General features: G+C 68.3%; 50 protein-coding genes, 2 tRNA genes and 13 pseudogenes (2 of these 65 only partly in view). 34 read left to right on the forward strand and 31 right to left on the reverse strand.

Going from position 1 to position 54,938, the window contains the following annotated elements:
• Together KAE78_RS02215 and KAE78_RS02220 are read left to right on the forward strand one after the other, a co-directional pair.
• Positions 1–648 carry the 3' portion of an IclR family transcriptional regulator gene (locus KAE78_RS02215; RefSeq protein WP_223171577.1) on the forward strand. 228 nt of this gene lie to the left of the window's left edge, so 648 of the gene's 876 nt are visible here — the last part of the coding sequence; its start codon lies beyond the left edge, outside the window; its stop codon occupies positions 646–648.
• A 58-nt stretch (positions 649–706) separates the two neighbouring features.
• Positions 707–1,630 carry an AEC family transporter gene (locus KAE78_RS02220; RefSeq protein ID WP_223171578.1) on the forward strand — a complete coding sequence of 308 codons (924 nt, stop codon included), beginning with the start codon at positions 707–709 and terminating at the stop codon, positions 1,628–1,630.
• A gap of 1 nt (position 1,631) precedes the next feature.
• Here the strand turns inward: KAE78_RS02220 and KAE78_RS02225 are convergent, their stop codons facing one another.
• Positions 1,632–2,108, reverse strand: a complete 477-nt coding sequence (locus KAE78_RS02225) for a YbaK/EbsC family protein (RefSeq protein ID WP_223171579.1) — start codon at positions 2,106–2,108, stop codon at positions 1,632–1,634.
• A 104-nt stretch (positions 2,109–2,212) separates the two neighbouring features.
• Between KAE78_RS02225 and KAE78_RS02230 the strand changes: the two genes are divergently transcribed.
• Together KAE78_RS02230 and KAE78_RS02235 are read left to right on the forward strand one after the other, a co-directional pair.
• Positions 2,213–3,331 carry a hypothetical protein gene (locus tag KAE78_RS02230; RefSeq protein ID WP_223171580.1) on the forward strand — a complete coding sequence of 373 codons (1,119 nt, stop codon included), beginning with the start codon at positions 2,213–2,215 and terminating at the stop codon, positions 3,329–3,331.
• Positions 3,332–3,434: 103 nt separating this feature from the next.
• Positions 3,435–4,490, forward strand: a complete 1,056-nt coding sequence (locus KAE78_RS02235; protein WP_223171581.1) for a Glu/Leu/Phe/Val dehydrogenase family protein — start codon at positions 3,435–3,437, stop codon at positions 4,488–4,490.
• Positions 4,491–4,521: 31 nt separating this feature from the next.
• Here the strand turns inward: KAE78_RS02235 and sigJ are convergent, their stop codons facing one another.
• Positions 4,522–5,424: an RNA polymerase sigma factor SigJ gene (sigJ, locus tag KAE78_RS02240; RefSeq protein WP_223171582.1), complete on the reverse strand. Its 903-nt coding sequence runs from the start codon at positions 5,422–5,424 to the stop codon at positions 4,522–4,524.
• Between the two features lie 88 nt (positions 5,425–5,512).
• Between sigJ and KAE78_RS02245 the strand changes: the two genes are divergently transcribed.
• Together KAE78_RS02245 and KAE78_RS02250 are read left to right on the forward strand one after the other, a co-directional pair.
• Positions 5,513–5,938 (forward strand): hypothetical protein, encoded by a 426-nt coding sequence (locus KAE78_RS02245; RefSeq protein WP_223171583.1) that lies wholly within the window; start codon positions 5,513–5,515, stop codon positions 5,936–5,938.
• Complete coding sequence (locus KAE78_RS02250) at positions 5,935–6,687, forward strand: NAD(P)H-binding protein (protein ID WP_317451832.1); 753 nt, start codon at positions 5,935–5,937, stop codon at positions 6,685–6,687. Before KAE78_RS02245 ends, KAE78_RS02250 begins: the two co-directional genes overlap by 4 nt.
• A 25-nt stretch (positions 6,688–6,712) precedes the next feature.
• Here KAE78_RS02250 and KAE78_RS02255 read toward each other — a convergent pair.
• From KAE78_RS02255 to KAE78_RS02265, 3 genes and pseudogenes are all read right to left on the reverse strand, one after another.
• Positions 6,713–7,584 (reverse strand): annotated as a pseudogene (locus KAE78_RS02255) (aldo/keto reductase family oxidoreductase).
• Positions 7,585–7,712: 128 nt separating this feature from the next.
• Positions 7,713–8,030 (reverse strand): hypothetical protein, encoded by a 318-nt coding sequence (locus KAE78_RS02260; protein ID WP_223171584.1) that lies wholly within the window; start codon positions 8,028–8,030, stop codon positions 7,713–7,715.
• Positions 8,027–8,374: a TetR/AcrR family transcriptional regulator gene (locus KAE78_RS02265; protein ID WP_223171585.1), complete on the reverse strand. Its 348-nt coding sequence runs from the start codon at positions 8,372–8,374 to the stop codon at positions 8,027–8,029. The genes KAE78_RS02260 and KAE78_RS02265 overlap by 4 nt, the downstream gene beginning before the upstream one ends.
• 99 nt (positions 8,375–8,473) lie before the next feature.
• Between KAE78_RS02265 and KAE78_RS02270 the strand changes: the two genes are divergently transcribed.
• Genes KAE78_RS02270 through KAE78_RS02280 form a run of 3 tightly spaced genes read left to right on the forward strand, consistent with a single transcriptional unit; the run spans position 8,474 to position 10,198 of the window.
• Positions 8,474–9,202 (forward strand): LLM class flavin-dependent oxidoreductase, encoded by a 729-nt coding sequence (locus KAE78_RS02270; RefSeq protein WP_223171586.1) that lies wholly within the window; start codon positions 8,474–8,476, stop codon positions 9,200–9,202.
• 7 nt (positions 9,203–9,209) lie between these two features.
• On the forward strand, positions 9,210–9,548 hold the full coding sequence (locus tag KAE78_RS02275; protein ID WP_223171587.1) for a hypothetical protein: 339 nt from the start codon (positions 9,210–9,212) through the stop codon (positions 9,546–9,548).
• Positions 9,548–10,198, forward strand: coding sequence for an NADPH-dependent F420 reductase (locus KAE78_RS02280; RefSeq protein WP_223171588.1), 651 nt, complete (start codon positions 9,548–9,550; stop codon positions 10,196–10,198). Before KAE78_RS02275 ends, KAE78_RS02280 begins: the two co-directional genes overlap by 1 nt.
• A 64-nt stretch (positions 10,199–10,262) precedes the next feature.
• Here KAE78_RS02280 and KAE78_RS17160 read toward each other — a convergent pair whose 3' ends face one another.
• The 3 genes and pseudogenes from KAE78_RS17160 to KAE78_RS17170 all read right to left on the reverse strand — a co-directional run bounded on the left by KAE78_RS17160 (position 10,263) and on the right by KAE78_RS17170 (position 11,226).
• Positions 10,263–10,595 (reverse strand): aldo/keto reductase, encoded by a 333-nt coding sequence (locus KAE78_RS17160; protein ID WP_262927718.1) that lies wholly within the window; start codon positions 10,593–10,595, stop codon positions 10,263–10,265.
• A 98-nt stretch (positions 10,596–10,693) separates the two neighbouring features.
• A pseudogene (locus tag KAE78_RS17165) lies at positions 10,694–10,864 on the reverse strand (aldo/keto reductase); the annotation flags it as partial.
• A gap of 44 nt (positions 10,865–10,908) precedes the next feature.
• Positions 10,909–11,226, reverse strand: coding sequence for an aldo/keto reductase (locus KAE78_RS17170; RefSeq protein WP_262927719.1), 318 nt, complete (start codon positions 11,224–11,226; stop codon positions 10,909–10,911).
• Between the two features lie 109 nt (positions 11,227–11,335).
• Between KAE78_RS17170 and KAE78_RS17175 the strand changes: the two are divergent.
• Both KAE78_RS17175 and KAE78_RS17180 read left to right on the forward strand, forming a co-directional pair.
• A pseudogene (locus KAE78_RS17175) lies at positions 11,336–11,425 on the forward strand (MerR family DNA-binding transcriptional regulator); the annotation flags it as partial.
• A 33-nt stretch (positions 11,426–11,458) separates the two neighbouring features.
• Positions 11,459–11,662 (forward strand): hypothetical protein, encoded by a 204-nt coding sequence (locus KAE78_RS17180; protein ID WP_262927720.1) that lies wholly within the window; start codon positions 11,459–11,461, stop codon positions 11,660–11,662.
• Between the two features lie 17 nt (positions 11,663–11,679).
• On the opposite strand, the gene KAE78_RS02295 is transcribed toward KAE78_RS17180, so the two are convergent.
• From KAE78_RS02295 to galU, 4 genes are all read right to left on the reverse strand, one after another.
• Positions 11,680–11,751: transfer RNA gene (locus tag KAE78_RS02295), tRNA-Ala, on the reverse strand.
• Positions 11,752–11,769: 18 nt separating this feature from the next.
• On the reverse strand, positions 11,770–12,612 hold the full coding sequence (locus tag KAE78_RS02300; protein ID WP_223171589.1) for a large exoprotein: 843 nt from the start codon (positions 12,610–12,612) through the stop codon (positions 11,770–11,772).
• Between the two features lie 117 nt (positions 12,613–12,729).
• Positions 12,730–13,359, reverse strand: coding sequence for a GNAT family N-acetyltransferase (locus KAE78_RS02305; RefSeq protein WP_223171590.1), 630 nt, complete (start codon positions 13,357–13,359; stop codon positions 12,730–12,732).
• 23 nt (positions 13,360–13,382) lie between these two features.
• On the reverse strand, positions 13,383–14,270 hold the full coding sequence (galU, locus tag KAE78_RS02310) for a UTP--glucose-1-phosphate uridylyltransferase GalU (protein WP_223171591.1): 888 nt from the start codon (positions 14,268–14,270) through the stop codon (positions 13,383–13,385).
• Positions 14,271–14,314: 44 nt separating this feature from the next.
• On the opposite strand from galU, the gene KAE78_RS02315 reads away from it, so the two are divergent.
• Genes KAE78_RS02315 through mscL form a run of 3 tightly spaced genes read left to right on the forward strand, consistent with a single transcriptional unit; the run spans position 14,315 to position 15,627 of the window.
• Positions 14,315–14,899 carry a 5-formyltetrahydrofolate cyclo-ligase gene (locus tag KAE78_RS02315; RefSeq protein ID WP_223171592.1) on the forward strand — a complete coding sequence of 195 codons (585 nt, stop codon included), beginning with the start codon at positions 14,315–14,317 and terminating at the stop codon, positions 14,897–14,899.
• Positions 14,900–14,924: 25 nt separating this feature from the next.
• Complete coding sequence (locus KAE78_RS02320; protein WP_223171593.1) at positions 14,925–15,197, forward strand: FmdB family zinc ribbon protein; 273 nt, start codon at positions 14,925–14,927, stop codon at positions 15,195–15,197.
• Positions 15,198–15,222: 25 nt separating this feature from the next.
• A complete protein-coding gene (gene mscL, locus KAE78_RS02325) occupies positions 15,223–15,627 on the forward strand; it encodes a large conductance mechanosensitive channel protein MscL (protein ID WP_223171594.1) in 405 nt (134 codons plus the stop codon).
• 370 nt (positions 15,628–15,997) lie between these two features.
• Here the strand turns inward: mscL and KAE78_RS19205 are convergent.
• A pseudogene (locus KAE78_RS19205) lies at positions 15,998–19,630 on the reverse strand (DEAD/DEAH box helicase).
• 245 nt (positions 19,631–19,875) lie between these two features.
• Here KAE78_RS19205 and KAE78_RS02345 point away from each other — a divergent pair.
• The 5 genes and pseudogenes from KAE78_RS02345 (at position 19,876) to KAE78_RS02365 (ending at position 24,348) form a co-directional block, all read left to right on the forward strand.
• Positions 19,876–20,409 carry a methylated-DNA--[protein]-cysteine S-methyltransferase gene (locus KAE78_RS02345; protein WP_223171598.1) on the forward strand — a complete coding sequence of 178 codons (534 nt, stop codon included), beginning with the start codon at positions 19,876–19,878 and terminating at the stop codon, positions 20,407–20,409.
• Positions 20,410–20,460: 51 nt separating this feature from the next.
• Positions 20,461–21,258 (forward strand): annotated as a pseudogene (locus KAE78_RS02350) (LuxR C-terminal-related transcriptional regulator); the annotation flags it as partial.
• Positions 21,259–21,406: 148 nt separating this feature from the next.
• Positions 21,407–21,733, forward strand: coding sequence for a DMT family transporter (locus KAE78_RS02355; protein ID WP_223171599.1), 327 nt, complete (start codon positions 21,407–21,409; stop codon positions 21,731–21,733).
• Positions 21,734–21,781: 48 nt separating this feature from the next.
• A pseudogene (locus KAE78_RS02360) lies at positions 21,782–22,125 on the forward strand (histone-like nucleoid-structuring protein Lsr2).
• A 103-nt stretch (positions 22,126–22,228) separates the two neighbouring features.
• Positions 22,229–24,348: pseudogene (locus tag KAE78_RS02365) on the forward strand (MMPL family transporter).
• Positions 24,349–24,355: 7 nt separating this feature from the next.
• Here KAE78_RS02365 and KAE78_RS02370 read toward each other — a convergent pair.
• Together KAE78_RS02370 and KAE78_RS02375 are read right to left on the reverse strand one after the other, a co-directional pair.
• Positions 24,356–24,856 (reverse strand): bifunctional nuclease family protein, encoded by a 501-nt coding sequence (locus KAE78_RS02370; protein WP_223171600.1) that lies wholly within the window; start codon positions 24,854–24,856, stop codon positions 24,356–24,358.
• A 644-nt stretch (positions 24,857–25,500) separates the two neighbouring features.
• Positions 25,501–27,750, reverse strand: a complete 2,250-nt coding sequence (locus KAE78_RS02375) for a helix-turn-helix domain-containing protein (RefSeq protein ID WP_223171601.1) — start codon at positions 27,748–27,750, stop codon at positions 25,501–25,503.
• Positions 27,751–28,338: 588 nt separating this feature from the next.
• On the opposite strand from KAE78_RS02375, the gene KAE78_RS02380 reads away from it, so the two are divergent.
• The 3 genes from KAE78_RS02380 to KAE78_RS02390 are packed head-to-tail and all read left to right on the forward strand — an operon-like array spanning position 28,339 to position 30,864.
• On the forward strand, positions 28,339–29,748 hold the full coding sequence (locus tag KAE78_RS02380) for a leucine-rich repeat domain-containing protein (RefSeq protein WP_223171602.1): 1,410 nt from the start codon (positions 28,339–28,341) through the stop codon (positions 29,746–29,748).
• 20 nt (positions 29,749–29,768) lie between these two features.
• Positions 29,769–30,386 carry a hypothetical protein gene (locus KAE78_RS02385; RefSeq protein WP_223171603.1) on the forward strand — a complete coding sequence of 206 codons (618 nt, stop codon included), beginning with the start codon at positions 29,769–29,771 and terminating at the stop codon, positions 30,384–30,386.
• A 34-nt stretch (positions 30,387–30,420) separates the two neighbouring features.
• Positions 30,421–30,864 (forward strand): hypothetical protein, encoded by a 444-nt coding sequence (locus tag KAE78_RS02390; protein WP_223171604.1) that lies wholly within the window; start codon positions 30,421–30,423, stop codon positions 30,862–30,864.
• A gap of 160 nt (positions 30,865–31,024) precedes the next feature.
• Here KAE78_RS02390 and KAE78_RS02395 read toward each other — a convergent pair whose 3' ends face one another.
• Both KAE78_RS02395 and KAE78_RS02400 read right to left on the reverse strand, forming a co-directional pair.
• Positions 31,025–31,294: a hypothetical protein gene (locus KAE78_RS02395; protein ID WP_223171605.1), complete on the reverse strand. Its 270-nt coding sequence runs from the start codon at positions 31,292–31,294 to the stop codon at positions 31,025–31,027.
• 4 nt (positions 31,295–31,298) lie between these two features.
• A pseudogene (locus KAE78_RS02400) lies at positions 31,299–31,853 on the reverse strand (IS3 family transposase); the annotation flags it as partial.
• 109 nt (positions 31,854–31,962) lie between these two features.
• Between KAE78_RS02400 and KAE78_RS02405 the strand changes: the two are divergent.
• Positions 31,963–32,928, forward strand: a complete 966-nt coding sequence (locus tag KAE78_RS02405; protein ID WP_223171606.1) for an IS30 family transposase — start codon at positions 31,963–31,965, stop codon at positions 32,926–32,928.
• Here KAE78_RS02405 and KAE78_RS02410 read toward each other — a convergent pair.
• Complete coding sequence (locus tag KAE78_RS02410; RefSeq protein WP_223171607.1) at positions 32,921–33,871, reverse strand: integrase core domain-containing protein; 951 nt, start codon at positions 33,869–33,871, stop codon at positions 32,921–32,923. The two genes, KAE78_RS02405 and KAE78_RS02410, sit on opposite strands and share 8 nt — an antisense overlap.
• Positions 33,868–34,185, reverse strand: a complete 318-nt coding sequence (locus KAE78_RS02415; RefSeq protein WP_223171608.1) for a helix-turn-helix domain-containing protein — start codon at positions 34,183–34,185, stop codon at positions 33,868–33,870. Before KAE78_RS02415 ends, KAE78_RS02410 begins: the two co-directional genes overlap by 4 nt.
• A 72-nt stretch (positions 34,186–34,257) precedes the next feature.
• Here KAE78_RS02415 and KAE78_RS02420 point away from each other — a divergent pair.
• A pseudogene (locus KAE78_RS02420) lies at positions 34,258–34,416 on the forward strand (IS30 family transposase); the annotation flags it as partial.
• 14 nt (positions 34,417–34,430) lie between these two features.
• Here KAE78_RS02420 and KAE78_RS02425 read toward each other — a convergent pair.
• The 7 genes and pseudogenes from KAE78_RS02425 to KAE78_RS02455 form a co-directional block, all read right to left on the reverse strand.
• Positions 34,431–34,703 (reverse strand): annotated as a pseudogene (locus KAE78_RS02425) (transposase); the annotation flags it as partial.
• On the reverse strand, positions 34,676–35,014 hold the full coding sequence (locus KAE78_RS02430; protein ID WP_223171609.1) for a hypothetical protein: 339 nt from the start codon (positions 35,012–35,014) through the stop codon (positions 34,676–34,678). The gene KAE78_RS02430 and the pseudogene KAE78_RS02425, both read right to left, overlap by 28 nt.
• Positions 35,015–35,144: 130 nt before the next feature.
• A protein-coding gene (locus tag KAE78_RS02435; protein ID WP_223171424.1) for an IS5 family transposase occupies positions 35,145–36,039 on the reverse strand; the annotation gives its coding sequence in 2 pieces (ribosomal slippage) (positions 35,145–35,693 and positions 35,695–36,039; 894 coding nt in all).
• Between the two features lie 66 nt (positions 36,040–36,105).
• Positions 36,106–36,177, reverse strand: a tRNA-Arg gene (locus KAE78_RS02440).
• Positions 36,178–36,202: 25 nt separating this feature from the next.
• Positions 36,203–36,699, reverse strand: a pseudogene (locus tag KAE78_RS02445) (HNH endonuclease).
• Between the two features lie 301 nt (positions 36,700–37,000).
• On the reverse strand, positions 37,001–37,744 hold the full coding sequence (locus KAE78_RS02450) for a M23 family metallopeptidase (RefSeq protein WP_223171610.1): 744 nt from the start codon (positions 37,742–37,744) through the stop codon (positions 37,001–37,003).
• Between the two features lie 328 nt (positions 37,745–38,072).
• Positions 38,073–38,773: pseudogene (locus KAE78_RS02455) on the reverse strand (metal-dependent transcriptional regulator).
• Positions 38,774–38,875: 102 nt separating this feature from the next.
• Here KAE78_RS02455 and serC point away from each other — a divergent pair.
• Positions 38,876–39,981: pseudogene (gene serC, locus KAE78_RS02460) on the forward strand (phosphoserine transaminase).
• 103 nt (positions 39,982–40,084) lie between these two features.
• On the opposite strand, the gene KAE78_RS02465 reads toward serC, so the two are convergent.
• Entirely contained in the window at positions 40,085–40,582 is a 498-nt protein-coding gene (locus KAE78_RS02465) for a DUF3027 domain-containing protein (protein WP_223171611.1), read from the reverse strand.
• Positions 40,566–40,949: a cold-shock protein gene (locus tag KAE78_RS02470; RefSeq protein WP_223171612.1), complete on the reverse strand. Its 384-nt coding sequence runs from the start codon at positions 40,947–40,949 to the stop codon at positions 40,566–40,568. Before KAE78_RS02470 ends, KAE78_RS02465 begins: the two co-directional genes overlap by 17 nt.
• 93 nt (positions 40,950–41,042) lie before the next feature.
• On the opposite strand from KAE78_RS02470, the gene KAE78_RS02475 reads away from it, so the two are divergent.
• The 3 genes from KAE78_RS02475 to KAE78_RS02485 all read left to right on the forward strand — a co-directional run bounded on the left by KAE78_RS02475 (position 41,043) and on the right by KAE78_RS02485 (position 44,731).
• Positions 41,043–41,318: a multidrug ABC transporter ATPase gene (locus tag KAE78_RS02475; protein WP_223171613.1), complete on the forward strand. Its 276-nt coding sequence runs from the start codon at positions 41,043–41,045 to the stop codon at positions 41,316–41,318.
• Position 41,319: 1 nt separating this feature from the next.
• Entirely contained in the window at positions 41,320–43,026 is a 1,707-nt protein-coding gene (locus tag KAE78_RS02480; protein WP_223171614.1) for a helicase-associated domain-containing protein, read from the forward strand.
• 64 nt (positions 43,027–43,090) lie between these two features.
• Positions 43,091–44,731, forward strand: coding sequence for a DNA repair helicase XPB (locus KAE78_RS02485; protein ID WP_223171615.1), 1,641 nt, complete (start codon positions 43,091–43,093; stop codon positions 44,729–44,731).
• Here KAE78_RS02485 and KAE78_RS02490 read toward each other — a convergent pair whose 3' ends face one another.
• Entirely contained in the window at positions 44,732–45,094 is a 363-nt protein-coding gene (locus KAE78_RS02490) for a hypothetical protein (protein ID WP_223171616.1), read from the reverse strand.
• A 125-nt stretch (positions 45,095–45,219) separates the two neighbouring features.
• Here KAE78_RS02490 and KAE78_RS02495 point away from each other — a divergent pair, with 125 nt between their 5' ends.
• The gene (locus KAE78_RS02495) at positions 45,220–45,771 is read left to right on the forward strand and encodes a TetR/AcrR family transcriptional regulator (RefSeq protein ID WP_223171617.1); all 552 of its coding nucleotides are present in this window, start codon (positions 45,220–45,222) and stop codon (positions 45,769–45,771) included.
• Between the two features lie 147 nt (positions 45,772–45,918).
• On the opposite strand, the gene pbp4b is transcribed toward KAE78_RS02495, so the two are convergent.
• Both pbp4b and KAE78_RS02505 read right to left on the reverse strand, forming a co-directional pair.
• Entirely contained in the window at positions 45,919–48,717 is a 2,799-nt protein-coding gene (gene pbp4b / locus KAE78_RS02500; protein ID WP_223171618.1) for a penicillin binding protein PBP4B, read from the reverse strand.
• A 295-nt stretch (positions 48,718–49,012) separates the two neighbouring features.
• Entirely contained in the window at positions 49,013–49,882 is an 870-nt protein-coding gene (locus KAE78_RS02505) for a MurR/RpiR family transcriptional regulator (RefSeq protein WP_223171619.1), read from the reverse strand.
• A gap of 227 nt (positions 49,883–50,109) precedes the next feature.
• On the opposite strand from KAE78_RS02505, the gene KAE78_RS02510 reads away from it, so the two are divergent.
• From KAE78_RS02510 to KAE78_RS02530, 5 genes are all read left to right on the forward strand, one after another.
• Positions 50,110–51,048: an N-acetylmuramic acid 6-phosphate etherase gene (locus KAE78_RS02510; RefSeq protein WP_223171620.1), complete on the forward strand. Its 939-nt coding sequence runs from the start codon at positions 50,110–50,112 to the stop codon at positions 51,046–51,048.
• 48 nt (positions 51,049–51,096) lie between these two features.
• Complete coding sequence (locus KAE78_RS02515; protein ID WP_223171621.1) at positions 51,097–52,389, forward strand: ABC transporter substrate-binding protein; 1,293 nt, start codon at positions 51,097–51,099, stop codon at positions 52,387–52,389.
• Positions 52,390–52,427: 38 nt separating this feature from the next.
• Positions 52,428–53,384: a carbohydrate ABC transporter permease gene (locus KAE78_RS02520; protein ID WP_223171622.1), complete on the forward strand. Its 957-nt coding sequence runs from the start codon at positions 52,428–52,430 to the stop codon at positions 53,382–53,384.
• Positions 53,384–54,274, forward strand: coding sequence for a carbohydrate ABC transporter permease (locus tag KAE78_RS02525; protein ID WP_223171626.1), 891 nt, complete (start codon positions 53,384–53,386; stop codon positions 54,272–54,274). The genes KAE78_RS02520 and KAE78_RS02525 overlap by 1 nt, the downstream gene beginning before the upstream one ends.
• Positions 54,275–54,584: 310 nt before the next feature.
• Positions 54,585–54,938 carry the 5' portion of an N-acetylglucosamine kinase gene (locus KAE78_RS02530; RefSeq protein WP_223171627.1) on the forward strand. 297 nt of this gene lie beyond the right edge of the window, so only the first 354 of its 651 coding nucleotides appear in the window; the start codon lies at positions 54,585–54,587; its stop codon lies off the right edge, out of view.

Consider the following 54,938-nt stretch of genomic DNA (forward strand, 5'->3'; position numbering starts at 1 on the left):
GTCGTGCACCTGGCGTCCGAGCGCCGCTGGGGACTGGGCACATCCGCCTTCGAGCTCGCGAGCGGGTACAGTCGCCAACAGCCCCTCGCCCGGCTCGGACGACCACTCGTCGCGGCCCTCTCCGACCGCCTCGGCGAGAGCGCGCATCTGGCGGTCATGAGCGGCAGCGACGTCGTCTACATCGTCGAGGAGCGCGCGGCCCGCCGCCCGGCGCTCGTGACGGATGTCGGGGTGCGTCTACCCGCCCACCTGACCGCCACCGGGCGGGCCATGCTCGCCGCGCTCCCCCGCGAGCAGGTGCGCGCGCTGTATCCGGATGCCACGGCCTTCACCGCCCGCACCGGACGCGGCCCCGCCCGCCCCGCCGAACTGCGCGAGCTGCTCCGCGAGGTGCGCGCCCGCGGCTTCGCCACCGAGGACGGCGAGGTCACGCTCGGACTCCGCTCGGTCGGCGTCGCGGTCACCGACCACACCGGGTGGCCCGCGGCATCCGTCGCCGTGACCTGGCCCGAGGACTCCGAGCGCGACCCGCACGAGCTCGCCGCGGAGGTGTCGGATGCCGCATCCGCCCTCTCCCGGCGCCTCTATGGCATCCTCCCCGCCCCGTCCGGTCCCTCAAACGCAAGTTTCACGACCTCGAAGACCTGAATCTGAGGGACCGGACGAGCGCGACCGAGGCGAGTGACCGGGGCGATACAGTCGAGACGTGCTCGATACTCTCACCGGATTCGCCGTCGTGGGACTCGCCATCGTCGTCGGGTACGTCCTCGGCCGCATCGACCTGCTGGGCCCTCACGGCCGCTACGTGCTCGCGCGACTGACGTTCTTCGTGCTGAGCCCATTCCTGCTGTTCGTCGTGCTCGCCGAGGCGGATGCCGCGATGCTGTTCTCGGCGCTGCTGCCGGCATCCGCCCTCTCGGCCATCGCCGTGATGACGCTCTACGTGCTCATCGCCCGTCTCACGTGGCGGCGCGGAATCGGCGAGACCGTGATCGGCGCCCTCTCGGCGGGCCAGGTCAACTCGAACAACATCGGCATCCCGATCTCGCTCTATCTCCTGGGCAGCGCGGCGTTCCCGGCACCCGTGATCCTGCTGCAGCTCATCGTCTTCACGCCGATCACGCTGACGCTGCTCGACCTCGCCACGAGCGAGAAGGGCTCCTCGATCTGGCGGATCCTCGGCCGCACCGCGAGCAACCCGATCGTGATCGGCTCCGTCGCCGGCACCCTCGTGTCGGTATCGGGCGTCGCCCTGCCGCCGATCGTGATGGAGCCGGCCTCCCTCCTCGCGAACGCCTGCGTGCCCGTGCTGCTCATCAGCTACGGCCTCTCGCTGCACGGCACCAGGGTGCTCGGGCCGCACGGTCGCCGTCGCGACGTGCTGCTGGCGAGCGCCCTGAAGCTGCTGATCATGCCGCTCGTCGGCTGGGTCGTCGCGCAGTTCCTCTTCCAGCTGCCGCCGGCCGAGGTGCTCATCGTCGTCGTGCTGGCGGCGCTGCCCACCGCGCAGAACGTCTTCAACTACGCGCAGCGCTACAACGTCGGCGAGGCGATCTCCCGCGACACGATCTTCCTCACCACGATCGGATGCGTGCCGGTCCTCCTGCTGGCGACGCTCCTGCTCGGGTGAGTCAGTCGACCTTGGCCACGGTGCCGCTAGTAAGGGTGATCAGCTGCTCATAGGTGAGCGGGAAGACCGTGTGGGGCGTACCGCCGGCGGCCCAGATCTCCGGGTACTGCGCGAGATCCTCGTCGACGATGGTCGTCAGCGGCGCGGGGTGCCCGGTGGGAGCCACCCCGCCGATGGCCTGCCCGGTCGCCTCGCGCACCTGCTCGGGCGTGGCCCTCGTGATGTAGCCACGGCCGAGCCGCTCGGCGAGCGCCGCCGTGTCGACGCGATGGGCGCCGCTGGTCATCACGAGCAGCGGCTCCTCATCCGACCAGAAGACGAGGCTGTTCGCGATCGCTCCCACCTCGACGCCGAGCGCCTGGGCGGCGAGCACCGCGGTCGCCGCGGCATCCGGGAGCACGACGATGTCGCCGGCGATGCCGGCCTCGCGGAGAGCATCGTGGACGAGCCTGCTGCGGGTGGGGAGATGTGCGGTCACCCCACCAGCTTAGAGATCGGATGCCGCGGACCTGACCTCTAGTAGAACGGCACCGTCCACGCAACCCCTGGCGGCGCGGCGGCGGGCATGCCTACCGTGGAACCATGTTGCCCGCAGACATCCCAGACACGGACCATCTGATCGAGCTCCTCGATCTGCGCGACGAGGCGAGCACGACGATCACCATCGCGTCCTCGTCCTTCCGTCCCGACCACGAACGCGTGAAGATCGCGCTGCGCAATGCGATCGACGAGGCGGAGCGGCAGCTCAGGCGGAAGAGCCTGCCCCGCGGCGCCCAGGCCGCGGTCGTCGACCCGCTCCGCGCGCTTCTCCGCGACGACGAGTTCTGGCTCGCGCAGTCCCGCTCGCTCGTCATCTTCGCCTCGCCCGAGGTGTTCGAGACCTTCCGGCTGGCGAAGTCCGTCGAGGAGCATGTCGCCGTGGGCGATCGTTTCGACACGGGTACGCTGCTGCGCGCCCTCGCCTTCCCGCATCGCGCCTTCGTCGTGGCGCTCACGCAGGGCGGCGCGACGCTGTGGGAGTTCGGGCCGGATCACCGGCCCGTCGAGCACGAGCTGGACCTTCCCGACGACCATGCGCTCATGCTCGAGCGCACGACGACGGGAGGCCGTTTCGACCGTCAGCGCGCAGACGGCACCACCGGCGACCGCATCGAACGAGAGCGCTACGCCCGCGCGGCGCAGGACGCCGTGGTCGCGATCGTCCCCGAGGACGTGCCGCTGATCCTCGCCGCCGCGACCGATCTGGAGCCGGCCTATCGAGCGGTGAACACGCATCCGCTGCTGCTGGCGGACGGGATCGACGGGCACCCTGACGCGTTCGAGGAGAAGGCCCTGTCCGATCGTGTGCGCGAGATCCTCGACGCGCACTACGCCGCGGATCTGGACTCCTGGCGCGAGCGCTTCGGCTCGCTGCGCAGCGAGGGTCTGGCGACCAGCCGCTTCGACGAGGTCGCCCTCGCGGCGACGACCGCCTCGGTGGAGAGCCTGCACTTCGACATGGACTGGACCGAGGAGGGATCGATCGACGAGTTCGGGCACGTCCGTCACGCCGACGAGCCCGGGCCCGACACCTACGCGCTCGTCGACGAGGTCGCCGCGCGCGTGCTGCGCAGCGGCGGCACGGTGCGCGCGGTGCGCAACGCCGATCTTCTGGATGGATCGCCTCTCGCGGCGGTGCTCCGCTTCCCTTTGCCGGAGTGATTCCCCGCCACGGCGGGAACCGGCACAATAGGAGCAACGGGTGTCGCAAAGCCGCGGCATCCGGTACCGAGTGCCCAAAAGGCCCGCCGAAAGAGGATCCGCGATGAGTTCCACCCTGCCCCTGCCCGATTTCACCCACGAGCGCGTGGAGGTGGTCACGGGTTCACGAAGCGGCCTGGTGATCACGGTCGCGCTGCACTCCTCGGTGCTCGGCTCCGCCCTCGGCGGCGCACGGCTGTGGACCTATCCGCACTGGAGCGACGCGGTCGGCGACGCCCTGCGGCTCTCCGCGGCGATGACGCTGAAGAACGCCGCGGCGGGCCTGGACGCGGGCGGCGGCAAGTCGGTGCTGTGCCTCCCCGAGGGGACCGTGCTCGACGCCGACCGGCGCCGCGCCGCCTATCTCGACCTCGGCGATGCGGTCGAGCAGCTCGGCGGTCTCTACCGCACCGCGGAGGACGTCGGCTCCACCGCCGAGGACATGCTCGTCGTCAGCGAGCGCACCGCCCACGTCGTCGGTCTTCCCTCGACGGCCGGCGGCTCGGGCGAGCCCGCCGTCCCCACGAGCATCGGGGTCTACGAGTCGATCCGGGCGACCCTGGAGCGCGTGACGGGAACATCGGATGCCGCGGGCCGACGCCTCACGATCTCCGGCCTCGGCCAGGTCGGCAGCAGGCTCGCCGAGAAGCTCGCCGCCGACGGCGCGGTGCTGACGGTGACCGATGTGAACCCCGCCAAGCGGGAGCTCGCTTCCACTCTCGGCGCGACCTGGGTCGAGCCCGGCGGCGAACACCTGGTCGACGCCGACGTCTTCGTCCCCGCCGGCATCGGCGGTGTGCTCACCGACGAGATCATCGACGCCCTGCATGCGAAGGCCGTATGCGGTCCGGCGAACAACCCCCTCGCCGATCACAGCGGCGCCGAGCGCCTCGCCGGCCGCGGCATCCTGTACGCCCCCGACTTCGTCGTCAACGGCGGCGGCGTGATCTACCTCGACCTGGTCGCGAAGAACCTGGGCACGATGGACGAGATCATGCAGCGCGTCGCCGGTATCGGCGACACCGTCCGCCGCATCTTCGACGAGGCGCAGAGCCGAGGACTCACCCCACTCGCCGCCGCCGAGGAGCTCGCGGCGGAGCGCCTCGCCGCAGGGCGCTGACACCGGCCGCCATCCGCCGCGCAGCCCCGGGTCAGCGCCAGAGGGTGAGCTTCTCGGGGTTCATCATCATCCGGACGTCCGTCACGAGGCCACCGCCGACCTCGAAGGTGACGACGCCGAAGATCCGCCCCTCCTCCCACAGCGCGAACCCGAGGCCGTCGGGGGTCTCCTGCTCCAAGGCCGTCGCCGCCGGGTTCTTGCTCAGTGCGCCGAGGAGGAAGCGTGCGACCCGATCCGCTCCCACCACGGGCTTCCGTGCGGCGCTCACCACGCCGCCGCCATCGGAGTGCAGCACCACATCGGGGTCGAGCACGGCGATGAGGCCGGCGAGGTCGCCCGAGCGCGCCGCCGCAGCGAACGCCGTGACGACCTCGTCGTGCTCGGCGCGGGACACCCGGCGTTCGCGGCTCTGCCGCACATGGCGGCGGGCAGAAGCGGCCAGCTGCCGGCAGGCCGCCGGGGAGCGTCCGACGATCTCGGCGATCTCCGCGAACGGCATCGCGAACACGTCGTGCAGGACGAAGGCGACGCGTTCGGCGGGTGTCATCGATTCCAGGACGAGGAGCAGGGCCGAGCTGATCGAGTCGTCGAGCGTGACGCGTTCCAGCGGATCCTCGGGCGTGACGGCCGACGCGGGGAACGCGTGCGCGGGGACCGGCTCGGGAAGCCACGGGCCGACATAGCGTTCTCGGCGCCGCCGGGCGGAGTCCAGGACGTTGAGGCAGACGCGGCCGGCCGCACGGGTCAACCACGCCGCGGGCACCTCGATCGCGTCGCGCTCAGCCTGACTGAGCCGGTACCAGCGCAGATAGGTCTCCTGCACGGCGTCCTCGGCCTCCGCCACTGTGCCGAGCATCCGGAATGCCAGCGAGACGAGGTGCCTCCGCTCGCCCAGCACCGCGGCATCCGGGGTGGTCTGTTCCTCAGGTGTCATCGCGCCCTCCTCCTCTCTTCGACCGCGCGGCGCCTCGATCTGTGAGCCCAGATCTCACATTCGCACCTCCTGCCCGGTCATGAAAGGTATGAACACGACATTCCGACGTACCCTCCTGGGCATCACCGTGGCCATCTCCCTCTATACAGGGTTCTGGGCCGCCTTCCTTCCCGAAGCGTTCTATCGCTCGTTCCCCGGTTTCGGGCTCCACTGGATCGATGTCGACGGACCCTACAACGAGCATCTCCTCCGAGACGTCGGCGGGCTCTATCTGGCCCTCGGTGCGGTCAGCCTCGCGGCGATCTTCTGTCGCAGCGCGACCCCGGGGCGGATAGCCGGCCTGGCCTGGGCGGTGTTCGGCGTGCTGCATCTCGGCTACCACGTGCAGCACCTGCACGGATCGGTCGTCGACATCGCCGGCAACATCGTCACTCTGGGGTTGAGCGCCGCGCTCGGCGTCGCCCTTCTCCTGCCCGCCAGGGCGAAGGCCGAGACCGAGGAGGCAGCGCGATGAGGATCGCCGTCGCCGGCGCGACCGGCACACTCGGGCGCCTCGTCGTGGAGGCGGTCCGCACCGCAGGGCACGACGCGGTGCCGCTCAGCCGAGGCTCCGGCATCGACCTGATGACCGGGTCGGGACTCGCGGATGCTCTGAGCGGGGCCTCGGCGGTCATCGACGCCTCCTCGACGAACAGCACGTCGGCGAAGGAGTCGATCTCCTTCTTCGGAACAGTCACGCGCCACCTGCTCGCCGCGGAGCGCGCGGCCGCGGTGCCCCATCACGTGGCGATCTCCATCATCGGTGCGGCGGAGGCCGATACTGGTTACTACGCGGGCAAGGCCGTCCAGGAGGAGATCCTGAGGGCACAGGGCAGCGGCTGGTCGGTGCTGCGGGCGGCGCAGTTCCATGAGTTCGCCGCACAGCTCCTCTGCCACGGCAGGATCGGACCGCTCCAGGTGGCACCCGCGATGCGCTCGCAACCCATCGCTGCGGCCGAGGTCGCCGGCGAGCTCGTCGAGATCGCCGGCGGCGAGCCTCGCGGATTCGCCCCGACCTCGCGGGTCCGCGCGAGGAGCGCATGGTCGACCTGGTCAGGCGCTATCTCGCGGCGACCGGACAGCGCAGACCGGTCGTCGAGGTGCCGTTCCCGGGCGCCTGGGACGGAGCATGCGGGACGGCACGCTGCTTCCCGGGCCCGACGCACGCCTCGGCCGGCAGGATTTCACCGACTGGCTCGCCACGCGGACCGGATGAGCCGGTGACCGCGGCGGCGATCTGTCGCAGCGGTCAGGGCACGCGATAGCCGGCGGCGCGGAAGAGCTCGTACCACTCCGGCCGTGTCAGCGGGAGATCCGAACCGCGAGCCGCGTCCGACACCCTCGCGGGGGTTGTCGTGCCCAGTACGACCTGCATGTGCGCGGGATGCCGGGTGATCCATGCCGTCGCGATCGCGATCGGCGGCACGTCGTACTTTCCGGCGAGACGGTCGATCACGGCGTTCAGCTCCGGATACGCGGGCGACCCCAGGAACACGCCATCCGATCCCTGGAACGGGGACCAGGTCTGGATCGTGATGTCGTTCAGCCGGCAGTAGTCCAGAAGGCCGCCGCCGTCGAGGGTGACCGACTGCTCCTCGCCCTGCACGTTCGCCGAGACCCCTGCGCGATGATCGGGGCATGCGCGAGCGACAGCTGCACCTGGTTCACGACGATCGGCTGGGTCACCGACTTCTTCAGAAGCTCGATCTGACCCGGCGTGTGGTTGGAGACCCCGAAGCGGCGCACCTTCCCCGACTGGGCGAGCTCGTCGAAGGCGCGCGCCACCTCGTCGGGCTCGACCAGGGCGTCCGGGCGATGCAGCAGGAAGACGTCCAGATAGTCCGTCCCCAGCGCCTGCAACGAGCCGTTCGCGGAGGCGACGAGATGCTCGAAGGAGAAGTCGAAGTACGGACCGGCCTTCACGATGCCCGCCTTCGTCTGGATCGTGATCTGCTCGCGCTCCGACGATGACAGCCGCATCGCCTCCGCGAACCGCCGCTCGCAGCCGTGCTGGGGCGCGTCGCCGTAGATGTCGGCGTGATCGAAGTAGTCGATTCCGGCATCGCGCGCCGCGCCGATCAGCTCGCGGACCTCGTCGTCGGACTTGTCCTGGATGCGCATCAGCCCCAGGACGACATTCGGCGCCGTCGTCCCGGTGGCCCCAGCGGTACTCTCTTCATCGTTCCAGCGTATGGCCGTTCTCCGGGTACGGCACGGTCTTGCCCTTCTCGACCCTCGGCCCGGGTCTGTCATCCGGCGTCGCGAGGTCGCACGACGTCGGCGAGCTGGCGCACGGTCAAGGGCGGTGCGGGCAGTTCGGTCGTGTGCACCGGGCGGAAGGCGTCCAGATACAACCCCACGTTTCTTCGCCACGCGTCGGGTGCGACGTCGCGCGTGGCCGCGACGACACCGGCGTTGGCGAGCGTGATGAAGAGCAGGTCCTCGGCGGTGACATCGGCACGGATGGCACCGGCGGAGCGGGCGCGCGCGAAGAGCCGGGTGATCCCACGCTGGATGCGAGCGCGCAGGTCCCAGAGTTCGGGGGCGTCGTCGAAGCGCACGTTCATGAGCTCTGCATAGCCCCGCGCTGCGCATCGATCTCGCAGGTTCCATAGATGAATGCCGCGAACCCCTCCCAGGGGTCGGGGTCGGCGAGGGACTTCTCGACCAGGGCGAGATGCCGCTGGAGCGGCTCCCGGAGAACGGCCGTCCACAGCATCGCGCGGGTCGGGAAGTGCCGGTAGAGAGTGCCGGATCCGACGCCGGCGGCGGTCGCGATGTGGTCGAGCGGGGCATGGATCCCGGATGCCGCGAAGACGGTTCGCGCCGCCTCGATGAGCCGCTCCCGGTTGCGCGCGCGGTCCTTGCGCTCTGCACGGCGGGGCGCTTCCTCGACGGTCTCCTCAGGCATTCTCGAATTCTATCCGGCGATCGGGAATAACGGGGAGATCTCCCCGTTTCATTGAAGCGGGGAATACTCTCCATTTCAAACTCTCAGAAGGAACATCGCATGGAACTCGGCATCTACTCTTTCGCGGAGCGCCTCTCCGACCCGCACACCGGCGCGACGCTCAGCCCTCAGCAGCGCATCACAGAAGTGCTCGAGGAGATCGAACTGGCCGATCAGGTCGGACTCGACGTCTACGGCCTGGGCGAGCACCATCGCAAGGACTTCGTCGCATCGAGCCCGGCCCTCGTCCTCTCCGCGGCTGCTGCCCGCACGAAGAACATCCGGCTCTCCAGCGCCGTCACGGTGATCAGCTCCTCCGATCCCGTGCGCGTCTTCGAAGACTTCGCGACGCTCGACCTCGTCTCCGGCGGACGGGCGGAGATCATGGTCGGGCGCGGCTCCTTCGTGGAGTCCTTCCCTCTCTACGGCTTCGACCTGTCGGACTACGATGAGCTCTTCGACGAGAAGCTCGAGCTCCTCCAGCTGCTCAACGCCAACGAGCACGTCACCTGGAGCGGCGCCCATCGTCCGGCGCTGCGCGATCAGCCCGTGCACCCGCGTCCGCTCCAGCCGGAGCTGCCGATCTGGGTGGGTGTCGGCGGCACGCCGGCATCCGCTCTGCGCGCCGGCAGGCTCGGACTCCCCTCGCTCTCGGCATCATCGGCGGGGACGTCCGTCGCTTCGCGCCGCTCCTGGAGCTGTACCGCGACGAGTACGAGCGGGCAGGACACGACCGGGCAGCGATGCGCGTCAGCGTCAACGCGCACGGGTTCGTCGCCCCACGTCTGAGCGCGCCATGGACCTGGTCGCACCCTACACGATCCACGCGATGCAGCAGTTCCTGAATCTGCCGACATCCTCGTTGCCGTCCGAGGCGCACTATCGTGCCGAGCAGGAGCAGCTCGCCGGCGCGCTCGTGGCGGGCACCCCCGAGGAGGTCGCCGAGAAGATCATCTTCCAGCGCGACCTGTTCGGATTGGACCGCTTCCTCCTCCAGTTCAGCGTGGGCACGGTTCCGCACAAGGACGTCATGCGCTCGATCGAGCTTCTGGGCACCGAGGTCGCCCCGCTCGTGCGTGCCGAAACCGCCCCGGGCTCGTCGTTCGGCGTCGCCGCGACGCGGACGGTCGCCTGATGGCCGTCTCAGCAGGCCGCGAGACGGTCGCCGTGCTCGGCGTCGGGCGCGTCGGCACGGCGATCGCCCGCGCGCTCGTCGACGCCGGATACCGCGTGCTGATCGCGGCATCCGGAGACCCGGAGAAGCTCGCGGCGATCACCCGCATCGTCGTGCCGGGTGCCGAACCCCGCTGGGCGAGGGAGGCGATCGCCGAGGCGGAGATCGTCGTGCTCTCCCTCCCGCTGCATCGCGTCGTCGGGCTCGACCCCGCGCCCCTCGCCGGCAAGGTGGTCATCGACGGAATGAACTACTGGCCGCCCGTCGACGGCGTCATCCCGATGTTCGAAGACGCCCCCGACGGAACGAGCGCGATCGTCCAGTCTCTGCTCACCGGGGCGAAGGTCGTGAAGACGTTCAATCACACCGGCTACCACGATCTGGAGCCCGATCGGCGCCCCGCAGGTCATCCCGACCGGCGCGCGCTCGCTGTCGCCGGAGACGATCCCGCCGCGGTGAAGGTCGCCTCAGGGCTCGTAGACAGAGTCGGCTACGACGCCGTCCCCTCGATCGTCTCCGCGACGGCGTCGCCCTCCAGCCGGGCGGCGGCGTGTTCGGTGCCCGGCTGCCGGCATCCGAACTCCGCACGCACGTCACGCCGCCGGCGATGAGTCCCGCCGAGTCGACCGCCGCGTAGAGTCCGGCCTGCTTCTCCGACGACGAGGAGCAGGCCGCTCAGCGCGCCGCATCGAGCCGTTCGCGGTGCTCCTGGCCCAGGTCCAGGGTCACCGCGTCGAGCGCGGCATCCAGCTGGTGCAGCTTGCTCCCGCCGAGGATGGGTCGGATGCCGTGGCCGACCAGCCAGGCGAGGACCGCCTGTCCGCGACTCACTTCGAGTTCTGCGGCGACCTCATCGAGAACCTCCAGTCGCCGGGTGCTGCCGGGATGGTCGTAGACCTCGGAGATCGGCTTGGCGGGATCGTCGTAGGCGCCCGACATGAGCGGTGAGTAGGCCCACAGCTCCAGACGGTGCTCGCGGGCGAAGTCGTGCTGCTCGTCACTGAGCACCCCGAAGGGATGGGTGACCCCTCCGGGCGCGTGCCAGGACGCGGGCGCAGACAGGTCGCGCTGAGCTGGAGGGCATCGATCGGCACGGCTCCCCGGGCGCTCGCGTGTGCGCGGGCACGCTCGACCCGCCACGCGGGATGGTTCGAGGCGCCCACGCGTCGCACGGTTCCCGCATCCGTCAGCTCGGCGATCGCCTCGACGCTCTCCTCGATCGGCACGGCGCGATCCTCCTGATGCAGCCACAGCAGGTCGATGCGGTCGATGCCCATGCGCTCGAGGCTCCCGGCGACGGCGTCGTGGATCGCCCGCCTGCTCAGCCCGCGCGGTGCTCGGGCCAGGAGCCCGCCCACAGCGGCTCGGCGCCCGCCTTGGTCGAGATGAGGACACGTTCGCGCACGCCGGGACGCGCCTCGAGCCAGCGGCCGATGACGCTCTCGCTCGCGCCGCCGTGCCCGTCGGGACTGTCCCAGAAGGCGTAGCAGTCGGCCGTGTCGATCCAGCGTCCACCGCGTTCGACGAATCTGTCGAGGAGCGCGAAGGAGGCGTCGTCGTCGATGCGCGTGCCGAAGGCCATGGCGCCGAGCACGAGCGGGGTGGCCGGCGCGACGCGAGGTGTGCTGTTCGTCATCATGCACCCAGCCTGCAATCTGGAGCGCGCTCCAGGTCAAGGGCTATCGTGAAACGATGACGACCTACTCCCCGCCGAGGCCGCCGAGCGCAGCGGCTTCTCGGTCGACACCCTGCGCTACTACGAGCGCGAGGGCATCCTCCCGCCGGTCGCCCGCACCCCGGGCGGCCGGCGCGCCTACAGCGACGGCGACCTGTCGACCCTGGACTTCCTCCGCTGCCTGCGCGACACCGGCATGCCGATCGAGCGGCTCCGGCGCTATGGCGAGCTCTGTCGCGACCCGGACACGATCCCCGAGCGCATCGCCCTGCTCCGCGAGCACGCGGATGCCGTGGACCGACAGATCGAGCAGCTGCACCGCCGGCGCGCCCGCCTCGACGAGAAGCTGGACTGGTACGACGGAGAGCTCGAGAGGTTGAGTGAAGCCCAAAAGCTCTGATCAGCGCATAAATTCGGTGGACCTAGGGGGATTCGAACCCCGACCTTCTCATTGCGAACGAGACGCGCTACCAACTGCGCCATAGGCCCGTGAACCTGACTAGATTATCACGCGCCGTCAGCCCGCTGCGCGCCGGGCCAGCAGCTGCCGCACGTGCGCCTCGATCTCGGCGTCGTCGACGTAACCCATTCTCGAGAACTCGGATGCCGCGGCAGCCGCCGCCGGTCGCTCGGCCGGTTTCGGAAGCTCGACAGGCGCCGGAGGCGCCAGCTTCTCGGCACGCCGACGCAGCTCCTCCGCCTGAGCGGCCTCGCGACGCAGACGCTGCGCATCGGCACTCGCCTGGGCGGCGTGGGCGCGCGAGCCCTCGACCGAGGTGAGCGGCTCGGGGAGCCGCCGGGGCGTCCATTTCGCCGGCCCTGGTCGTGCAGCGGCGGGGCGACGCGGGGCGTCGCCGCGACGGAGCCTGCCGCCTCACGGCGTGCCGCGCGCGCGGCGACGCTCGACATCCGCTGCAGTACGAGAGCCGCCGCGACCACCAGCGCGGCACCCGTCCACGCGAACAGGGTCGCCCCGGTCGAGAGGATCTGCCACACTCCGAGAGCCGTGAGCGCCAACCCGGCCAGCAGCACGACCGTCGCCGCCATCCGCACCCGGCGGCGCGCCCGTGCCTGGCGGACGGCCGGGTCGGCGCGGGTCGCAGCGAGCTCGGCGCGCAGCAGCTCGAGCTCGGCCGCCTCACGCTCGGCCTGCACACGCTTGGCGAGCTTCTGCTGCGCGTGCGCCGAGCGGGCGTTGAGCTCGAGGTGCACCTCGCCGGGCGTCTCGCTCGTCTCGGCGAGGACGCGCAGCGCCTGGTTGAGCCGCACGGCGTTGCGCTCGGAGGCGTAGAACTGGTTCCTGCCGCGCCAGGACGGCAGAAGATACAGGAGCCAGAGCAGCGCAGACACCAAGACGATAACGCCTCCGCTGAGAACCGGCCCCTCCATACCGTCAACGGTAGGCGACGGCCCGCCCCGCGCCCCCGCACGGATCACGCGTGTCGCTCAGCGTTGTCGATCGGGAACTCAGCGGCGCTGATCGGGAAGATGCTCGGGAGGGACCTCACCGGCATCCGCCGGCACCTGCCCGTGCAGCCACCGGGAGAGCACGCCCTGCGGGACGTCCTCGGTCGTCAGCGCGAAGCAGAGGTGGTCGCGCCACTCGCCGTCGATGTGGATGTACCGACGGCGCAGCCCTTCGTAGCGGAAGCCGAGCTTCTGCACGACACGCAGACTCGCGGTGTTCTCCGGACGCAGACACACCTCCATGCGATGCAGTCCCATCTGCGTGAAGCACAGGTCGGTCGCCAGCGCAACGGAGGTCGGTGTGATGCCCAGGCCGGCGAAGCGCTCGCTGACCCAGTACCCGATCGTCGCCGAGCCCAGAGAGCCGCGCGCGATGCCCCAGACGTTGAGCTGACCGGCGACCTCGCCCTCGTACTCCATGACGAAGGGGTAGCCGTTGCCGTCACGGTACTGTTGCAGGAGCCGCCGGATGTTCACCCGCATGTCGAACGAGGTCGATCCACCCGGGATCGTCGCCTCCCAGCGACGCAGCCAGGCGCGGTTGCTCATCAGCTCGTGCTGGAGGACCTTCGCATCGCGCGTCCGTACGAGTCGGATGCCGACCGGACCGTGACTGTGCCCGAGCTCCATCGTCGCTCCCGCCCAGGCCGCGGCTACAGGCCCGCGGCGAACTCCTTGAGCCACGGCCGAAGCTCGGAGCCCAGGTCGTCCCGGTCGGTGGCGAGCTGCACGATCGCCTTGATGTAGTCGACCCGGTCGCCCGTGTCGTAGCGACGCCCGCCGAAGACGACCCCGAGGACGCCGGGTCCGGCGGCATCGGCGGCGAGCTCCTGCAATGCGTCGGTGAGCTGGATCTCGCCGCCCTTGCCGGGCTCGGTGCGCTCGAGGATGTCGAAGACGGATGCCGGCAGCACATACCGGCCGATGACGGCCAGGTTCGACGGGGCCTCCTCGCGGGCGGGCTTCTCGACGAGACCGGTCACCCGCACGATCTGGTCTTCGTCGGTCGGCTCCGCCACCGCGGCGCCGTACAGATGGATGCTGTCGGGGTCGACCTCCATGAGCGCGATGACCGCGGCTCCGGTGCGCTCGTGAGCCTCGATCATCGTCGTGAGGAGGACGTCGCGCTCATCGATGAGGTCATCACCGAGGAGCACGGCGAAGGAGCTGTCTCCGACATGTGCGCGGGCACGCAGGACGGCGTGTCCGAGTCCCTTCGGCTCGCCCTGACGCACGAAGTGGATGTCGGCCAGATCGCTGGAGGCCATCACCCGCTCGAGGCGTCGCTCGTCGCCCTTCTCCATGAGCTTGACCTCGAGCTCGGGCACCGAGTCGAAGTGGTTGGAGATGGCGTTCTTGTTGCGTCCGATGATCACGAGGATGTCGTCGATCCCGGCGTCGACGGCCTCTTCGACCACGTACTGGATCGCCGGCTTGTCGACGACCGGCATCATCTCCTTCGGCAGCGCCTTGGTGGCCGGGAGGAATCGAGTCCCGAGACCCGCGGCGGGGATGACTGCTTTGACGGGAGAGCGCGACATTCTCTCAGCATAGTGCGGCGGTCGTCCCGGATAGACTGGGGCGCATGTCCAACCAGGTGGATCACGCCAAGCGCGCGCTCCGCGCCGAACTCCGCGAGCGACGCCAGCTGCTGTCGGACGCGCAGCGGGAGGCTGCGGCATCCAGCCTCGCACGGCAGCTCGACGCGCTCGTCGACGACCACCGGGCCTCGTCGATCTCCTGCTACCTCTCGACGACGACCGAGCCGGGAACGCGGGAGTTCGTCACCGCGGCCGTGCGGCGCGGCATCCGCGTCCTCCTCCCCATCACCCGAGAAGACGGGCTGCTGGACTGGGCCGTCGCCGACGACAGCGACGACGTCGCCGAAGGACTGCTGGGGCTCCCGGAGCCGACCGGGGAGGTGCTCGGGCCGATCGCCGTGAACGACGTCGACCTCATGATCATCCCGGCCGCCGCCGTGGACCGCGCAGGCACGCGCCTGGGCTGGGGCCGCGGCTTCTTCGACAAGACGCTCGGCTCCATGGAGCAGCGACCCCCCGTCTACGCGGTGGTCTACGACTCCGAGATCCTCGACGACCTGCCCCTGGACCTGCACGATCAGCCGGTCAACGGCATCGTCACCCCCACACAGACCATCCCCCTCGCCTGACGGCCCGTCCCACCACGGAAGCACCATGCCCACCTACGCCTACGCCTGCACCGCCTGCGGTCACCGCTTCGACGCCGTCCAGAGCTTCGCCGAAGCCGCCCTCACCGACTGCCCCGAATGCCAGGGACGCCTGCGCAAGGAGTACGGATCGATCGGCGTGACCTTCAACGGCTCCGGCTTCTACCGCACCGACTCGCGCGCCGGTTCCGAGCAGAAGAAGGATGCTCCGTCATCATCGAAGGCAGACAAGCCCGCGAGCGCCGCCCCGGCGTCCGCAGCTGCGTCGGCCTCGTCCTGAGGTCGCGATCCGACCGGGAGGTTCCATGTTCAAGGGGTTCAAAGAGTTCATCGCCCAGGGCAACGTCATCGACCTTGCCGTCGCCGTCGTCATCGGCGGCGCCTTCACCGCGATCGTCAATGCCGTCGTCTCCAGCGTGATCGAGCCGCTGGTCGCCCTGTTCTTCGAGGCGGATGCCGCGGGCAACTTCGGCCCGAGCGTGACCAACATCTACGGCGACACCGTGACGTTCCCGCTGGGTGAGCTGATCTCGGCGGTCATCAGCTTCCTCGCCGTCGCGTTCGTGGTCTACTTCGTGTTCGTCGCGCCGATGAACAAGTACAAGGCGCACCAGGCGGCGAAGAACCCCGCCGTCGAGGAGGAGACGCTGCCCAGCGAGCAGGAGCTGCTCATCGAGATCCGCGACCTGCTGCGCAAGGCGAACGCGTAGAACCGATTCGCGCACGGCGGGCATGAAGCCGTGAGGTTTCGACGCGCACGGCCTGCGGCCGTGCTGGCTCACCCTTGACACGCAGTGGGCCCGTGAGGTTTCGACGCGCACGGCCTGCGGCCGTGCTTGCTCAACCTTGACACGCAGTGGGCTCAAGGCCGCTGCGCGGCATTGAGCCCACTCGTGTCAATAATGCGGGGGCACGTCTCGCCGCATCCGCTCGTCGTTGGGGCCCGCGGCTCCCGGGGCGGGTGAGGAGAGCTCGTCGTCCGCCCCTTCGTCCGCGGGCACGGGCTCGGGAGTCGTCCCGGGCGCCGGCGTCAGCTGTGCGCGACGGCGCCCAGGAACACGGACGATACGCTGCTGCCGATCACTGCTGGTCACGAGGATCGATGATATCGAGCGGCTCCGTGTCCGTGTCGGCGCGCGGCGTCTCCTCGGCGATGCCGAGGACCACCGCGATGCGCGAGGCGACCGTCGCGGGGTCGCTGTACAGATCGAAGGCGTGCACGCGCACGTAGTGCCAGCCGAGGCGCCGCAGCACGAGCGGACGCAGCCGCAACGACTCGCGCAGCGACTCGCCATGCGCCTCCGGAACCGACTCGATCACGACCGCCTTGCCCTGATACTGAGCCACCAGCGGCAGAAGACCCCGGTAGTCGACGTCGACCGAGGCGCCGAGGCGTCGCAGTTCGCGGGCGAGGACGAGCGTCAGGGGGTCGGCGAGATCCTCGAGGCGCGGCTCGCGACCCCGGGCGGCCAGGTTCCCCAGGATCGACATGAGCGTCGCCGCGCCGTGCTCCAGACGACCGTCGTCGAAGGAGGTCGGGCGGATCGAGGAGACGAGCACCATCGAGCGACGGGCGCGCGTCATCGCGACGGTGAGCAGCCGCTCGCCGTCGGGCAGGGACAGGTCGCCGAAGTCGCTGAGCACGCGGCCGTGCTTGGTGAGGCCGTAGCCCAGGGAGAAGATCACGCGGTCCCGGCTCTCGGCGACCGACTCCTCCAGTGTGAGCACCGCGAAGGGCTCGGCGGTGTCGCGGTTCACGAACGCCGCGACATCCGATCGTCCGGCGAAGGCGGAGGTGACCGCGGCGAGCACGCGCTTGGCATGACGCTCGCTGGCCGTGACGACCATGAGCGACTCGGCAGGACGGTTCACCGCGTGCTCCACGACGAGCGTCACGACGCGGGCGACCTCGGCATCCGGGCTCTCCACCGCGCCGGTCACCGGGTCGGGCGTGCCGACGCCGCCCTCGACGTAGTCGACCGTGAGGCTGCCGCGGCCGAGGTAGGAGCCCGCCCAGGGCAGCGAGACGATCTCGCCGTCGTAGAAGGCGTCGTTGATGAGCTCGGCGAGATCCTCGCCGCCGGCCCGGTAACTGCGTGTGAGCGTCATGACCGGCAGGAGCTCGGCGAGACGCTCGAACACCGGCATCTCGTCGAACTCGACCTCCGGCTCCCACTCCTCGCCCGGATCGATCGACAGGTCGAAGGGAGACGGGCGCTGCGTCACGGGGTCGCCGAAGGCGACGACCTGGTGGGCGCGGCGGATCGCCGGAGCCGCCTCGGCGAGGTTGATGGCGGCGGCGTCCGCGAGCAGCACGGTGTCGAAATGCACGGAGTCGGGGATCTCCGGCACCTGGTACGGGGAGGCGATCCAGACGGGCGCGAGGGCCGCCACGAGGGTGGGGGCCGCGGAGACGATCTCTGCGGTCGTCGGATGCCCCTGGGTGAGCGCCCCCGCAGGTTCTGGGTCTCCTCCGGCGCATCGACGATCGCGATGCGCCACTGCCCGGCCAGCTGCCAGGCCAGGAGCTTGCCGGCCGCGGCGGCGTGCGCCTCGTCAACGAGGCGGAAGTCGCGCTCGAGCCGGTCGACGATGGCCGTGTTCGCGCCCAGGAGCGCACGATCCTCCTGCAGGACGTGCTCCAGGAGCGACTGCCACCAGGCGAACTCCAGCTCGTCGGCGACGCGCTCCTCGGCGACATGCCGCGTGGACAGCTCGGTCAGCAGCGGCTCCAGGCCCCACTCCGCGAGGCGTCCGCGCAGCGTCGCGCGCTCGACGAGATTGTCGAAGACCGCCGACTTGGCGGCGAGGCCGGCGAGCGTGCGCACGAGCCTCTCGACGGGAAGGTTCGACAGCTTCTCCTTGCGCCCCAGCGCCGTGTCGAGATCGGCCAGCTCCGCGTCCACGCGCTGCCAAGCGACCTGGAGGTCGCCCAGCCCCAGCGGCACCTCGGGCACGACGCCCTCGGCGACGTAGCGTCGCCATTCGTCACGCTGACGCTGGATCCGCGTGAGCGCGTCGTACATGTCGGCGATGTGCACGCCGGGACGCACGTACTCCTTGGACAGGCGGCGCAGCCGCCGGCGGTTCGCCGCCGACATCGCGGGAACATCGCGACGGGGGCCGTGCGCGGCGATCAGCTCGCCGAGCGGCCGCTCGTACACCGTGGGGCTGAAGCGATCCAGCGAATCGCGGATCCCCTGCAGTAGACGGAGGTAGTCGCCGAGCTCGCCGATCGTGGCGAAGGGCCGCATGTGGGTCTGGGCGACGAGCGCATAGCCCCGCTCCAGAAGAGCGGGCACGCTGGTCCTGTGCAGGCGCGCGGCCAGCGCGTGGGCGGAGCGGGCGTCCTCCGTCGTGGCGAACGTCACGCCGTACCAGGGGAATCGTCCGGCCCGAAGCGGAACTCCCCCAGGCGCGCGGCCTGCGTGAGCACCTCGGCGGCCTCGCCGCGTGCGCCGGCCAGCCGTTCCAGCGAGCGGAGGCTGAGCCGGGCGGTCGTCGACGGCGGGGACGGCAGCGCCGCCAGTCGGGTCAGTTCGCGGACGGCGTCCAGCACCGAGGCGCCGAGGCCCGGCCTCGTGAGCGTCACGGCCGAGCGATAGTCGCGGAGCACCGTGCGCAGCCGCACGAGGGCATCGTCGACCTCGGCGAGCGCGGGCGCCGTCGCCTTCTCGTTGCGGCTGATCCCGCGGATCAGATCCTGTCGGATGCTGCCGGGCGAGACCGCCATCCCGCCCAGACCGATGCCGGCGAGGCGGTGGCGCACGCCGTCGAGAGTCGAACGCCGGGTGGAGACGACCAGGACCCGGCGTCCTGCGCGCACGAGGTCGCCGAGTGCGTTGATGACCGTCTGGGTGCCCCCCGTACCGGGGAGCGTCTTCACGACGACGGAGTGCCCTGCCGCGATGCGCGAGAGCACCTCCTCCTGCTCGTCGTCGGCGTCCAGGAGACGGTTGTCGGATGCCGGCGAGCGGTCGTCGGGGCTCGTGATCTCCGGGACGGGTCGCTCCGCCGTGACCTGCTCGAGGTCGTCCACGTGCCCGGCGAGGGCGTTGCAGACGGGGTGATCGAGGGTGCGGATGTCGTCGGCCATCGTCTGCCCGACATCGGCGAAGGTCGAGATGACCAGGCGCGGCCGCACCGCGAAGGTGTCGACGTCGCGGGTCGCGGCGCGCAGGCTGTCGATGACCGGCTGGGGCTGGAAGATCCCGCCGTCGTAGGCCAGCGCGGCAAGCGCATGGGCGTCGATCATGAGCCCGAAGTGCTCGGCGACCAGCCGCACGAGCTCACTGTTGACCGTGAAGGATCCCTGCAGCTTGAGCTCGAAATCGGAGTGGTGGCGTCGGATCGCGAGGGTCGCAGCAGCACGGGCGCGCTGAAGTCGGCACCGCCGATCCGCCAGCTGGCCAGGCCCACCGCCAGATGCACGGCGTCGATGCCGCGGATCGTGCGCAGCTCGCTCTGTTTGGCCGTGATGCGCTCCGCCGCGAGCCGCGCGGTGCGCCGCCCGACCTCATCGCGGAAGAGGTTCGACAGCAGCGTCGACTTCCCGGTGATGAACTGCGGGATGCTGCCGGGATGCGCGCGCGAGATGTCGATGCCCGACTCCGGGGTGTCGCGGAACATCACCAGCGGCGACGGGCCGCCCAGGTCCGCCGCCTGGGCCTGCAATCGCGTGCGTGCTGCGTCGGCCACATGTGCGATGTTCATCCCCGTTCCGGTCGTGGCGAGATCGCCGAAGGTCACCGGAGAGGACGTCGACTCCTCGTCCGCCAGAGATCCTTCACGTCGCCACACAAGTGAAGCGTAGGCTTGCGGGACGGCAGGCGGCCGTAGGCGGGGCGGGTTTCACGGGATTCGTCGACTTCTTCTGCACCGATCAGGGATTGTGTGAAGTTGTTCACGAAGGCGTCGGATGCCGTCCGCGGGGTCGCCCCGACCAGCAGGATGGCCGCATGACCTACCGATACGACTTCGTCCCCACTCCCTTCGGCGATGCCCTCGCCGTCTTCTCCGACGACGGGATCGTCCGCTTCGACCTCTCCGAGGCCGAGGACCCGACGGTCCCCTGGCTGCTCGAGAGCGTCGCCCTCTCGCTGGGCGCGATGCCCGAGCCCGATGCCGGCGCCGCCGACGAACTCGCCCACCTCGTCGCCGAGTACTTCGAGGGCCTGCCGATCGACTTCCGCGAGCACGTCGCGTTCGACTGGCGGCTGGCGACCGGCTTCTCCGGCGACGCGCTGCGCGCGATCGCGGACATCCCCTTCGGTGAGACGATGAGCTACGGCGAGGTCGCGATCCGGGCCGGACGCCCGCGCGCCGCCAGGGCGGTGGGCACGGCGTGCCGGCTGACCCCCTTCTCGGTGATCGTGCCCGTGCACCGTGTGGTCCGCTCCGACGGCTCGGTCGGCCAGTACGGCGCCTATCCGGAGCGCAAGCGGTACCTCATCGATCTCGAGCGGGAGGCGGCGCGTGCAATGGTAGATTGACGCGCACAGGCGTGAGCCCGCCCGCCCTCGGAAGCAGATCCCGTGACGACCGTGAAGCCCCTCGACGACGAGACGCAGCTCGTCGATCAGGCCGTGCGCGAACTCGCCCGGCGCACGCGCTTCCCCGTCGCCTTCGGCGGGCTCCTCGACGGCGGCGAGGTCGACGTCACCAGCATCGTCGGCACGCGCACGCGCAGCCTGGAGGGTCTGCGCGTCCGGCTCCAGCGCGGCCTCGGCGGCAAGGCCATGACCGAGCGGCGCCCGCGGATGACGACCGACTACCGCACCTCGCAGCAGATCACGCACGACTACGACGGCTTCGTGCTGGGTGAAGGGCTGGGCGCGCTCCTGGCCGTCCCCATCGTCGTGGAGGGTCGCTCCCGCGGCGTGCTCTACGCCGGCGCGTGGGCCGAGCGGCCTCTGGACGGCGTCTCCGCGGCACCGGCCGTCGAGGTCGCACAGGACATCGCGACCGAGCTCCGCGTGCGCGACGAGGTCGCCAGACGGCTGCACGAGATCGTCTCACCGGTGCTGTCGACTCCGCACCGGGAAGGGCTGAGAGAGAGCTTCGCAGAGCTGCGCAGCATCGCCTCCGACGTCACCGACGACACCCTGCGGGCGCGCCTGGCAGCCGTCGAGCAGCGGCTGCTGTCGCTCTCCGGCGGGGCCGAGTCCTCGGAGGCAGGAGAGACCGGCATCCGTCTCTCGCCGCGTGAGACCGATGTGCTCGCCTGCGCCGCCGTCGGTGCCACGAACGCCGAGATCGCTGCGCAGCTGGGCCTGCGCGACGGCACGATCAAGGCCTACCTCTCCAGCGCCATGGCCAAGCTCGGCGTCTCGACCCGACATGCGGCCGTGACGCAGGCACGACGGCAGGACTCCTGCCCTGAGAACGCACAGGGCGCATTGTTAGACTTCTTCCCGATCGCAGAATTGCGGTCCCGGACGAGGCAGGCCAGTACCCGGAAATTGACGACTGGTCCGAAAGGACCGCATCATGTCGTGGATCATTCTCATCGCATCGGGTGTTTTCGAGGCCGTGTGGGCGACAGCCCTGGGAAAGTCCGACGGGCTGACGAAGCTCTGGCCGAGCATCGTCTTCTTCGGCGCCCTCGCCGTCTCCATGTTCGGGCTCGCCTGGGCGATGAAGGACATCCCCACCGGCACCGCCTATGCCGTCTGGGTCGGCGTGGGCGCCTCGCTCACGGTGATCTGGGCGATGATCACCGGCGACACGGATATCTCCTGGGTGCGCATTCTGCTGCTTATGGGACTTATCGGCTGCATTGTCGGGCTGAAACTCGTCGACGGCGACGCGCACTGAATTCGCCTTTCCCTTTCGGGCCCCGCGTGAACACAATAGGCTGTCGATATGGCAAAGCGGATTGTGCACCAATTGATCGACGATATCGACGGCACCGTGCTCGGCGACGGGAGGGCGAGACGATCCGCTTCTCCCTCGACGGCACCGCCTATGAGATCGACCTGAGCAGCGCCAACGCCGACGCCCTGCGTTCCGCGGTGCGCCCCTACATCGACGCCGGGCGCAGGGTGAGCGCCGCGGCATCCGGCTCCGCCGCACAGCGCAAGCGCGCCTCCCGTTCGCCCGAGACGGCGCGCATCCGGGCGTGGGCGGCCGAGAACGGCCACACGGTCTCCGAGCGCGGCCGCGTGCCGGCCCCGATCGTCGAGGCGTATCGGGCGGCGCACTCCTGAGGTCCGTCACGAACGACAGGGGTACACTCTCCCAGTGACCGCGCCGACTCCTGATTCGCCCGCCCTCCGGAGGACGAGACGGCGCTCACCCGGCGTCACCCGCCTGATCCGCGTCCTGCTCCCCGCCGCCCTCATCCTCGCGTGGCTCACCGGAGCGGCCATCGGCGGACCCTACTTCGGCAAGGTGAGCGAGGTCGCCTCCAACGATCAGACCACCTATCTGCCCGACTCCGCCGATGCGACGGCCGTGCAGCGCCTGCTCAGTGAGTTCACCGAGTCCGACGACATCCCGGCGATCGTCGTGTTCACGAGCGAGAGCGAGCTCGGCGAAGAGCAGCTCACGGCGATCTCGGATGCCGTGGCATCCACCGTCGACATCCCGGGCGTCGGCGACGCCGTCTCCCCTGCCCTGCCCTCGGAGGACGGGCTCGCCGTGCAGGCGTTCGTCCCGATCTCCTCAGACGCCGGTCTCACCGACACCGTCGAGGAGCTGAGCGCGCAGCTGCGCGCCGCGGCGCCCGCAGGCGTCGCGGTCCATGTCACCGGTCCCGCCGGCTTCACCGCGGATCTCGTGGCGGGCTTCGCCGGCATCGACGGACTGCTGCTGGGCGTCGCGCTGCTGGCCGTCCTCGTCATCCTCGTCGTCGTGTACCGCTCGTTCCTGCTGCCGGTCGTCGTGCTCTCCACGAGCGTGTTCGCCCTCTGCGTCGCACTCCTGACGGTGTGGTGGCTCGCCAAGGCGGAGATCCTGCTGCTGAGCGGGCAGACGCAGGGCATCCTCTTCATCCTCGTGATCGGCGCGGCCACCGACTACTCGCTCCTGCTGGTGGCCCGGTTCCGGGAGGAGCTGCGCATCACCCGCGACAAGGGCGCGGCGGTCATCGGGGCCGTCAAGGGCTCCTTCGAGCCGATCCTCGCCTCCGGCGGCACCGTGATCGCCGGCCTCATGTGCCTGCTGCTGAGCGATCTGAAGTCGAACAGCTCGCTCGGACCGGTGGCCTCGATCGGCATCCTGTTCGCCATGCTCGCCGCGCTGACGCTGCTCCCGGCCCTCCTGTTCGCCTTCGGCCGACCGGTGTTCTGGCCCAGACGCCCGCACTTCGAACCGGAGGTCGTGCAGGCGGAGGGAGGGATGCCCGCCACGAGTCGCTGGGCGGCACTCGCACGCCTAATCCAGCGCCGCAGCCGCCCCATCTGGATCGCCACGACCGTGGTGCTCCTGATCGGCGCGGCAGGGGTCACCCAGCTGAACGCCACCGGCGTTCCCCAATCCGAACTCGTCCTCGGCGCTTCGGAGGCCCGCGAGGGGCAGGTCGCCCTCGGCGAGCACTTCCCCGGCGGCTCGGGAAGCCCGGTCTACGTCGTCGTCGACGAGGAGCGGCTCCAGGATGCCGCGGACGTGCTGCTCGAGAGCACGGGCATCGATTCGGTGGCGGTCGCGGCATCCGACTCCCCTCCGGCACGGCCCCGGTCACCGAAGACGGCATCGGCGCGATCGGCCCTCCGGGAACGCCCGCGCCCGACCCCACGACCGTCGACGGTCAGGTGCTGCTGCAGGGGACACTGTCGGATGCCGCGGATTCGGATGCCGCCGCCGACACGGTCCGCGCGCTGCGCGCCGGCCTCGCCGACGCCGCACCCGGCGCTCTCGTCGGCGGTGTGACCGCCACGGCGGTCGACACGAACGAGGCGTCCATCCACGACCGGAACCTCATCATCCCGGTCGTGCTGGTGGTCATCCTCGTGATCCTCATACTGCTGCTGCGCTCGATCCTCGCCCCCGTGCTCCTCATCCTGACCACGGTGCTGTCCTTCGGCACGGCGATGGGCGTGGCCGCTCTCGTCTTCAACGGGATCTTCGACTTCCCCGGCGCGGACCCGGCCGTACCCCTCTACGGCTTCATCTTCCTGGTGGCGCTGGGCATCGACTACAACATCTTCCTCATGACACGGGTGCGCGAGGAGGCGCTGCGGCACGGGACGCGCGAGGGCATCCTGCGCGGGCTCACGGTGACCGGCGGGGTGATCACCTCAGCGGGGCTCGTGCTCGCGGCGACCTTCGCGGCGCTGTCGGTGATCCCGATCCTCTTCCTCGTGCAGATCGCCTTCATCGTCGCCTTCGGCGTGCTGCTGGACACCTTCGTCGTGCGCTCGCTGCTGGTGCCCGCGCTCGCTCACGACATCGGCCGGCCGGTCTGGTGGCCGGCGCGCGGCATCCGCTGACGCGCCCTCACTCCCGGAAGTCGTCCGGGTCGACGTGCTCGAGGAACTCCTTGAACTCGTCCACCCGTGCGTCGGCGTCGACCTCCTCATCGGAGGTCAGCGTGTCGGGGATGCCCGCCTCGTCCATCACCTCATCGGCCACCCAGAGCGGGGAACCGGTGCGGGAGGCGAGGGCGACGGCATCCGAGGGCCGCGCGTCCACGAGGTGCGCGGCGCCCTCGGCGTGAAGCGTGATCTCGGCGAAGAAGGTGCCGTCGTCAACGCGCGAGACCTCCGCCCGCGCGACCTCGGCACCGAGGGTGTCCAGAAGGGTGCGCATCAGGTCGTGCGCGAGCGGCCGCGGCATCTCCGCGCCCTCGATCGCGATGAGGATCGAGGTCGCCTCCTGCGGGCCGATCCAGATCGGCAGGAGCTTCCCCTCGCCGGGCAGCTCGTCGATCGGCTTGAGGAGGATGACATGCTGACCCGCGGCGTCCATGGCGACCCCGGCCACGCGCACCTGAACCATGCCGACTCCCTCCGGTGTGCGGTCACTGCCATCGTAGGCACGTCTCGCCGTCGGCGGTGCGCAACGTTTCTGACACCGCCTGTCGCTGCGCGCGGGAGGTGTGTGAGTTCCAGTACGCGGAGTCCTGGAATCCACGCAACGTCGTAAAGTTGCCTCGGTGTACCGGCGGCACCGGGTGCTGAGCCTTTGCTTTGCTCTGGCACCGCTATGCATCGCGATCATCGACCACGCCGCGTGGAACGCACGTGATGGCCTCGCGGCTCCACTGACCGCAGTCTCGCTTCAGCACACACTTGCGGTCACAGTATTCGTCGCTGCTCTCCCTCTCGCGTTTATCTACGATGTGCTGCGCCGCAGGCATCTGCCCCCCCCCCCCCCCCCCCCCCCCCCCCCCCCCCCCCCCGAGTTGCCACCGCCTGGGCTCAAGATGCACCGCTCAGCCCTGTCTCAGCCTCATGACCCGTGGCGGGCGCTGTTGAACTTCTTCGCGCTTGGTCACTACCGTCGCGGCTGGATCTCATCGGCCTATGACCGCGCTACGCCCGGCGGTGCGGGGCGCGCCAGTAATGACAACCATCGACTGACTGTATGGTTTCACGTCTTCTTTCCCTCGCGTGAGTCGCGTGCGCGATGAGCGCCCTGTTCTACGCGCGGAGGAGATCACGGAGTTCGGTTCGACTACCGACACCTAGCTTCCGGAAGGCGGAGGTGAGCTGGTTCGTGACCGTGTTGACAGAGACCTCGTTCATCTCGGCGATCTCCTTCGCGGAGTATCTGTCCGCAGCGAGTCGGACGACAAGATGCTCTCGTTCGGTCAGCAGGGTCGAGCGATCCGGCGCTGCGTTCCACAACGCCATCGCCGGCATGCGAACACGCATCTCATCTGCGGCGAGGAGATGCCGTCGTGCCGTCATCTCCGGCATCTTCCGCCGGTCTTTGACGTCCGATATCCACAGCCTGGTATCGGCGGCGGTGGTGGCAAGACCCAGTTCGGATGCGTCTGAGGCGATCTGCTCAAGCATGGCGACATCGCTCTCGGCGATGGCCTCGGCGTGGCTCGCGAATAGTCGTAAGAGGCTGCCTCCTGCGAGGTCGGAAGCGGCGCGCAGCAGCGCGGCGCTCTCGACGGGTCGTCGGCCCATCCGCGCAACGCAGTGTGCGATCATACCGGCGAAGTAGGTGTGCTGAGCTGTCATGAGCCACCCAGCCGTGTTGAGCAATAGATCTGCGCTCTGGTCAGCACGGCGTTCAGCGTTGGCCTGCCACGCCTCCACCCATGTTCGCAGCATGACTACCTTGGGGTCGTTTGCCGCCGTTTCAGGGATGCTGTCGAGTTCTCTATACGCCTCGACACTTCGCCCCGTTGCAATGGCAGCCGCGGCAGTGAGGGCGTGGGCGGCTGGCAGGAGACCGGTGCTGTCACGCCACGCGAGATGGGAGACTGCGACCTGACCTAGCGAGTACGCCTGCTCGGCATCCGCCGAGAGGAGTTCCAGGAACCCGAGGGCGTACTCCCAGATGCCCAAGGATTCCGGTTTGTTCTCTCGTGAGAACGCGATTGCTCGCGTCAACCGCCGCCGGGTGGCGAGCACATCCCCGCTATAGGACAACGCCATGATCTCGGTGAGTTCGATCAATGAATCGCCGCCTGGAACCAACGCCAGGTATTCGGCGGGAACCTCCCGCATTCGTGGCAGTAAGAGCGTGGTTTCTCGCAAGGGCCCGGTGATCACGCCGGAGACTCCGGCAGTGATCAGGCTCATCGCACCCTCTTGGCTGCTGCTTTCGTGAGGCGCAGTGATCGCATCGTGTGCTTGCCCGGCGACAGCGGCCCAGCGCAGACTCGCGCCTTGCAGGTGGGTGATGCTCGTCTCGTCGCGCACCATTTTGAGCGTACTTTGAATAACCTGGAGTGCTGCCGTTGCATCGCGGTGCCGGATGCCAAGATGCTGTGCGTGAGCGAGGGTGACTGATGTCCGTTCTGCATCGGTTCGAGCAAGTCGCTGTGCCTGGTTGAAGTGCAGATCGGCAGTGTCAGTATGGTCGAGCAATGATGCCGCAAGGCCAGCGACGCGACACGCAGCCAGAGCATCTGGTTCGATGTTCAAGACTGCGGTGGCTGCCCGGAGCGCAAGCCGTGCGTCGAAAGACCCGAGTGCGTACTCGGCCAATGAGATCATGGAGACAGTCTCGAAATCACAGCCGTGCTCCAACGCCAAGAGATCCGCCCGACGCTGTGCATGGGAGCGTGATGCTGCGGACGGACTCCTCAGCACGTCTATCGCACGGTGTGCGATCTCGTGCAGCAACGTCGAGGAACAGCGGGAAACGAGATGCGGCGCATCAAGCGGGTGCGCCAGTCGCAGCCAGCCGCAGTCACTGACCTCAATGAGGTTCGCGTGAGCCAGGGCATTTCGGTCTTCAGTCGTGACCTCATCAAAGGGACACTCTCCGGCCAAGGCAATGAGAGTGGCGGCTGTCATAGCGGTCGTGGACAGTCGGCTGAAGCGCTCCGCAAGGAGGCCGTCCAGCCGTTGCGTCAGTGCGGGCGACCCTTGAAGTTCCCAACCATGCGGGGTCTGGGTGAGGCGGCCACTGTCCGCCGAGCCTCGGACGATTTCACGCAGATGTAGAGGATTACCACCTGCTGCCGCGAGAAGCTCTGTCCGGGCTCTGGGTGTTGGTTCCCCGCCAACGAGGTCAGCGAGCAGCATTTCAGCCTCGGAATCGGACAACGCTGGCAGCGCCGTCTCTGTGAGGTAGCCGCTGTCGTAGAGATCACCGATGCCGTGCGGTGCCATACCGAGGTCGCGGACAGTGAGAATCGCCGGCACCTGGGTCGTGGAGACCAGCTGAGTGACAACGTACAGCGACGCGTCGTCGAGCAGATCCACGTTGTCAACCAGGAGGACGCTCCGAGAACGGCGGCGTGCAAAGGCATCCACGACGACCGCCGGAGACTCCAGTGCCGTAGCAGGGATATCCTTGATGCCCGCGAAAGCACCCAACGGGACCGACGACCCCGAACTGGTTCCAACGACGAGAGGCGCGTTCACGCCCGCCGCCGCAAGCGCCGCCTGTGTCTGCCGCAGCGTGTGAGACTTGCCGCTGCCATCGACGCCAGTGAGTACCGTGGCCCGACCATGTGTCACGGTCTCCTCCACCAGGTGGTTCACCGTGTCTTGGCGTAGTACTCCTCCGCTCACGCGCGACGTGTCCTCTCCGCATTCCAAGAGGACACGAACTGCGACGCGACCCTCATATGCATAGCCAATTTCTCACTATGGCTCCGGTCTGATGCCAAGCCTAGCGTTGACCACGCTTGCTATGCCCGCCGTCCACGAGAGAAACACATGCCAACACGCCGCTCTGCTAGGAAATCTCCACTGCCCGCTCTCGTTGCGGGCGTCTCCCTACTGGTTCTGTCTGCTCTCGGCGCGGCCACGCCCGCGCATGCGGCCGATGAGGCGACCGTCGACGGTGTGACCTATGAGCTTGTCAACGCAGCAGACCCGTCTCAGGGAGCCACTGCGAAGGCCTACACCGCGTCAGCCAACCCGGACCACCCGGAACTGGTGATTCCACCTTCGGTGGAAATCGACGGCGAGACAGTGCCCGTGATCGAAGTGGGAAACTCCGCATTCCAGAACGCAAATCTGGGATCGGTGGTGATCCCGAGTTCGGTGGTGACGCTCGGCCAGTTCGCCTTTGACGGCAACGGCGAACTCAACTCCGTTGAGCTGAGCGAGGGGCTGGTGAGGATTGGCAATCTGGCCTTTCGTGATGCTGCGCTGACGGCCATCGACATCCCAGAGACCGTGTCGAGGATCGACTTCCAGGCATTCCGGGGGAACAGTCTGGTGGCAGTCGAGTTGCCCGCCAGCCTGTCTCAGATCGGTGGCGGGGTCTTCTACGATAACCCCTCTCTTGAGAGAGTCAGACTTGTCGGGCCGCACCCTCAACTGCTCTTCGCAGACGGAAACCCGATCGGCGCGAGCGACGCCGCCACAAACCCGGTGATCGAGTTCTTCTGGCGTTACGGCCAGGACCAGGTGCCCGCAGGTACTGATGGCTACACCGCGCCGCAGATGTGGGGCTACAGCAGTGTGGCCCTTGCCGAGGTCACCTTTGAAGCACCAAGCCACAGTGTGCACGCCACGCGGCTCGTTCCACTCGACCGGACCGGAGACGACGGGTTCTGGGGAACTATCGAGACGGACGATCTGCCCGATGATCCGGTGCGCACCGATCATGAGTTCGCCTACTGGCTGGATCACTCTCGAAACATGAGGTGGGACTCTGGGGTTGCCATCGCACCTGTGATTGGGGATACCGTGCTCTACACGGGCTGGATTGATCTGCGTTGGGTGAGCAGCATCGTCCTCACTGCGACGCCGGAGGAGGCGACGGTGGGCGAAGCGGTGACACTCGCTGCGGAGGGTTTCAACGCCAGCGGTGTCTCCCTGGGCGACATCACCGATGAGATTGTATTCAACGATCCAAATGACAACAGGATCTTGTTCGAGGGCAACCGCGTGACCTTTTCAGAGGAAGGCACCTACACAATCACGGGCCACCACTCGGTGACGGAGCGCCCAGTGTCAATTGTGATTGATGCGCGGCCCGCCTCGACGACACTTCCCGATGACGAGGACGATGAGGCAACTCACGAGGACGATGACTCGACCATCGCGGATGACGAGGAATCAGTTATCACCGACAACGACGGAGGCCCCGCGGTTCCGGAGACTGAACAGCATCAGACCCTTCCCGCCACAGGCGCGGAGATCGGGCCCTGGACGGGTGTTGTGGGAGCGCTCTTGCTTGCCATCGGTGCCGGACTGCTCATCGCCCGTCGACACAGCACCATCGCAAATGGGAGCACACCGTGAGACCGAGAATGATAGCCACAATGAGCGCTTTCACCGCTGTCGTCTTGCTCGCAGGATGCACCTCCGCCACACCAGAGGTAAACAGTGAACCGCAGTCGACTGACCCTGATCAAACGAGCGAGACCACTCAGGGTTCGCCAGACACATCCAGTGAGTATCTGGACGACCTTTACGCTGAGAGCCTTCACAACGGCATAACTCCCGCCGATCCTGGAACGGCTTACATCGAGGTAGCCGGAGAACGTTTCGAGTTCGAAATCCTCGACTGCACGATAGCCGATGAGCCCGATCGCGGTCAGTTTATTGTCTCGGCGGGAGGCGAGGCGACCGGCAGCGGACATCGGTTGTATCTCAGCCGTCAGATCGGATCAGACATCGGTTTCGCCTTCGAAGAGGAGCACGTTCAGTTATCGCTGCTGGTCGTCGAAGACGGCTCAGAGAAGATGAGCAACGCCATGGCGCAGCATGAGCGAGACCAGGGGGAAGCTGCGGAGTGGATACGCGGTTTCGGTTCTCATCCGCTTGTTCGTGTGGTGGGTAATGAGGCAACCGCCGGCGGTGCCTTGGAAGGCGTGCCTTTCGCGCCCGACCCTGCCGAAGCAGAATTCATCGCCGCCGCGACCTGCGCAGCCTCATAAACACCATCACCCACCATTCACCTGAGGAGCGATCATGAAGAAGCTTCCCACCGGGATCGCAGTAATTGCGACCGCTGCCCTCCTGCTGAGCGGATGTTCCTCGGACTCACACGAACCCGTCTTGACTGAGAATAGTCCCGACGAGTCCATTGTCAGTGAAGAGGATTCACCGGAAAATCCGACCACTGACGGGGAAGCTGATGCCGAGCCTGCATCCATACTGGGCACGGTGAGGATCAACGACTTCACAACCTACGCGATCACCGAGTTGCGCAACTGTGAACCTCTCAACGATGGAACAATCGAGCGGGACCTGGAGCTTCAAGGCTTCGGTGAACACGACGGCGAGCGAATCCAGATCGATGTGTACAAGCAGATGGTAGCTGGCAGCGCGGGCAACGAAGTTTCTTGGTCTGGCCCCGAAGGCGTCTTCGGAAGCTCAGAGATCGCCAGTATTACCTGGGGGCGGGCGATATGAATGTTCTCGGCTCGTCAGAAATGGTCGACAGCATGACTCAGACAGAGAGACTCATGATCGGCTTTGATCTGCAAGTCCCCGTTGACACCGTCGCGTGCCGGTAAGCGCTCCTGTCGTTCTAACGCACGACTCGGCGGACTCTGGCCTGGATCGTGTCAGATTAGTGCCCCACGCTCGGCTGTAGCGCGGCGATGATGTCGGCGGCTTCCCCCGCCGGCGGGGTGGTCGCGGTGAGTCGGTGTCCGTCGATGCTGATCGTGACGTCGCGGAGGGGTCGCAGCGCGCGGACGATGCGGCGGGCGGTGAAGCCGGTGGTCTTGTGCAGGTGTCGGCTGATCGCGAGAGCGCAGAAGACGACGGTGAGGTGGGCGTGGATCGAGTCCGCGGTCGACGCGAACATCGGCCTGGCGCGCAGGTCGGTCTTGGCCATCCGGAACGTCGAGGATGAACGCGACATACACCCACCCCGCCCACGTGCGGACATAGGTGAAGTCGGTGACCCAGGTATGATCCGGCCGCGGTGCGGTGAAGTCACGGTTCAGCAGGTCACCAGCACGCACGCCCCCGCCTTTCGCGGGGAACGTGGTACGGACCGTCTTGGCCCTCGTGATCCCGGACAGTCCGAGCACCCGCATGGCCCGGTCGATCGCGCCGCGCGATGCGTCGGGGATCCGGGTGCGGCGGATCAGCGCGGTCATCTTCTTCCGCCCGTACAGGCCCTCCGGGGTCATCTTCCGCACGATCGTGCCATCGGGCTGGGCCTCGTCACGCCACGCGGCGTCACGGACGGCGTCGACGACGAGCGCGTCGGTCACCGTCCGCACGGCGACACGACCCTGCCGCCAGGCCCGGTAGGTGCGCGCGGCGACCTGCACGCCCTGCTCACGCAGGACGCGGATGATCGACTCGACCGCATGCCCCTCCGCCCTCATCTGGTCGATGAAGCCCATCATCAGCGGTTGCGGGGGTCGAGTTCCCCCGCGAAGAAAGTCGTGGTGAACTCAACCCGTCAGCGCAACACCATCGATGATCATCTCGGAGGTGTGATGTGGCGAAGATTGGTAGGCCGGGGTTGCCGTCGGATCGACGGCAACAGGTATGGGAGCTGTGGAAGACGGGAGCGTCGATCAGCGAGATCTCTCGGACGGTGGGATCCCCGCCAGGATCGATCTTCTCGATCTTGCTGCCGTTCGGGGTTTCTATCAGCCGCCGCAGCGTCGGCGGGCGGGAACGCTGACGCTCGCGGAGCGTGAAGAGATCTCGAGGGGCATCGCAGCCGGCGAGTCATTTCGAGCGATCGGCCGGCGACTCGGTCGACCAGCGTCGACGATCAGCCGCGAGGTGGCCAAGAACAAGGGTCGACGCCGCTATCGCGCGGTCGACGCGGATGACCGTGCGTGGCGGCGGGCGAGGCGTCCGCAGAAGTGCAAGCTCGCTCGCAACCCGGTGCTACGTGGTTACGTCGCCGCGAGACTTCGGGAAGACTGGTCACCCGAGCAGATCGCCGGCGCGCTGCGGAAGCGCCACCCGGCCGGGAGCAGGATGCGAGTGTCACACGAGACGATCTACAAGTCCCTGTTCGTGCAGTCCCGTGGTGTTCTCGCAAAGGAACTGCAGAAGCATCTGCGATCCGGGCGGCCGATCCGCCGCAGCGTCCACAACAACGTCACCGGGCAGTGGCGTTCCCAGATCAAGGATGCCGTCTCGATCGCCGAACGCCCCGCTGAAGCTGACGATCGCGCGATCCCCGGGCACTGGGAAGGAGACCTCCTCCTCGGTCGCCACTGGACGCAGATCGCGACCGTTGTCGAGCGTGCGACACGATTCACCGTGCTCGTCCAGGTCGACGGCCGCGACATGGAGTCCGTCACCGCCGGGCTATCCCGTGAGATGAACCTGCTGCCCGAGCAACTGCGCCGCTCGTTGACTTGGGATCGCGGCATGGAGCTCGCGGACCATAAGACCGTCACGGCCAACACCGGTCTCGACGTCTATTTCGCGGATCCGCGCAGCCCCTGGCAGCGCGGCACAAACGAGAACACGAACATGTCCCGCGTCAAGTAGTTGGCAGGATTTCTTCTCTTTCGAAGTTGGGGATGGTGGGGTCGGCCAGGCCCAGGTGGACTTCCATTGGCCGGTTCCAGGCGATTGCCTCGTGAGGGCGGATCGTGTTGTATTCGATGCGGTAGTCCTCGGCGCGCTCTGTGAGGGTGAGCGCGTCGGGGATGTCGTCGAGGGACAGCCGCTCGTACTTCAACGTCCCGAACCCGCGTTCGCGTGACCCGTTCTGCCCGGGCGATTTCACCCGCGTGCGGACGTGTCGCAGCTCGGGGTGGCGCATGATGAACAGCTCGAAGTTCAGCGACCGGAACGGGCCGCCGTTGTCGGTGACGATCGTGACCACCGGCAGCAGCTCACCGGTGTCGGTGTCGACCTGGCACTGGTCGACGAGGGGATGCCCGAACATGGCCTCGTAGTCGGCCAGAGCCAGTTCGACTGCGGCGATCGCGTCGTGCTGGTTCGCCGTCGGTGACGTGTGGAAGCGGTGCTCGAGTTTGGAGTACCAGTCCCGACATCCAGCGATCCGCCACGTGCCACCGGTGGTGGTCTCGAACTCGCTGAAGTCCAGCTGCCACACCTGGTTCGGACCTGTCGGTGTCACCGCGAACGCGGCCTTGCGGTCTGCCGCGAGCTCGCGGCGTTGTTTCTGGTACTCGGACGGCAGGATCAGCCCGTCATCGCGCAGCAGCCGCAGCACGGTCGCCTGCGACACCTTGTGACCGTCGTGGCGGGTCATCGCCCAGATCTTCCGATGACCCCACTCCGGCTTGGCCAGCGCATGGGCGACCACCAGCGGGCGGGCTGCGTCCCTGGCCGGCTGCGGCCACGGGCCCTTCGGCGGCTGCGACTGCTTCGCCCGGGCTTGCCAACGTCGCCAGGTGCGTTCGGGCATGTCGATGAGCTGGCAGAACCTCGAAGTCGACATGCCCGCATCCACGCGGATCACCTCGAGGTCCTCGAAGGGCCCAAGCGGCCCTCCGCGGACTTCTTCCACACTCGGATCTCGACCGCTGCCTCGCCGAGGGCTTGGGTCAGTTCGGCGACCTCGTCCTCGAGTTGCTGCTCCCGCGTCGAGGGCTTGGACTTGCCGGCCTCGATCCCGGCCTTTCCTCCCTCGAGGAACTGTCGCTTCCAGTTCCCGATCGCTTGCTCGGAGACCTTCTCCCGGCGGGCGGCTTCGGCGATCGTGATCTCGCCTTGCAGAACGGACAACACGATGCGGAGCTTCTTGTCCACAGGGATCGTGGGTGGACGACTCATGATGGGTTCAGACCTTTCAACTGGGGCGTTGCATCAGCAACTAACTACCCCTGCCACATAGTCTGACGCGCGACAAACAGGTTGCTGCGTCAGTACTTCCCCAAGGGCGTCAGCATGAAAGACCTCACCCAGGCCGACCTCGACACCGTCGCCGCTCGCCTCAACTCGCGTCCGCGGAAGACACTCGACTTCGACACCCCAGCCGACAGGCTCCAAGCACTGTTGCGCTGACGGGTTGAGTTCACCGTCGCCGCTTTCAGGATCGCGACGTCTTCCCGCAGCCGCTTGTTCTCCGCCTTCAACCGGCGGATCTCGGCGTGCTCTTCGCTGGTCTGACCATCACGGTCGCCCGCGTCGATCTCGGCCTGCACAACCCACCGGCGCAGCGTCTCAGGCCCGACGCCTTCCTGCCGGGCCACGGCCGCGATCGCCTTCGCGGTCGACGGGTACTCAGCCCGATGCTCGAGCACGAGCCGCACGGCCCTGTCCCTCAGAGCGGGATCAATCTTCTTCGGCATGACACCATCCTTTCAACTCGAAAAGATGCGGCATCAAACCCGGGACGGTTCAATCCGAGATCGCAGAACTCACCACCAACCGCAAGCGCCTCCAAGACGAGAGCGACAAGCTGCTCGCAGCCCACTTCGCCGACGCCATCGACCTGGACACCCTCAAACGCCACCAAGACCGCATCCGCGCCGGTCTCGCCGACATCGACCGGCGGCTCGCTCAGGAACACGAAGGCAGCGAAGGCGCACGGCAACACCTCACCGCTGCGCTGCGCCTCCTGATCGACTGCGCCGCGATGTACGCACGCACCGACGACCAAGGCAAGCGCCTAGCGAATCAGGCACTCACAGACGGCATCGAACTCGGAGAGGACGACGAGGCCACCATCCGCCTCGCCGAACCCCTCGCATCGGTGACCTCACCTGCGACATCTCACGATGTCGCAGGTTCTAGGCCGTGTTGATCAAGTCGGTCTTGATCCAGATCAGGGTGGCGGCGAGGCAGATCGCGGCACGGTAGTTGCGAGCGAGCTTGTCTGATCGCATCGCGATCCCGCGCCACTGCTTGAGTCGGTTGAAGCAACGCTCGACGACGTTGCGGCCCTTGTATCGTTCCTGCTGCTGGTCACCGAAGTCGATCGGCCGGCCCGGCTTCTTGCGGCGGTGCGCGATCTGGTCGTCACGTTCGGGGATGGTCGCGGCGATCCCGCGCTCGCGCAGCCACGCCCGGTTCGCCCTCGACGGATAGCCCTTGTCGGCGAGCACCCTGTCCGGGCGAGTCCGCGGCCGACCCTTCCCCACGCGTGGGACGCGGATGTCCTCAAGGACGGCGGTCATCATCGTGGTGTCGTTCACGTTGCCGCCGGTGATCATCATGCCCAGCGGTCTGCCTCGCCCATCGGCAACCAGGTGCAGCTTGGTTGTCAGCCCGCCGCGGGAGCGTCCGATCGCGTGGTCAGGCGGCTCGACCCGCGAATTCTTGTGATTCGACAGAGCCCCCTGTGTCCCGGCTGAGGGTCGCGCCGTGCTGATGAACACGCGCGATCGTGGAGTCGATCGAGACGACCCAGTCGATCTTCCCCGCCGCATCAGCCTGCTTCTGCACCTCGGCGAGCAGTTTCTCCCACGTGCCGTCCTCAGCCCACCGATTGAACCGCTTGTAGATCGAGTTCCACTTCCCGAACCGCTCCGGCACGTCACGCCAAGGTGCGCCGGTGCGGTACTTCCACGCCATCCCCTCGACAGCGAGCCGGTGATCCGTCCACGGCCGCGAACGGCCCGACACCGTCGGCATCAACGGCTCCATCACCGCCCACACAGCGTCAGAGATCTCGTGTCGCGTCACCGCTCAAGACTCGCCCACCGAAAGCCGAAACCTCTTGATCAACACGGCCTAGTACGTCCGAAAAAGTGCCCCCGGCAGGAATCGAACCTGCGACACCTTCTTTAGGAGAGAAGTGCTCTTCCCCTGAGCTACGGAGGCGGGCAGACCCAGTCTAGTGCCGTCGTCACGCCGCCAACGCAAGATACGGCTCCCAGCGCGGATCACCGCGCTCGGCGCCGCGCACGAGCCAGGAGGTCCCGCGGGCGGCCGCGGCGTCATCCGCAGCTCCCACCCCATCTCGCGGGGTGTGCGATCGCTCTTGACGTTGTTGCAGCGCAGGCAGCAGGCGACGAGGTTCTCCCAGGAGTCGGCACCGCCGCGCGAGCGCGGCAGGATGTGGTCGATCGTGGAGGCGGCCTTGCCGCAATAACCGCAGCGGTGGCCGTCGCGCCGCAGCACTCCGCGGCGGGTCACCGGCACGCGACGCGCCGACGGGATGCGCACATAGCGGGTCAGGATGATCACCGCGGGGCGCTCGTAGGCGCCGTGGGCCGCGAGAACGGGATCCCCCTCGACGTGTTCGATCACCGAGGCCTTGTCGTTCATGACGAGCACGAGGGCTCGTTTGAAGGACACCACCGCGAGCGGCTCATAGCCGGCGTTGAGAACCAGTGTGCGCATCGTCATCCTCTCGATCCGCCGGGACGGCTTCCCGGCACTCTCGACTCACACGACGCCGAATGCGAAAGGGACCGAGGGATGAAAAAAGGCGCTGTTCAGGAACAGCGCCTCTCACGCGCGGCAGAACCGCGGCATCCCTGCGGGCAATGCCGAAGGACATAACGGCCGAGTGCATCCATGGTTCGGATGCTCGGTATCAGGTCCATCGGAAACCCCTCACTCATGCGACGACGGGTTCAGGGTAACCCATCCACATGGCAGAGGGCTCAACGAACGGTGAGCGCCTCTCGGCGTGTCGGGATCAGCCGGCGTTGGTGCGCAGCCACGCGATGGGCTCGGCGAGGGAGCCGTTGATGCGCACCTCGAAGTGGAGGTGGTTGGCCGAGGAACGGCCGGTCGTGCCGACGAGACCGATGAGCTGACCGGCCTCGACGCGCTGACCGGCGCTGACCTGACGGCTGCCGTGGATCATGTGCGCATAGGTCGTCGAGACGCGCTTGCCCCCGACGACACCGTCGATCACGACGGCGACGCCGTAGGCGTAATAGCTCTCGCTGGAGACGCGAACGACACCGGAGGTGGCCGCGAAGATCGGCGTGCGGGCCGGCGCGATCATGTCGGCGCCCTGGTGCGCACCGCCGATCGTGCGGCTGACGTAGTAGGAGCCGCGCGGCAGCGGGTAGCGGACCTCACCGGAGCCGGCGGCGGTGACGGAGAGGTCGACATTGCTGACGTAGCTCGAGCTCGAGCCTGAGCTCGCGCTCGCCTGCGCGGCGGCCAGCTGGGCTCGGCGAGCCGCAGCCTCTTCCGCCTTCTTCTTGTCGATCTCCTTCTGCGTCGTGGCCTTGTACGTGCCGCGCTCGAGCGGTGCGGCGGAGACCTCGGAGGCGATGATGAGCGACTGGGCGTCATCGACCGCGAGCTGCTGGAGTGTCGCGGCGGCGCCCGCGACAGGCGGAGCGGGGGCGAACGCAGGCAGGGCGATCGCGGAGACGAGAGCAGCGACGGCACCCAGGACGGCGATGGAGCGCAGCGGGCGCCGCACGCTACGGGCGGCACCACGTCGAGACGTCTGGGAACTGGCGACGACCGGGGTGTTTTCAGATGTGTTCGCGACTCGATCGATGTCTGCGGTCAAAACGGATCCTCCGGCGCCTCTGCGCTCGGGTGCGCTGGCTCGTCGGCACTTAGCTTATCGGGCACTCGGTGCGTGTATCTCCGTGCTGGCGACGAGCCACAAGAGGCTTCCTGCACGGATCGTCGCTCGCGAACGGGCCCGCGGGCGACTCGTTAGAGGCTACCGGAAGATAACGTTCCTGTCACGCTGGGAACCTGGCAATTCCCCGAACCGGTCGCGCAGGCGAGAACGGGGACTACGCGGCGGAGTCCAGCAGGAAGATGTGCGAGGCGAGCTCGACCGGGAGCTCGAGCCCCTCCTCCTGGCCGTCCATCTGAATGAGGACGTACCCTCGCTGAACCGGAAGTCGCCTCGGGCGCCCGGCACGACACCGGCCTCCCGCAGCTGCTGCAGCAGGTCGGGATCGACCTGCGCGGGCTCGGCGAGTCGGCGGACCACACCTTGCACCGGCTCCTCGCTCTGGTTCATCCGCGTGACGAGGCCGACGACGCCCTCTTCGAAGGTCCGGGTGGCCTCTCCGCCGATCTGGTCGAGACCGGGGATCGGATTGCCGTACGGCGACTCGGTCGGATGCCCCAGCAGCTCGACGAGGCGACGCTCGACCTGCTCGCTCATCACGTGCTCCCAGCGGCACGCCTCTTCGTGCACATACGCCCAGTCCAGACCGATGACGTCGGAGAGGAGGCGCTCGGCGAGCCGGTGCTTTCGTATCACGTCGACCGCCTTGCGGCGCCCGTCATCGGTCAGCTCCAGCGTGCGGTCTTCGGAGACCACGACCAGGCCGTCACGCTCCATGCGGGCGACCGTCTGCGAGACGGTCGGACCCGAGTGGCCGAGGCGCTCGGAGATGCGCGCGCGCAGCGGCACGATGTTCTCCTCCTCGAGCTCGATAATCGTGCGGAGATACATCTCCGTCGTGTCGATCAGATCCGTCATGTCGTCCTCCGAAGTCCTGTTAGGCAAGCCTACCTAGCCCAGCCGCCCAACGGGCGCGTAACCGGAACGGAAGCCGTCGGATGCGGCCGTAGAATCGGACTCATGGCGATCGAGATTCCGCGAGAACTTCTGCCCGCTGACGGCCGCTTCGGCTGCGGTCCCTCCAAGGTGCGCCCCGAGCAGCTCACCGCGCTCGCCACCGAGGGCGCGGCGATCCTCGGCACCTCCCACCGACAGCCGGCCGTCAAGAACCTCGTCGGCAGCGTGCGCGAGCGGCTCGCAGACCTCTTCCGTCTGCCGGACGGCTACGAGATCATCCTCGCCAACGGCGGCTCGACCGCCTTCTGGGACGCCGCGGCCTTCGGCCTCATCGAGAAGCGCGCCCAAAACCTGACCTTCGGCGAGTTCGGCGGCAAGTTCGCCAAGGCGGCGGCCGCTCCCTGGCTGGACGCCCCGACGTCCGCGTGGCAGATCCCGGCTCGCGCATCGCCGCCGAGGTCACCCCGGGCATCGACGTCTACGCCTGGCCGCACAACGAGACCTCCACGGGCGTCGCCGCCCCGGTCGAACGCGTCGACGCGGAGGGCGCGCTGACGGTCGTCGACGCGACGAGCGCGGCCGGCGGCATCGACTTCGACGTGACGCAGACCGACGTCTACTACTTCGCTCCGCAGAAGAACCTCGGTTCCGACGGCGGCATCTGGTTCGCGGCCGTGTCACCCGCGGCGATCGAGCGGATCGAGCGCGTGGCGGCATCCGGTCGTTACATCCCGGAGTTCCTCAGCCTGAAGAACGCCGTCGACAACTCGCGCCTGAACCAGACGCTCAACACGCCGGCCGTGGCGACCCTGCACCTGCTGGACAGCCAGCTGGGCTGGATCCTCGAGAACGGCGGACTCGCCTGGGCCGGTGCCCGCACGGCCGAGTCCTCGCAGGCGCTGTACGACTGGGCGGAGGCATCGGATGTCGCATCGCCCTTCGTCGCCGATCGGGCACACCGATCGCCGGTGGTCGCGACGATCGACTTCGACGACAGCGTGGATGCCGCGGAGGTGGCCAAGACGCTGCGTGCGAACGGGATCCTGGATACCGAGCCCTACCGCAAGCTCGGACGCAACCAGCTGCGCATCGCGACCTTCGTCTCCATCGAACCCGACGACATCCGTCAGCTCATCCGCAGCATCGACTACGTGCTCGAGCGCGGCTGACTCCGTCATCGCCCAGCGGGAACGGCTGCGGAGTGGGCATACGGATGCCACGATCGCGCGATGAGGCGCTGCTGTCGGAGCGCTTCACCGTGCGGGACTGACCTCAGGCGTCCTCGTCGACGGCGTCCTCGTCGACGGCGTCGTCGAGCTCGTCGATGTCGACGCCGTCGAGGTCGCCGGCGTGCAGCAGGTCGGCCTCGTCGAGGTCGTCGTCGAGCTCTTCATCGGCGTCGTCTTCGGCGTCCGCCTCGGCGGCCTCCGCCGCCGCCTGCTCGGCCGCGGCCATGGTCGCGCGGTAGTCCGCCAGCCGCTCGGCCCACGGCACCCACTCCGGCGCCAGGAGCGCGTCATCGCCCGGGAGGAGCTCCAGCTCGAGCACGGTCGGCTCGGCGTCGTCGACCACCGCGACCGTGACGGTCCAGAACCAGCCGGGGTAGCCGCCCATCCTGTTCGCGAAGCGCAGCGAGACCGCGCCGCCCTCCTCGACCGTGTAGCCGACGGCGTCGCCGATCGTGGCTTCGGGAGTGATCTCCAGAAGGGCCGCGCGCGCGATGTCGTGCGCACCGATCAGACGCTCGTCGGCGTCAGGCGTCGAGGTCATCGGCCACCTTGCGCATCACGGCCGCGATCGTGCGACCCTGGGCGGGCTTGGGGTACTGTCCGCGACGCAGATCGCTGCCGACCCCGTCGAGGAGCTTCACGAGGTCTTCGACGATGATCGCCATGTCATCGGCCGGCTTGCGCTTGGCCTTGACCAGGCTCGGCGGCGCATCGAGCAGACGCACCGAGAGCGCCTGGAGACCACGCTTGCCGTCGGCGACGCCGAACTCGACACGCGTACCGGACTTGACCGACGTCGTGTCTGCAGGAAGGGCCGTGGCGTGCAAGAAGACATCCTGGCCGTCATCGCTGGCGATGAAGCCGAACCCCTTCTCCTCATCGTAGAACCTGACCTTGCCGCTGGGCATGGGACAACCTCGCTGGGTGAGAGAAACGAAACATGCCGCGAGTGCGCGGCTTCTCCAGCCTACCGGTCTCGGCGAGCGAGTAGGCTGAAAGGGATGAGCACCCAGCCCTCCGCGCCCGTTCCGTCCGTGCGCCTGATCGACCGCATCTTCGCTTTCGGCGCGCTCGGCCTCGCCGCGGCCTCGGTGCTGTGCTTCCTGGCGATCATCATCGGCACGGCGACGGGCATGGACCAGAGCGACTTCGCCGTCGGCGCCTGGCCGATCATCGCCGCGATTCCACTCTGGGGCCTGCCGCTGGCCTTCGTCATGATCATCTCGCTGCTGACCATGAGCTTCATCAGGAAGGGTCGCGCCGCGAAGCGCCCCTGACATGAGCACGCATGCGCGCCCGCTCGCAGAGTGGTTGGCCGCTCTCGACGACGAGCAGCTCGCACGGCTCCTCCTTCGGCGCGCGGTTCCGGCGGGCGTGGCGTGGAACGACTTCTTCGATGCCGCAGAGGCCCTCCTGGATCCCGCGTCGATCGCCCGTGTCCTCCCGCGCCTGACCCGCACCGAGGCCGCGGTCCTCAGCGGTTCCGAGGAGGACGCGGATGCCGCGGGCTCCCTCCGCGCGCTCGCGCTCGTCCGCGACGACGGACGCCCCTACCCGGCCGTGACGGAGGCGATCGCCGAGAGGCGGGTGCCGGCGGCATCCGAGGCCCCGCATCCTCCCGAGGCGGGAGCGGCGGCGGCGGCCCATGCCGCCGAGCGGGCGTTCACGCACGTCGCCGCGATCGCCGATGTCCTGATCGCGGCGCGCGAGTCGCCGCTGAACATGCTCGCGAGCGGAGCGGCGAGCGCGACCGAGCGGCGGCGTTTCGCCGAGGCGGAGATCCTGCCGCGGGGAACCGACCTCGACGACCTCCTCATCGCCGCAACCGATGCCCGTCTTGCGGTGGTCGACGATCGCGCGCTGCGGCCGTCCGCGCTCGGCGAGACCTGGCTGCGCTGGGGAGCGGCCGAGCGCTGGTCCGCACTCGCCCAGGGCTTCCGGGATCGGATGCCGCACGGCATCCGATCGACAGACGGCGGCTGGAACCCCGTGGGCGCGTGGGCGGAGGCGCTGCCCTGGGATCCGACCTGGCCGCAGGAGCATGCCGCCCTCGTACGTCGCGCACGGATGCTCGGTCTGATCGCCGAGGGCGACACGGAGCCCGAGTGGGCGAGGCCCCTCCGTCGCGGCGAGGACGCCGACGGTGCGCTGCTGCAGCGCATGCTCCCCGCGGAGGTCGACCGGATCTTCCTGCAGAACGACCTCTCGGCGATCTCGCCCGGCCCGCTCGCGCCCGCGCTGGACGTGCGGCTGCGCACCGCCGCCGAGCGCGAGTCCGCCTCGCAGGCCTCGTCGTATCGGTTCACCGCCGAGTCGGTCGCGCATGCGCTCGCCCTGGGCGAGACGGAGGAGTCCCTGCTGGCGTTCCTCGAAGAGCTCTCGCTCACCGGCATCCCGCAGCCGCTGCGCTACCTGATCGCCCAGACCGCCCAGCGGCACGGACTCGTGCAGGTGGCACCGGACACCGCCTCGGCCCGCACCCGCATCCGCAGCGTCGACCAGCACCTGCTCGACACGCTCGCGATCGACCAGGCACTGCGACCTCTGGGCCTGGTCCGCGACGGCGACGACCTCACCTCCCGGGTGAGTCCGGCCACGGCATACTGGGCGCTGACCGACGCCCGCTACCCCGCGACGCTCATCGACGACGCGGGCGAGCCGGTGGTCGCCGGACGCCGCACCGCGGCATCCGCTCCCCCGGAGACCCCGGATGCCGCCGGCTACGCCCCGCTCATCGCCCGGCTGCGGGAGCATCATGGCCCGGATGCCGATGCGGCCTGGCTCGATCGCGCCCTGGAGTCGGCGGTGCAGTCGCGGTCGCTGCTGCTCGTGGAGGTCGCCATGCCGGACGGCTCCACGCGCGAGCTGACGCTGGAGGCCACAGGCCTCGGCGGCGGGCGTCTGCGCGGACGGGACCGCGCAGCGGACGTCGAGCGCACCCTGCCGGTCTCCAGCATCCGCTCGGCCCGCCTCGCCGGCGACTGACCGCCGCACCCTCTCCCGGCAGGAGGAGAGCTGGACAGCGACGCGGCCGGTAAGCTTGATCCCTATGGCTGATGGCCCCCTGATCGTGCAGAGCGACCGCACCGTGCTCCTGGAAGTGGCGCACCCCGACGCCGAGAGCGCCCGGCACGAGCTGGCCATCTTCGCCGAGCTCGAACGCGCGCCCGAGCACATCCACACCTACCGGATCACCCGGCTCGGCCTGTGGAACGCCCGCGCCGCCGGCCACGACGCCGATGACATGCTGAACACGCTCGACCGGTGGTCGCGCTTCCCCGTGCCGCCATCGGTGTCCGTCGACATCCGCGAGACGGTGAACCGCTACGGCCGCCTGGTCATCGAGCGCAATGAAGAGGGAGAGCTCGTCCTTCGCTCCTCCGATCCTGCCGTGCTCACGCAGGTCGCGGGCAACAAGCGCATCCAGCCGCTGCTGATCGGCCATCCCTCCCCCGACACGTACCTCGTCGACGCCTGGGCGCGCGGCCAGGTCAAGCAGGAGCTGCTGAAGATCGGCTGGCCCGCCGAGGACCTCGCCGGCTACACCCCCGGCACCCCGCACGAGATCGAGCTCGCCGAGGGCGGCTGGGCCGTGCGGCCCTACCAGCGCGAGGCCGTCGACGCCTTCAGCGAGGGCGGCTCCGGTGTCGTCGTGCTCCCCTGCGGCGCGGGCAAGACGATCGTGGGCGCGGCGGCGATGGCCGACACGAAGACGACGACCCTCATCCTCGTGACCAACACCGTCAGCGCCCGCCAGTGGCGCGACGAGCTGCTCAAGCGCACCTCCCTCACCGCCGAGGAGATCGGCGAGTACTCCGGGCAGTCCAAGGAGATCAAGCCCGTCACGATCGCGACCTACCAGATCCTCACCGCCAAGCGGAAGGGCGAGTACGCGCACCTCGCGCTCCTGGACGCCCTGGACTGGGGCCTCATCGTCTACGACGAGGTGCACCTGCTGCCCGCGCCCGTGTTCAAGCTCACCGCCGACCTGCAGGCCCGCCGCCGCATCGGCCTGACGGCGACACTCGTGCGCGAGGACGGCCGCGAGGGCGACGTGTTCAGCCTCATCGGCCCCAAGCGCTTCGATGCGCCCTGGAAGCAGATCGAGGCGCAGGGCTTCATCTCCCCTGCCGTCTGCTACGAGGTGCGCATCGACCTGCCGCCGGACGACCGGCTCGAGTACGCGGCGGCGACCGACGACGAGAGATACCGACTGGCGGCATCCGCCCCCGCGAAGATCTCGGTCGTGCGCGATCTCATCGACAAGCACCCCGGCGAGCGCATCCTCGTGATCGGGCAGTACCTCGATCAGCTGCAGACGCTGTCCGATGCCCTCGGCGCCCCCCAGATCACCGGTGCGACGCCGGTCGACGAGCGCGAGGAGCTGTACCGCCAGTTCCGCGAGGGCGAGATCTCGCTGCTCATCGTCTCGAAGGTGGCGAATTTCTCGATCGATCTGCCCGAGGCATCCGTCGCCATCCAGGTCTCGGGCACGTTCGGATCCCGCCAGGAGGAGGCCCAGCGACTGGGACGCCTGCTGCGACCGAAGGAGTCCGGGCACACGGCGAGCTTCTACACGCTCATCGCGCGCGACACGGTCGACCAGGACTATGCGCAGAACCGTCAGCGGTTCCTGGCCGAGCAGGGCTACAGCTACACGATCATGGACGCCGACGAGGTCGCCGCCTGATCAGCCGACGGATGCCAGGATGCACGCGATCAGCATCCCGAAGTAGACGACCCCGCTGAAGAGGGCGTGGAAGGCGACGTGCGCCGGCATCCGGCCCGTGAAGACAGCGCGGAGCGCGTCGGCATACCCTCTCCCGAAGCGATCGGATGCGCCGTGCACCCGCCGTGCGCGTGCGAGCATCAGAGCATCGCCGAAGCCGTTGCCGACGGTGAGGACCGCGAACGACGCCCACGCGATCCAGAGCGCGCCCGTGACCAGGAACACCACCCACGCGGCGATCGCCGTGAGGTTCAAGACGACGTGGACGAGCACGATGCGGGGCGCGTGGCGGCCCCCGCGCCCCCACTTCACGAGCAGGAACACCCCACGAGCGCCTGGATCACGCCGACGGCGAGGACGAAGAGATTCATGTCCGGAGAATACTACGTTCATAGTATAAAGTCACCCCGTTCATCGTGAAACGGATGCCGTCGGACTAGGCTCGACACGTGAGCAGCACCCGCACGCGCGCCCTCGACGCCGCCGTCACACTCGTCGGAACCGACGGCGTGCGCGCTCTCACCCACGGCCGGGTCGACGCTGCGGCGGACCTCCCGCCGGGCTCGACCTCGAATCATTTCCGCACCCGTTCCGCCCTCGTCGCCGGCGTCATCGCGTGGATCGCCGAGCAGGAGCGACGCGATGCGGGAGCCCCCGCTGTGATCGCCTCCGAAGAGCAGTTCACCACCGCCCTCGTGCGCATGATCGAGGCGCAGTCCGGGCCTCACGCGGCCCGCACGCGCGCCCGCTATGCACTGTTCCTGGAGGCCGGCGACGAGGAGGCGGCCGCGCCGCTGCGCGCACAGCGCGCGATCTTCCACACCTGGGTCGAGGAAATCCTCCGGGCCATCGGGGGCCCGGATGCTGCCGAGCGCACGACCCTCCTCATGGCGGCCTGCGAAGGGCTGCTGCTGCACCGGATCACCGTGGATCCCACGGCGCCGATCGCGGCATCCGTCACCACGGCCGTGGCGGCGGCCCTCCGCGGCGCGACCGGCTGACCCTGCGTCGGAAGCGGATGCCGCAGCGCGGATGACGGGTGCCGTCGAGGCAGGCCCCACCCACGCGCATACCGCATGGGCTCAGCCGCACAGGGTGAGATCCTCGCCCCCGCCGCCGGGTCCGGCGGGGGCGAGGATCTCGAGGGCTCACTCGATTCGGACGCGACGACGCAGCATCAGAACCGCGCCACCGATGAGGAGCACCATCGCGGCGGCGATGAGCCAGACGGCCACCGCGCCTCCGGTTTCGGAGAGCTCCTCCTGATCAGCGGGGTCCTGATCAGAGGAGTCCTCGTCCTCCGTGTCCAGAGGTGTCACGGTGAGCGTGGCCGCCACGGTCGCCGCGGATCCGGCCTCGTTCGTGAACACCGCACGATACTGCGTCCCCGACAGGGCGAGCGTGATCGCCGGCACCGTCAGCGTCGTGCCGGTCGCGCCCTCGATGTCGGTCCAGTCCGCTCCATCGGGAGAAGACTGCCACTGCACCGACGGTGCGGGAGTGCCCGTCGCGGATGCCGTGAACACCGCATCCTCACCGACCTCCGCCGTCGCATCCGACGGCTCTGCGGTCACCTCGGGGGCGATGACCTCCGCGGGCTGCTCGCCCACCGTGACCACGGCTTCGGCCACGAGCGGATCGCTGCCGGCGAGCAGCCAGGCGGGCCGCAGGAGCGTGCCCGTCACCGTCTGGTCGCCGCTCTCGGTGCCGTCGAAGTCGTCGAGGTCCCACTCGACCGCGACCCGGTGCGAGACGCCGTCGATGTCCGAGACGGTCACGGCGCGAGGCAGAGCGTCCTCGACGTCTGCGGCATCCGTGCCCCACGGCACATCGATCGGATCGACCGCCGAGACGCTCGCCTCGTGGAGGTAGTCCACATCGGTCAGGTTCAGCGCCTTGTAGACGTATCCCACGAAGGGGACCAGATCGGCGGCCGAGAGGCCCGCCGTGGCGAACCCGTTCGGCGGATTGGTCACCGGCGCGTGAATGCGCGTGGTGAGGATCGTCACGGTCATCTTGTGGACCGGGTCGATCACGGTGAGCGTACCCGTCCAGCCCTGGTGACCGTAGCTGTGACGGCTGGCACCCCAGTTGAAGTAGTAGTACGCGGTACCGCGGTAGGAGTGGATGCGCCAGCCCAGGCCCACGGACGAGGTGTTGACCGTGTTTCCGGGGCCGATGAAGGGCTGGACGAACTGGTCGGCCACCTCCTTGGTGAAGTACTGCCGGCCGTCGTAGACACCTCCGTTGAGCATGAGCTGAGTGAGCTTCGCCATGTCTCCCGTGGTGGAGAAGAGGCCCGCGTGCCCGGCCACTCCCGCCATCGCGTAGTGCGCCTTCTCGTCGTGCACCTCGCCGCGGAGCGTGTACTCGCGGATCGGCACCGGGTCGCCGTTGTCGAGTGTGCCGAAGGAGATGTTGCCGTCACGCGTGTTGCCGTGGAGCTCGGTCGCCGCGATCCGCTCCGCGGGGATGCCCGCCTCCAGCGGCCGGAACCCGGTGTCGCTGAGTCCGAGCGGCCCGTAGAACTCCTCCTCGAGGTAGACATCGAGTCGCTTCCCGGTGATCTGCTCGACCAGGAGACCGAGGATCATGTAGTCGACGTCGCTGTAGGCGAAGGTCGAGCGCACCGCGTAGCGCAGCGGAGAGCGCGAGATCGCGTCGATGATGCCTGTCCGGTCGTCGGGGTCGTCGGTCTGGTACCAGAGACCGCCGGCCGAGGTCCGGTTCGGATACTCGGGGTCGGGGATCAGTCCGCCGACATGGTTGAGGATGTCGCGCACCGTGATGGTGTGCTTGCCGGTGTGCATGGTCGTGATACCGCCGGAGCCGCCGACGGTCCACTTGCCGGTGTAGTCGGAATTCGCGTCGGTGAAGTCCTCCCAGCCCGGGAAGCTCTGGATCGTCTGATCGAGGTCGAGCATTCCTTGGCTTACGAGCCGCTGGATCGCGTAGTTCGTCGCGTACATCTTGCTGTTCGATGCCAGGTCGAACACGGTGTCCGCGGTCGCCGGCACCCGCTCGGACACCGGCAACTCCACGGCGGGGTTGACAGAACCATCCGGATTCTCCGAAGTCGAGTGCTTCAGCGCCCAGCCCCAGCCGTCGTTCACGACGAGCTTGCCGTCCTTGACCACCGAGACGGCGATCGCCGGGTAACCGAACCCGATCTGCTCCTGCGCGTAGGCGTCGAGCTCCCCGAGGGCCACCGGATCGAAGCCGACGGACTCGGGAGATGCCTCGGTGACCTCCGCATGCGCGGCCGCCTGCGGCTGGAGCAGATAGTGCCCGTTCGGGTGGACGAGTGTACCCACCTGCAGCATGCGCTCGAGCGAACCGAACGAGATGTGATAGACCGCCGCAGTGCCGGTGCCGGTCTTGAAGCCGTCGATGTCGCGGAAGACCAGGCCCCTGCTCGTGTGATTGTTCAGCATGCTCGTCGTCGTGTTCGAGGCGATCCGATTGTGATCGATCGCGATCTCGTGGTAATCGCGGCCGTAGTAGACCGTCAGGATGGGCGTGCTGCCGGTCGGCCGACCATCGAAGACGTAGCCGTTGTTGGCGATCGGGTTCGCGGGGTGCCAGACACCGAGCAGGCTCGGGAGCGCCGTGTGCCGGATGTAGACCTTGTCGTCCTGAGTCGTCAGGTCTGTCGAGGGAATCGGGATCGGCGCCCCGTACACGCGCGGGTCGCCATCGATGAGCCAGACCTCGGCGGTCCCGGCTTCGGCCTGGATGTAGCGAAGCTCTCCGGGGAAGGCGCTGTCAGCGCCGACGCGGAAACCGAGCGTGGCATCGCTGGTGGCGTCGAAGACGAAGGTCGACACCTCGCCGTAGGAGTCGGACGACACCGACGAGGACAGCGGTGCGGTGCCGTCGAGGAGCTGCGCGGTCACCCCGCCCTCTGGGCGCGGCGACGAGTCTGTGTAGTGGATGATCAGGGTCACCTCGTCCGCCGCCTGCGCGGGGACCGGGGCAAGCAGGGCGATTGCGAGGGAAGCAGCCCCGACAGCGGCTATTCGTCTCAGGAGGGTCTTCACGGGAACTCCAGTGCTATGGGTCGTCGTCGGCACGGCGTATGGCCGTGTGCGGCGACCGGGGAGCTCGGGGTCAGAGCGGTGAACAGACGTGGTCGTCGCGTCTGATGGAAAAAAGTACCAGGTTAATCGGAAAGTGGGAAGAAATTTTATTTCCCGCTTCTCGCACCCCGGAGAGGCCCGATCCGCCGACCGTTCGCCGCGCTCAGTCGCCGTCGAGACGATGCGCCTGCACCGCGTCGTAGGTCCGGCGCAGCAGTTCCCCCACGCTGTCGATGCGACCCTGAAGCAGGCGCACGACCAGGAAGTCGATGATCGCCATCTGCGCGAGACGGCTCGACATCGCGCCCGTACGGTAGCGGGATTCGCGGACGCTCGTCACCAGGAGACGATCGGCGACCGACGCCAAGGGCGAGTCGGGGAAGTTGGTGATGGCGACGGTGGTCGCGCCGCGCTCCCGCGCCAGTCGAAGCATCTGGTTGGTCTCGAGGGTCTGCCCGGTGTGAGAGATGCCGATCGCGACGCTCTTCACATCGGTGAGGGCGAAGGAGGTCAGCGCGAGGTGCGCATCCGCCCAGCAGAAGCAGGGGATGCCGATGCGATGCAGCTTCAGCTGGAGGTCCTGGGCGGTCAGGCCGCTCGCCCCCGCGCCGAAGACGTCGATGCGCGGCGCCTCGCGGACGGCGGCGACGACCGCGTCCAACGCGTCCAGGTCGAGCCCTCGGGCCGTCTCCTCGATCGCACGCGCCTCCTGGTACGCGACCTTCGTGACGAGATCGAGCGCGGAGTCCCCGGCGTCGATCTCGGCATCGTCGACGCGGAACAGCTCGCGAGCCGCCTCCTCCCGGCTGTTGGCCGCGGCGATCGCGATGCGGAACTCCTTGTAGCCACCGAATCCGACGTTGCGGCAGAAGCGGGCGACAGACGCCGGAGACGTCTGCGCGAGCTCGGCGAGACGCGTGATGGTCGACTCCACGACGATCGACGGATGCTCGAGCACGAACTCCGCGATGCGCAACTCAGACTTGGACAGGGAGGGCATTCGCTGACGGAGGGCGACAAAGACGTCTGTCATGGGGTTCCTCCCGTGCTCATCGGCGTGCCCGGCTCACGTCCCGACGGGGTCCGCCTGAGCGCACCCGCGCAACCGCGCCTGCCACGTGGGAATGGTATCGCCCCGAACCCTCCGGACACGGGATTGACGGTCAAAATGAAAAAAATAGTCGAAACACTTGGCAAAGACGATATTTTTGTCCATACTGGGGTCTCAACTCACGATGAAGCGAAGGACGTGCCCGGCAGATGCCCACGAATCAAGACCAGTTCGACAGCTCGGCGGACAGCGCCGAGCCCCTGTCGCCGACCGAGCAGCGGCTGCCGGAGTCCGCCGACCTGGACGCACGGTCCAGCCTCGAGGTGCTCCGCCTTCTCAACGCGCACGACCGCATCGCCGTCGCCGCCGTCGAGAACGCGCTCCCCCTGGTCGCCGAGCTGGTCGACGTCGCCGCGGAGAGCTTCCGACGCGGCGGCACGGTGCACTACTTCGGCGCCGGGACATCCGGTCGCCTCGGCGTGCTGGATGCGGCAGAGCTCCTCCCCACCTTCAACCTCGATGCCGGACGGATCGTCGCCCACATCGCCGGTGGACCCGAGGCGCTCGTCAACGCCGTCGAAGACGCGGAGGACTCCGAGACGGAGGGCCGCGCGGCGGCCGCCGGACTCGGCCCGGGCGACGTCGCCATCGGCCTCGCCGCCAGCGGCAACACCCCCTACGTCGGCGGTGCGCTCCGAGCTGCCAGGGATGCAGGCGCCCACACCGCGCTCATCTCCAGCAACCCTCACGCACGCCTTGCATCGCTCGCCGACACCGACATCGTCCTGAACACCGGCCCCGAAGTGCTGACCGGCTCCACCCGACTCAAGGCGGGAACGGCCGAGAAGCTCGTTCTCAACGGGTTCTCCACCGCACTCATGATCGCCGTGGGACGCACCTGGTCGAACCTGATGGTCTCCGTCGTCGCCACCAACGCCAAGCTGCGCGATCGGACCGTCCGCATCCTCCGTGAGGCCGCCGGGCTCGACGACCAGACCGCGCAGGCTCAGCTCGACGCGGCCGACGGAGACCTCAAGACGGCGATCGTCGCCTCGATCCTGCGCACCGACGCCGCCGAGGCCCGCCGCCTGCTCGCAGACGGCTCCGGCTCCGTGCGCGACGCCCTCGCCGCGGCATCCGCCTCCTGACCCGACCCTTCCCCGCCCGCACGCCCCACCACCAAGAATGGAGAAATCATGAAACGTCGTCATCTCATACCCGCAGCCCTCCTCACCGTCGGCGCGCTCGCGCTCAGTGCGTGCGCCCCCAGCGGCGGCTCGAACGGCGATGCGCCGCAGGACCCGACCGGTGAAGAGGTCACCCTGAAGGTCTGGTCGTGGCGCACCGAGGACATCGCCGCCTACAACCGGATCTTCGACAAGTTCACCGAAGCGAACCCCGGCATCAAGGTGCAGTTCGAAGCGTTCCAGAACACCGAGTACAACCAACTCCTGGCCACCGGCCTCGCCGCCAGCGACGGACCGGACATCGCCCAGGTGCGCTCCTACGGGCAGTTGCAGGCGAACGTCGCCGCCGGCCAGCTCGAACAGATCGACGACATCGTCAGCGGACTGGACAAGTTCCCGGCGCACGTCATCGACAGCTCCAAGGGCACGGACGGCAACATCTACTCGGTGCCGCTGGCCACCCAGACCTACCAGGTCTACTACAACAAGGAGATCTTCGCCGATCAGGGACTCAGCGTCCCGACGACCTGGGACGAGTTCATCGACGTCCAGGAGAAGCTGCAGGATGCCGGAATCACTCCGCTGGCGATGGGCGCCAAGGAGGACTGGGTGCTTCCGCTGTTCCACGACACCTTCGGATCCTCGCGTTACGGCGGCTCGGAGTTCCGTGAGAAGGTCCTCTCCGGGGCGACCGACTTCACCGACCCCGACTACGTGGCATCGATCCAGGTACTCGACGACCTGACCGAGTACATGCCCGACCAGATCACCGGTGTCGGAGTGGTCGAGGCGCAGATGCTCTTCACCTCGGGTCAGGCCGCACAGTACCCCGGCGGTTCCTTCGACCTGGCCGCGCTCCGCGACCTCGCGCCGGACCTCGACCTCGGCACCTACGCGGTCCCGGCTCCTCCCGGATCCGTGCTGAGCAGCCCCTCGGTGCCCTCCTGGGCCGACGGCAACTTCGCCATCAGCGCGAACTCCGGTAAGAAGGAAGCGGCAGCGGTCCTGCTCAACTGGATCGCCACCGAGGAGTTCGGCCAGCTCGTCGCCGACGAGCTCAACATGTTCTCTGCGGTCCCCGGTGTGAACTACTCCGACCCGGTGATGTCCGAGATGTGGGCGAACTACGAGGCAGGCGCGCAGCCCTACATCCTGCTGATCGACTTCCGTTTCGGCGACCCGTTCGGCACCGCCGTCCTCGGCACCGAGGTCCAGAAGATGTTCCTCGGCGATCAGGACGCGGCGGGTGTCGCCTCCGCGCTCCAGGACGGCGTCTCGGTCTGGTTCACGCCCGGCCAGTGACCCGCTGATCGAGTGAACTGAGAAGAGGAGCGAAGACCATGTCCGTCGCAGTCATGCCGAAACTCGGCAAACGCCGGCCTTACCAGTCGGGTGTGTCCCTGTCCCTGCGCACGGGCATGGTCTTCGTCCTGCCCGCCCTGATCCTGTTCTCGATCTTCCTGGCGTACCCGATGCTCACCGCCCTGAGCTACTCGTTCTTCGAGTGGACAGGCGTCAACCGCGGCGGGTTCGTCGGAATGGACAACTACGTCCGTCTCTTCACGGCGGAGCCGTACAAGAGCGCCATTCCCAACGCCTTCTTCCACAACATCCTGCTCTTCGTGGGTGCGATGGTGTTCCAGAACACCGTGGGGCTCACCCTGGCGACGCTGCTGCATCGCATCGGAAGGATGAAGCGCTTCTTCCAGACGCTGTACACCCTGCCCTACCTCGTCTCACCGCTGGTCATCGGGTACCTGTGGACGCTGATCCTCTCACCGCTGTTCGGCCCGTTCAACGCCTTCCTGAAGGCCGTCGGACTCGAGCAGTTCGCCATCGCCTGGCTCGGCACCCCGCAGACGGCGATCTGGGTCGTGGTGTTCATCACCGCATGGCAGTGGATCGGATTTCCGATCCTGCTGTACGGTGCCGCGCTCGGCGGGATCCCCGAGGAGATCGAGGAGGCGGCGTCCATCGACGGCGCGAACCCCCTGCAGCGCTTCTTCTCGATCACTCTGCCGATGCTCACTCCCGCGATCGGCACGGTGAGCATCCTCACCTTCATCGGAGCGATGGAAGCCTTCCCGATCCCCTATGCCGTCGGCGGGTCTCAAGGAAATCCGGCCGGCGCCACAGATGTCCTCAGCCTGCTGTTCTATCGCACCGCCTTCGAGTCGGGGTCGACCAACTCGATCGGCACCAGCTCCGCGATCGCGACCCTCCTGTTCCTGTTCATCTTCGGCATCGCGATCCTGTTCCGGGCACTGCTCGGTCGCGCAGAACGGAGGCTGTTCTGATGACCAGCACGATCGACACCGTCGCGCTCACGACCGGCAAACCCCGCGGCGCCACGCCCCGGAAACGCCCACCGGTCACGGTCGGCGGACTCGCCACGAACGCCTTCCTCTGGCTCTACGCCGCCTTCGCGATCTCGCCGCTGATCCTGATGGTGCTCAACTCCCTGCGCACCACGCAGGACATGGCCCAGCGCCCCCTGGGTCTTCCCCTCCCACCGAACTTCGAGAGCTACGCGAAGGCCTGGGTCACCGCGTCGTTCGAGACCTACTTCCTGAACTCGATCGTCGTCACGGTCTGCTCGGTGCTGCTGTCGACAGGGGTGTCGCTCATGGCCGCCTATGCCTTCGCGCGCACGACATCGAAGACGCTCAAGACTCTCGAGGGCGTGTTCCTCTCAGGCCTGATGCTCCCCGTGTACCTGGCCATCCTGCCGCTGTTCTACATGCTCGACGCGGTGCGGATGACCTCGAACCTGCTGAGCCTGATCCTCATCTACGGAGCACTGGGCATCCCCTTCTCGACCTTCGTCCTGGCATCGTTCTTCCGCCAGCTGCCGATCGAGCTCGACGAGGCCGCGCGACTGGACGGCGCCGGTCCCTTCCAGACCTTCTGGCGGATCCATCTGCCGCTGGTCCGCCCCGCCATCGCGACGGTGGTCGTCTTCCGGTTCGTCCCCGTGTGGAACGACTTCTTCTACCCCCTCATCCTGATCCGGGATCAGACGAAGTACACTCTGCCCGTGGGAATCACGCGCTTCTTCGGTGAGTACCAGACGGATTGGGCGACCCTGTTCGCGGGCCTGACCCTGGCGACGATCCCGCTCGTCGTGCTCTTCCTCGTGGCCACCAAGCAGATCGTCTCCGGTCTGACCGCCGGAATGAGCAAGTGACGCGCGTCCTCGGCATCGACGTCGGAGGCTCCGGCAGCCGCGTCGCAATCCGCCGGATCGACGCCGCGGAGGGCGACGACTTCGCCGGCGACGGCATCGGCGTGACCACTGGCGGCAGCACCGCTCCCGCCAGTGTGCTCGCCCTGCTGCGCCGCGCAGCGCAGCAGTGGCCGGACGAGATCCGCGACGTCGCCGCCATCGGCGTCGGCGCGACGGGTCTGGGCACCCTGGTCCCCGCCCGGCCGAACTCGTCGACGAGATCGCGAACGAGCTGCGGAGGCTCACCGGCCGGATCGAGGTCGGGGCGGCCGTGGCGATCGATGCCCTCACCGCTCACCTGGGCGCGCTCGGAGGCGGCCCGGGCGCCGTCATCGCGCTGGGTACAGGGGCCATCGCCGTCGGCGGCGACGGTCGCGAGCGCTGGCATCGCGTCGACGGCTGGGGACACCTGCTCGGAGACCGCGGCGCCGGAGCCTGGATCGGGATGCGCGGCCTGGAGACGGCGATGCGCGCCTACGATCAGATCGACGCCGGCGGCACCGCCCTGTTGGAGGCGGCGAGGCGACGGTTCGGAGAGCCGTTGACCTGGCCGTCGCAGTTCTATACGCGACATGACCGTGCGGGTGTGCTCGCCGGTTTCGCCGCGGACGTCGCCCAGCTCGCC

It is taken from the genome of Microbacterium sp. NIBRBAC000506063 (assembly GCF_017968845.1).
Taxonomy (GTDB): Bacteria; Actinomycetota; Actinomycetes; order Actinomycetales; family Microbacteriaceae; genus Microbacterium.

What these genes read in the sequence shown, in the direction of transcription:
- KAE78_RS02505 (WP_223171619.1), bottom strand. Translation starts at nt 49,882, where the DNA reads ATGACAGACGTCTTTGTCGCCCTCCGTCAGCGAATGCCCTCCCTGTCC.
- KAE78_RS02470 (WP_223171612.1), bottom strand. Translation starts at nt 40,949, where the DNA reads ATGCCCAGCGGCAAGGTCAGGTTCTACGATGAGGAGAAGGGGTTCGGC.
- KAE78_RS02270 (WP_223171586.1), top strand. Translation starts at nt 8,474, where the DNA reads ATGGAACTCGGCATCTACTCTTTCGCGGAGCGCCTCTCCGACCCGCAC.
- KAE78_RS02345 (WP_223171598.1), top strand. Translation starts at nt 19,876, where the DNA reads ATGACCTACCGATACGACTTCGTCCCCACTCCCTTCGGCGATGCCCTC.
- KAE78_RS02510 (WP_223171620.1), top strand. Translation starts at nt 50,110, where the DNA reads ATGCCCACGAATCAAGACCAGTTCGACAGCTCGGCGGACAGCGCCGAG.
- KAE78_RS02385 (WP_223171603.1), top strand. Translation starts at nt 29,769, where the DNA reads ATGAGCGCTTTCACCGCTGTCGTCTTGCTCGCAGGATGCACCTCCGCC.
- KAE78_RS02280 (WP_223171588.1), top strand. Translation starts at nt 9,548, where the DNA reads ATGGCCGTCTCAGCAGGCCGCGAGACGGTCGCCGTGCTCGGCGTCGGG.
- KAE78_RS02230 (WP_223171580.1), top strand. Translation starts at nt 2,213, where the DNA reads ATGTTGCCCGCAGACATCCCAGACACGGACCATCTGATCGAGCTCCTC.
- KAE78_RS17170 (WP_262927719.1), bottom strand. Translation starts at nt 11,226, where the DNA reads ATGATGACGAACAGCACACCTCGCGTCGCGCCGGCCACCCCGCTCGTG.
- KAE78_RS02525 (WP_223171626.1), top strand. Translation starts at nt 53,384, where the DNA reads ATGACCAGCACGATCGACACCGTCGCGCTCACGACCGGCAAACCCCGC.
- KAE78_RS02315 (WP_223171592.1), top strand. Translation starts at nt 14,315, where the DNA reads ATGTCCAACCAGGTGGATCACGCCAAGCGCGCGCTCCGCGCCGAACTC.
- galU (WP_223171591.1), bottom strand. Translation starts at nt 14,270, where the DNA reads ATGTCGCGCTCTCCCGTCAAAGCAGTCATCCCCGCCGCGGGTCTCGGG.
- KAE78_RS02260 (WP_223171584.1), bottom strand. Translation starts at nt 8,030, where the DNA reads ATGAACGTGCGCTTCGACGACGCCCCCGAACTCTGGGACCTGCGCGCT.
- KAE78_RS02395 (WP_223171605.1), bottom strand. Translation starts at nt 31,294, where the DNA reads ATGGCCAAGACCGACCTGCGCGCCAGGCCGATGTTCGCGTCGACCGCG.
- KAE78_RS17180 (WP_262927720.1), top strand. Translation starts at nt 11,459, where the DNA reads ATGCCGATCGAGCGGCTCCGGCGCTATGGCGAGCTCTGTCGCGACCCG.
- mscL (WP_223171594.1), top strand. Translation starts at nt 15,223, where the DNA reads ATGTTCAAGGGGTTCAAAGAGTTCATCGCCCAGGGCAACGTCATCGAC.
- KAE78_RS02245 (WP_223171583.1), top strand. Translation starts at nt 5,513, where the DNA reads ATGAACACGACATTCCGACGTACCCTCCTGGGCATCACCGTGGCCATC.
- KAE78_RS02475 (WP_223171613.1), top strand. Translation starts at nt 41,043, where the DNA reads ATGAGCACCCAGCCCTCCGCGCCCGTTCCGTCCGTGCGCCTGATCGAC.
- KAE78_RS02515 (WP_223171621.1), top strand. Translation starts at nt 51,097, where the DNA reads ATGAAACGTCGTCATCTCATACCCGCAGCCCTCCTCACCGTCGGCGCG.
- KAE78_RS02415 (WP_223171608.1), bottom strand. Translation starts at nt 34,185, where the DNA reads ATGAGTCGTCCACCCACGATCCCTGTGGACAAGAAGCTCCGCATCGTG.
- sigJ (WP_223171582.1), bottom strand. Translation starts at nt 5,424, where the DNA reads ATGACACCTGAGGAACAGACCACCCCGGATGCCGCGGTGCTGGGCGAG.
- KAE78_RS02355 (WP_223171599.1), top strand. Translation starts at nt 21,407, where the DNA reads ATGTCGTGGATCATTCTCATCGCATCGGGTGTTTTCGAGGCCGTGTGG.
- KAE78_RS02305 (WP_223171590.1), bottom strand. Translation starts at nt 13,359, where the DNA reads ATGGAGCTCGGGCACAGTCACGGTCCGGTCGGCATCCGACTCGTACGG.
- KAE78_RS02485 (WP_223171615.1), top strand. Translation starts at nt 43,091, where the DNA reads ATGGCTGATGGCCCCCTGATCGTGCAGAGCGACCGCACCGTGCTCCTG.
- KAE78_RS02250 (WP_317451832.1), top strand. Translation starts at nt 5,935, where the DNA reads ATGAGGATCGCCGTCGCCGGCGCGACCGGCACACTCGGGCGCCTCGTC.
- KAE78_RS02520 (WP_223171622.1), top strand. Translation starts at nt 52,428, where the DNA reads ATGTCCGTCGCAGTCATGCCGAAACTCGGCAAACGCCGGCCTTACCAG.
- KAE78_RS02390 (WP_223171604.1), top strand. Translation starts at nt 30,421, where the DNA reads ATGAAGAAGCTTCCCACCGGGATCGCAGTAATTGCGACCGCTGCCCTC.
- KAE78_RS02320 (WP_223171593.1), top strand. Translation starts at nt 14,925, where the DNA reads ATGCCCACCTACGCCTACGCCTGCACCGCCTGCGGTCACCGCTTCGAC.
- KAE78_RS02405 (WP_223171606.1), top strand. Translation starts at nt 31,963, where the DNA reads ATGGGAGCTGTGGAAGACGGGAGCGTCGATCAGCGAGATCTCTCGGAC.
- KAE78_RS02465 (WP_223171611.1), bottom strand. Translation starts at nt 40,582, where the DNA reads ATGACCTCGACGCCTGACGCCGACGAGCGTCTGATCGGTGCGCACGAC.
- KAE78_RS02235 (WP_223171581.1), top strand. Translation starts at nt 3,435, where the DNA reads ATGAGTTCCACCCTGCCCCTGCCCGATTTCACCCACGAGCGCGTGGAG.
- KAE78_RS02370 (WP_223171600.1), bottom strand. Translation starts at nt 24,856, where the DNA reads ATGGTTCAGGTGCGCGTGGCCGGGGTCGCCATGGACGCCGCGGGTCAG.
- KAE78_RS02265 (WP_223171585.1), bottom strand. Translation starts at nt 8,374, where the DNA reads ATGCCTGAGGAGACCGTCGAGGAAGCGCCCCGCCGTGCAGAGCGCAAG.
- KAE78_RS02275 (WP_223171587.1), top strand. Translation starts at nt 9,210, where the DNA reads ATGGACCTGGTCGCACCCTACACGATCCACGCGATGCAGCAGTTCCTG.
- KAE78_RS02480 (WP_223171614.1), top strand. Translation starts at nt 41,320, where the DNA reads ATGAGCACGCATGCGCGCCCGCTCGCAGAGTGGTTGGCCGCTCTCGAC.